Origin of the sequence: Kitasatospora sp. A2-31, assembly GCF_022288725.1 — a bacterium.
GTDB lineage: Bacteria > Actinomycetota > Actinomycetes > Streptomycetales > Streptomycetaceae > Kitasatospora.
On sequence record NZ_JAKNTA010000006.1, the window covers coordinates 3278 to 60948 of the forward strand.

The 57671-nt window shown below is 75.0% G+C and carries 39 protein-coding genes, 3 tRNA genes and 3 pseudogenes (1 of these 45 cut by a window edge); 25 read left to right on the top strand and 20 right to left on the bottom strand.

Translation table 11 applies throughout. From position 1 onward, the window contains the following. Positions 1 to 31: 31 nt before the first annotated feature. Complete coding sequence (locus MCM47_RS18025) at positions 32 to 1564, bottom strand: APC family permease (RefSeq protein WP_238863012.1); 1533 nt, start codon at positions 1562 to 1564, stop codon at positions 32 to 34. Positions 1565 to 2163: 599 nt separating this feature from the next. Here MCM47_RS18025 and MCM47_RS18030 point away from each other — a divergent pair. Next, positions 2164 to 3114 carry a hypothetical protein gene (locus MCM47_RS18030; RefSeq protein WP_238862683.1) on the top strand — a complete coding sequence of 317 codons (951 nt, stop codon included), beginning with the start codon at positions 2164 to 2166 and terminating at the stop codon, positions 3112 to 3114. A gap of 35 nt (positions 3115 to 3149) precedes the next feature. On the opposite strand, the gene MCM47_RS18035 is transcribed toward MCM47_RS18030, so the two are convergent. Further along, on the bottom strand, positions 3150 to 3683 hold the full coding sequence (locus MCM47_RS18035) for an NUDIX hydrolase (protein ID WP_238862684.1): 534 nt from the start codon (positions 3681 to 3683) through the stop codon (positions 3150 to 3152). 142 nt (positions 3684 to 3825) lie between these two features. Here MCM47_RS18035 and MCM47_RS18040 point away from each other — a divergent pair, with 142 nt between their 5' ends. Next, positions 3826 to 4884, top strand: coding sequence for an ATP-grasp domain-containing protein (locus MCM47_RS18040; protein WP_238862685.1), 1059 nt, complete (start codon positions 3826 to 3828; stop codon positions 4882 to 4884). Between the two features lie 49 nt (positions 4885 to 4933). On the opposite strand, the gene MCM47_RS18045 is transcribed toward MCM47_RS18040, so the two are convergent. Then, entirely contained in the window at positions 4934 to 8977 is a 4044-nt protein-coding gene (locus MCM47_RS18045) for an ABC transporter ATP-binding protein (protein ID WP_238863013.1), read from the bottom strand. Between the two features lie 446 nt (positions 8978 to 9423). After that, positions 9424 to 10119: a TetR/AcrR family transcriptional regulator gene (locus MCM47_RS18050; protein WP_238862686.1), complete on the bottom strand. Its 696-nt coding sequence runs from the start codon at positions 10117 to 10119 to the stop codon at positions 9424 to 9426. 134 nt (positions 10120 to 10253) lie between these two features. Between MCM47_RS18050 and MCM47_RS18055 the strand changes: the two genes are divergently transcribed. The 4 genes from MCM47_RS18055 (at position 10254) to MCM47_RS18070 (ending at position 16811) form a co-directional block, all read left to right on the top strand. Beyond that, positions 10254 to 11981, top strand: a complete 1728-nt coding sequence (locus tag MCM47_RS18055) for a carboxyl transferase domain-containing protein (protein WP_238862687.1) — start codon at positions 10254 to 10256, stop codon at positions 11979 to 11981. 98 nt (positions 11982 to 12079) lie between these two features. Next, positions 12080 to 14401: a biotin carboxylase N-terminal domain-containing protein gene (locus MCM47_RS18060; RefSeq protein ID WP_238862688.1), complete on the top strand. Its 2322-nt coding sequence runs from the start codon at positions 12080 to 12082 to the stop codon at positions 14399 to 14401. After that, entirely contained in the window at positions 14398 to 15396 is a 999-nt protein-coding gene (locus tag MCM47_RS18065; RefSeq protein WP_374209157.1) for a hydroxymethylglutaryl-CoA lyase, read from the top strand. The genes MCM47_RS18060 and MCM47_RS18065 overlap by 4 nt, the downstream gene beginning before the upstream one ends. Positions 15397 to 15623: 227 nt before the next feature. Beyond that, entirely contained in the window at positions 15624 to 16811 is a 1188-nt protein-coding gene (locus tag MCM47_RS18070; RefSeq protein ID WP_238862689.1) for an acyl-CoA dehydrogenase family protein, read from the top strand. A gap of 138 nt (positions 16812 to 16949) precedes the next feature. On the opposite strand, the gene MCM47_RS18075 is transcribed toward MCM47_RS18070, so the two are convergent. After that, positions 16950 to 17438 (bottom strand): universal stress protein, encoded by a 489-nt coding sequence (locus MCM47_RS18075; protein ID WP_238863015.1) that lies wholly within the window; start codon positions 17436 to 17438, stop codon positions 16950 to 16952. A 597-nt stretch (positions 17439 to 18035) separates the two neighbouring features. On the opposite strand from MCM47_RS18075, the gene MCM47_RS18080 reads away from it, so the two are divergent. Beyond that, a complete protein-coding gene (locus tag MCM47_RS18080) occupies positions 18036 to 19514 on the top strand; it encodes an HAD family hydrolase (RefSeq protein WP_238862690.1) in 1479 nt (492 codons plus the stop codon). A gap of 234 nt (positions 19515 to 19748) precedes the next feature. Here MCM47_RS18080 and MCM47_RS43290 read toward each other — a convergent pair whose 3' ends face one another. Beyond that, positions 19749 to 20618 carry a GNAT family N-acetyltransferase gene (locus MCM47_RS43290; protein ID WP_238862691.1) on the bottom strand — a complete coding sequence of 290 codons (870 nt, stop codon included), beginning with the start codon at positions 20616 to 20618 and terminating at the stop codon, positions 19749 to 19751. A gap of 1078 nt (positions 20619 to 21696) precedes the next feature. Between MCM47_RS43290 and MCM47_RS18090 the strand changes: the two are divergent. The 5 genes and pseudogenes from MCM47_RS18090 to MCM47_RS18110 form a co-directional block, all read left to right on the top strand. Then, a pseudogene (locus MCM47_RS18090) lies at positions 21697 to 22699 on the top strand (helix-turn-helix domain-containing protein); the annotation flags it as partial. A gap of 844 nt (positions 22700 to 23543) precedes the next feature. Then, complete coding sequence (gene orn, locus MCM47_RS18095) at positions 23544 to 24152, top strand: oligoribonuclease (protein ID WP_238862692.1); 609 nt, start codon at positions 23544 to 23546, stop codon at positions 24150 to 24152. 167 nt (positions 24153 to 24319) lie between these two features. Next, positions 24320 to 24395 (top strand) — tRNA-His (locus MCM47_RS18100). Positions 24396 to 24596: 201 nt separating this feature from the next. Continuing rightward, the gene (locus MCM47_RS18105) at positions 24597 to 25043 is read left to right on the top strand and encodes a DUF4442 domain-containing protein (RefSeq protein ID WP_238862693.1); all 447 of its coding nucleotides are present in this window, start codon (positions 24597 to 24599) and stop codon (positions 25041 to 25043) included. Between the two features lie 166 nt (positions 25044 to 25209). Continuing rightward, a complete protein-coding gene (locus tag MCM47_RS18110; RefSeq protein ID WP_238862694.1) occupies positions 25210 to 26181 on the top strand; it encodes a hypothetical protein in 972 nt (323 codons plus the stop codon). A 21-nt stretch (positions 26182 to 26202) separates the two neighbouring features. Here MCM47_RS18110 and MCM47_RS18115 read toward each other — a convergent pair. From MCM47_RS18115 to MCM47_RS18125, 3 genes and pseudogenes are all read right to left on the bottom strand, one after another. After that, positions 26203 to 26361 (bottom strand): annotated as a pseudogene (locus tag MCM47_RS18115) (hypothetical protein); the annotation flags it as partial. Positions 26362 to 26446: 85 nt separating this feature from the next. Further along, positions 26447 to 27385: a spermidine synthase gene (locus MCM47_RS18120; RefSeq protein ID WP_238862695.1), complete on the bottom strand. Its 939-nt coding sequence runs from the start codon at positions 27383 to 27385 to the stop codon at positions 26447 to 26449. A gap of 150 nt (positions 27386 to 27535) precedes the next feature. Beyond that, positions 27536 to 28066 carry a hypothetical protein gene (locus MCM47_RS18125; protein WP_238862696.1) on the bottom strand — a complete coding sequence of 177 codons (531 nt, stop codon included), beginning with the start codon at positions 28064 to 28066 and terminating at the stop codon, positions 27536 to 27538. A 410-nt stretch (positions 28067 to 28476) separates the two neighbouring features. Here MCM47_RS18125 and MCM47_RS18130 point away from each other — a divergent pair, with 410 nt between their 5' ends. Further along, entirely contained in the window at positions 28477 to 30123 is a 1647-nt protein-coding gene (locus tag MCM47_RS18130) for a tetratricopeptide repeat protein (RefSeq protein WP_238862697.1), read from the top strand. Between the two features lie 74 nt (positions 30124 to 30197). Here MCM47_RS18130 and MCM47_RS18135 read toward each other — a convergent pair whose 3' ends face one another. After that, positions 30198 to 30848, bottom strand: a complete 651-nt coding sequence (locus MCM47_RS18135; protein WP_238862698.1) for a histidine phosphatase family protein — start codon at positions 30846 to 30848, stop codon at positions 30198 to 30200. A 364-nt stretch (positions 30849 to 31212) separates the two neighbouring features. Between MCM47_RS18135 and MCM47_RS18140 the strand changes: the two genes are divergently transcribed. From MCM47_RS18140 to MCM47_RS18165, 6 genes are all read left to right on the top strand, one after another. Beyond that, positions 31213 to 32634, top strand: coding sequence for a hypothetical protein (locus tag MCM47_RS18140; protein ID WP_238862699.1), 1422 nt, complete (start codon positions 31213 to 31215; stop codon positions 32632 to 32634). Beyond that, positions 32631 to 34283 carry a hypothetical protein gene (locus MCM47_RS18145; RefSeq protein WP_238862700.1) on the top strand — a complete coding sequence of 551 codons (1653 nt, stop codon included), beginning with the start codon at positions 32631 to 32633 and terminating at the stop codon, positions 34281 to 34283. The genes MCM47_RS18140 and MCM47_RS18145 overlap by 4 nt, the downstream gene beginning before the upstream one ends. After that, positions 34274 to 35704 (top strand): AAA family ATPase, encoded by a 1431-nt coding sequence (locus tag MCM47_RS18150; RefSeq protein WP_374209158.1) that lies wholly within the window; start codon positions 34274 to 34276, stop codon positions 35702 to 35704. The genes MCM47_RS18145 and MCM47_RS18150 overlap by 10 nt, the downstream gene beginning before the upstream one ends. A 260-nt stretch (positions 35705 to 35964) precedes the next feature. Then, positions 35965 to 36372, top strand: coding sequence for a hypothetical protein (locus MCM47_RS18155; protein WP_238862701.1), 408 nt, complete (start codon positions 35965 to 35967; stop codon positions 36370 to 36372). 161 nt (positions 36373 to 36533) lie between these two features. Beyond that, a complete protein-coding gene (locus tag MCM47_RS18160; protein ID WP_238862702.1) occupies positions 36534 to 37085 on the top strand; it encodes a bifunctional DNA primase/polymerase in 552 nt (183 codons plus the stop codon). A 120-nt stretch (positions 37086 to 37205) separates the two neighbouring features. After that, a tRNA-Lys gene (locus tag MCM47_RS18165) sits at positions 37206 to 37279 on the top strand. 204 nt (positions 37280 to 37483) lie between these two features. Here the strand turns inward: MCM47_RS18165 and pgi are convergent. Together pgi and MCM47_RS18175 are read right to left on the bottom strand one after the other, a co-directional pair. Further along, complete coding sequence (pgi, locus tag MCM47_RS18170; RefSeq protein WP_238862703.1) at positions 37484 to 39145, bottom strand: glucose-6-phosphate isomerase; 1662 nt, start codon at positions 39143 to 39145, stop codon at positions 37484 to 37486. Positions 39146 to 39347: 202 nt separating this feature from the next. Continuing rightward, positions 39348 to 40931, bottom strand: coding sequence for a Na+/H+ antiporter (locus MCM47_RS18175; RefSeq protein WP_238862704.1), 1584 nt, complete (start codon positions 40929 to 40931; stop codon positions 39348 to 39350). 226 nt (positions 40932 to 41157) lie between these two features. On the opposite strand from MCM47_RS18175, the gene MCM47_RS18180 reads away from it, so the two are divergent. Further along, entirely contained in the window at positions 41158 to 42066 is a 909-nt protein-coding gene (locus tag MCM47_RS18180; RefSeq protein ID WP_238862705.1) for an NADP-dependent oxidoreductase, read from the top strand. A gap of 64 nt (positions 42067 to 42130) precedes the next feature. Continuing rightward, a tRNA-Lys gene (locus MCM47_RS18185) sits at positions 42131 to 42204 on the top strand. A 154-nt stretch (positions 42205 to 42358) separates the two neighbouring features. Here the strand turns inward: MCM47_RS18185 and hemC are convergent. Continuing rightward, on the bottom strand, positions 42359 to 43294 hold the full coding sequence (hemC, locus tag MCM47_RS18190) for a hydroxymethylbilane synthase (RefSeq protein ID WP_238862706.1): 936 nt from the start codon (positions 43292 to 43294) through the stop codon (positions 42359 to 42361). A 133-nt stretch (positions 43295 to 43427) separates the two neighbouring features. Here hemC and MCM47_RS18195 point away from each other — a divergent pair, with 133 nt between their 5' ends. Further along, a complete protein-coding gene (locus MCM47_RS18195) occupies positions 43428 to 43790 on the top strand; it encodes a MerR family transcriptional regulator (protein WP_238862707.1) in 363 nt (120 codons plus the stop codon). A 189-nt stretch (positions 43791 to 43979) separates the two neighbouring features. Here MCM47_RS18195 and MCM47_RS18200 read toward each other — a convergent pair whose 3' ends face one another. Further along, on the bottom strand, positions 43980 to 45677 hold the full coding sequence (locus MCM47_RS18200; protein ID WP_374209159.1) for a chitinase: 1698 nt from the start codon (positions 45675 to 45677) through the stop codon (positions 43980 to 43982). Between the two features lie 214 nt (positions 45678 to 45891). Here MCM47_RS18200 and MCM47_RS18205 point away from each other — a divergent pair, with 214 nt between their 5' ends. Beyond that, positions 45892 to 49113: a S41 family peptidase gene (locus MCM47_RS18205; protein ID WP_238862708.1), complete on the top strand. Its 3222-nt coding sequence runs from the start codon at positions 45892 to 45894 to the stop codon at positions 49111 to 49113. A gap of 223 nt (positions 49114 to 49336) precedes the next feature. On the opposite strand, the gene MCM47_RS18210 is transcribed toward MCM47_RS18205, so the two are convergent. Beyond that, positions 49337 to 49603, bottom strand: a complete 267-nt coding sequence (locus MCM47_RS18210) for a hypothetical protein (protein WP_238862709.1) — start codon at positions 49601 to 49603, stop codon at positions 49337 to 49339. Positions 49604 to 49879: 276 nt separating this feature from the next. Between MCM47_RS18210 and MCM47_RS18215 the strand changes: the two genes are divergently transcribed. Continuing rightward, positions 49880 to 50686, top strand: a complete 807-nt coding sequence (locus MCM47_RS18215) for a phosphoribosyl-dephospho-CoA transferase MdcG domain-containing protein (protein WP_238862710.1) — start codon at positions 49880 to 49882, stop codon at positions 50684 to 50686. A gap of 74 nt (positions 50687 to 50760) precedes the next feature. On the opposite strand, the gene MCM47_RS18220 is transcribed toward MCM47_RS18215, so the two are convergent. From MCM47_RS18220 to snpA (MCM47_RS18235), 4 genes are all read right to left on the bottom strand, one after another. Continuing rightward, positions 50761 to 52839, bottom strand: a complete 2079-nt coding sequence (locus MCM47_RS18220) for a phosphocholine-specific phospholipase C (RefSeq protein ID WP_238862711.1) — start codon at positions 52837 to 52839, stop codon at positions 50761 to 50763. 166 nt (positions 52840 to 53005) lie between these two features. Beyond that, the gene (locus MCM47_RS18225) at positions 53006 to 53662 is read right to left on the bottom strand and encodes a pentapeptide repeat-containing protein (RefSeq protein ID WP_238862712.1); all 657 of its coding nucleotides are present in this window, start codon (positions 53660 to 53662) and stop codon (positions 53006 to 53008) included. 213 nt (positions 53663 to 53875) lie between these two features. After that, on the bottom strand, positions 53876 to 54502 hold the full coding sequence (gene snpA / locus MCM47_RS18230) for a snapalysin (RefSeq protein ID WP_374209160.1): 627 nt from the start codon (positions 54500 to 54502) through the stop codon (positions 53876 to 53878). A 91-nt stretch (positions 54503 to 54593) separates the two neighbouring features. Next, positions 54594 to 55241: a snapalysin gene (gene snpA, locus MCM47_RS18235; RefSeq protein ID WP_238862713.1), complete on the bottom strand. Its 648-nt coding sequence runs from the start codon at positions 55239 to 55241 to the stop codon at positions 54594 to 54596. Positions 55242 to 55492: 251 nt separating this feature from the next. On the opposite strand from snpA (MCM47_RS18235), the pseudogene MCM47_RS18240 reads away from it, so the two are divergent. Continuing rightward, a pseudogene (locus tag MCM47_RS18240) lies at positions 55493 to 56299 on the top strand (LysR family transcriptional regulator); the annotation flags it as partial. A gap of 200 nt (positions 56300 to 56499) precedes the next feature. On the opposite strand, the gene MCM47_RS18245 reads toward MCM47_RS18240, so the two are convergent. Then, positions 56500 to 57671, bottom strand: the 3' portion of a protein-coding gene (locus MCM47_RS18245) for a low temperature requirement protein A (protein ID WP_238862714.1). 19 nt of this gene lie beyond the right edge of the window; only the last 1172 of its 1191 coding nucleotides appear in the window; its start codon lies off the right edge, out of view — the gene reads right to left on this strand; its stop codon occupies positions 56500 to 56502.

The following is a 57671-nucleotide window of genomic DNA, read 5'->3' on the forward strand; positions in this document are numbered from 1 at the left end:
TGCGAAGCGCTTCATGCGTTCGAGAATAGCGTCAGTCCTCCACGACGAGGGCGGGAGTTTCCTTGCGCAGGGTCTCGCCGCGGAAGAATTCCGGGCGGACCACGCCGTACCAGAGCATGAGCACGGCACCGAGCAGCAGGATGCCGACACCGATGACGAACACCGAGCCGATGCCGAGGACGGCGCCGCTGCCGTACTCCGGGTTCCAGGCGTCGGTGAGGGTCTGAAGGAAGACACCGCTGAGCAGGACACCGCCAAGCAGGGGGGCGACGCCCTTGAGCAGCAGGTCGCGCGGGCTGTCGCGGAGCGAGCGGCGGAAGTACCAGACGCAGGCGAAGGCCGTCAGTGCGTAGTAGAAGCAGATCATCAGACCGAGGGCCAGGATGGTGTCCTCGACGACGTTCTCGCTGATCACGCTCATGCCCACGTAGAAGACGGCGGTGGCGAGGCCCGCCGCCACGGTGGCGTAGCCGGGGGTGCGGAAGCGCGGGTGGACGGTGCCGAAGCGCGGCGGGACGGCCTTGTAGGCGCTCATCGCGAGGAGGGTGCGGGCCACCGGGATGAAGGTCGTCTGCAGGCTGGCGGCGGCGCTGGCGACGACCGCCAGGAAGAGCAGGACGCTCCACGGCGAGCCGAGCACCGGGCGGGCCAGCGCAGCGAAGACGTTGTCGGCCGTCTCCGGGTTGCCGAGGCCGGTGCCGGCGCTGCCGACGCCGGCGAACATCTGGGAGGCGACCGCGACCAGGAGGTACGAGCCGACCAGGGTGACCATGGAGATCATCGCGGCCCGCCCGGGGGTCCTGGCGCTGCCGCTGGTCTCCTCGTTCATGGTCAGGCAGGTGTCCCAGCCCCAGTACATGAAGATCGAGAGCGACAGCCCGGCGGTGAACGCGCTGAAGGAGGAGACGTCGAGCGGGTTGAGCCAGGACGCGGAGAAGCCGGTCGAGTCCGGCAGGTCTCCGGCGGCGGCCTTGGCGATCGCGATGACCGAGAAGAGCAGCAGGACCGCGAGCTGGAGTCCGACCAGGCTGTACTGGAACCACTTGGTGGCCGTCATGCCGCGGTAGCTCATCGCGGTGGCGGCGGCGATCAGCACGACCACGGTGAGCAGGTGGATCGCCTTGGTGTCGTTGAGCTCGGCGACCCAGCCGCTGCCGGTCATCTCCCCGAGCATGAGGTAGAGGAAGTCGGTCGCCACACCGGCCAGGTTGGAGAGCACGATGATCGTGGCGACCGTCAGGCCCCAGCCGGCCATCCAGCCGACCCGGGGGCCGAAGGCCTTGACGGTCCAGGTGAAGGACGTGCCGCAGTCCGGGAAGTCCTTGTTCAGCTCCTTGTAGGCGAACGCGACGAGCAGCATCGGCAGGAAGCCCGCCAGGAAGACCGCCGGCATCTGGACGCCGACGGCGGTGACGGTCGGGCCCAGTGTCGCGGTCAGGCAGTAGACCGGGGCGACCGTGGAGACGCCCAGGACCACGCTGCTCAACAGGCCGACCGAGTTGCCCCGTAGGCCCTTGTCCCCCGCCGCCCCCGCCGCCCCCGGGTCGGGGGCTCCACCACTGATGCCACTGACCGGGGCACCCTGCGGAGCGGTGGGCGCCGTTGCCCGCCCGCTGCTTCCGTGCTCTGAGAGCTGCTGATCAAACACCAGCGCACCCTAGGTGCGGGTACCGAAGGTTGTGTAGACCAACCCTTGGTGATCTGAGCCACTTGCTTCGATTCATGCACCACATCAGGCCAGAAGCCGATGGATGAATGGCTTGTGAAGTCATGTACCTTTGTTTCGAAGGACTGACGGCGAGTAATCTTCTCCCCTATGTCATAGATTGAGATGGTTTGCCACCGCCGCTCGGGGTGCCCGCGGCAGCTGGGGCGGGTCGGGCGGCGCCGGCGGCGCGGCGGCACGAGCGGCGCGGGCCTCGGCCGGCGCCTCGCCGCACCGGAAACCGGCCGAGCAGGGCGGCGACGACCACGCCACGGTGACCGACGGACCTGGCGGAGGAACCGCGGAGCGGAACCACCTCGGGGCCGGCCGGGGAGGATGCGGTGTCCGGACGGAGGGAACGGAACGGTGGTGTGGCGCACACCTGGCGGAGAGCCGCTTGGAGCTGGTCGCGGGGTGCGGGAGGATCGTCGGGACCGCACCGCGAAGGGCCCGTGCCGATGACCACACTCGACCACACCGCGACCGCTCCCGGGCTGCCGTCGCCCGGCCCGTCCGCGCCCGCCGGCGGGGTGTCCTCCGGCGGGGGGTCCTCCCCCACCCCCTCGATCGCCGCGCCGACGTCCGCGGCCTCCGGATCGGCCGGCGAGGCCGCCGGACGCTGCTCGGTCACAGGGGCGGACGGCGGAGTCGTCGGTGCCGCCCGGGCGGACAGCGTGCCCCGGCCGCGCAGCAGTGCCGACCAGGAGTACGACGGCGGCCGTGGCGAACCCGCCGACGGGGCCCCGGGCTTCGTGCGCCTCCAGCCGCCCGTCGAACCCGCCCGGGACCGGACGGTCCCGATCCTGCGCGCCGCGCAGGAGGAGCCGCGGGCGGTCCCGACGAGGCGGCCTTCGCCCTCCCGGCGGCTGCGCCGGATGCACCCCGCGACGGCACTGGCGAGCCGCGCCGGCGCCGGTGAGCCGGGGGCGACGTCGGCATCGGCATCGGCCGCGTCGGAAGGCCCGACCGTCGACCGGACGGCCGGCGCCGCGGGCGAGGGCCCAGGGGCCGGGGCCGTGCGGGGACCGGCTGGAGCCGGCGGTGCGGGCGGGCCGGGCGGAGGCGGCGCAGTTCCGGCGGGTGCCGAGACGCCGCTGGGCATCCTGATCGGCGGTACGCCGAGCCTCCCCGAGGAGCACCGGGCGATCCGGGTGACGGCCGAGCTCGTCAAGGTCGGCCGCGGCACCGTCCTGGTGGTGCTGCCCGCGTGGCGGCCCGCCATCGCCGTCTCGGTGCCCACCGAGCAGTTGCTGCACGCCACCGGACTGGCCTTCGACCGCCTGGCCGGCACGCAGCTGACGGTACTGATCAACCCGGATGCGCTGCACGACCGGGAACTCGACCTGCACGGCTGGCAGGCCGGCCCGGCCGGGCGGCCGGGCCGGCGGGGCCCGCGGCCGACGCGTTAGGCGCCTGGCGGCCCCGCCGCGGCGACACCGGACGGTCAGGCGGTCGGTGCCGGGGCGTTGGGCACGTAGCCGAGGTGCACGGGGGCCGGTTCGCGCCGGTCGGAGAGCCAGCCGTCCCGGACGTCGGCCAGCAGCTCCGGGAGCCGGGGCGGCCAGAGCGCGTCCGCGTCCGGGTCGGCGAGATCGGACGGCGTCCACCAGCGCCAGTCCAGGATCAGGTCGGCGGCGTGCACCGCACTGACGTCGCCGACCGGCCCCCGGTGCGGACCGCTGGTCAGGTAGATGTGCTCGTGCTGGCGGACGCGGATGCCGTGCCAGGTGAAGTCGTGCTCCCAGGTGCAGAGCAGCGGACCGGGTTCGAGGTCGGTCCAGCCGGTCTCCTCCCAGAGTTCGCGCCGCGCGCCGGCCCACGGCGTCTCGCCCGCCTCGATGCCGCCACCGGGCATCGTCCAGTGCACGCCGACCTCGATGTTGTCGGAACGGAGGAGGAAGACGGAGCCGCTCTCGTCGAGAACCACCGTCCGGGCCGCCTGCCTGGGGGTCCGATTCCTGCGCAACAGATTTCGCATCGGCCCACTCTCGCAGCGCCGCCGCCGGAGCGTCGACCGAATTCCCCGGACGCACGGGCGTCGGCGTCGTCGCTCGGGTGTCGGCGCCGTCGCTCGGGTGTTGGCGCCGTCGCTCGCCGCGCCCACCCGTACGCTGGCGTCCATGCCTGCACCAGGAATCACCTTCCCGGCCGACCCGCTCCACCCCCGCCGGCCGGACCCGCACTTCGCCTGGGAGGCCCGGAAGCTTCGGGAGCTGGGCGGCGAGCCCTACCTCCTCGACCACGACGCCCTGCTCGCCGGGGAGGCGGAGGAGGCGGTCCGGCTGGTGCCGCGGGACTGCGGCCCGCTCTGGTACCGGGGTTGGATGATTCCGTCCGCCGACTACGCCGCCTTGGCCCGGACGCTGTCCGACCGCGGCGCCAACCTGCTGACCAGCGCCCCCGCTTACGCCTCGGCGCACGAACTGCCCGGCTGGTACGGCGTGTTCGAGGGTGCCACTCCGCCGAGCGTCTGGATCCCGCTGGCCCCGGCGGCCGGGCGGCCCGGCCCCGAGCAGCTGGCGGCCGCCGTGGCACGGCTCGGCGGGCACGGGCCGGCGATCGTCAAGGACTACGTGAAGTCCCGCAAGGACGACTGGGACGAGGCCTGCTACATCCCGGAGTTGGCCGATCCGGCCGCGGTGGGACGGGTCGTGGCGCGCTTCGTCGATCTGCAGGGCGACTTCCTGGCGGGCGGCGTGGTGCTGCGCCGCTTCGAGGAGTTCGCCCGGATCGACGGCACCGCCGTGGACGGCACCATCGGGGGCACTGCCATCGGGGGCACTGCCATCGGGGGCACTGCCATCGGCGGCGCGCACGGGCCGGGCGGCGGTGAGCCGGCGGGCGGCACGGCGGCGGCGAGGCGCTCCGACGGAAACGGGGGCGGTGTTGACGGCGCCGGTGCGAACGGCCGGGCGGTCGAGGCCCGGGTGTGGTGGCTGGACGGCGAGCCGGTCCTAGTCGGACCGCACCCGGATGCTCCGGAACAGTCCGTGGAGCCGGATCTCACCGAGGTCAGGCCGCTGGTCCGCGCGCTGGGCTGCCGGTTCGTCACCACCGACCTCGCCAGCCGGGCGGACGGCTCCGGCTGGCGGGTGGTGGAGGTGGGCGACGGACAGGTCAGCGGCCTGCCCCGAGGGATCGACGTGACCGGACTGCTCTCCGCACTGCTCACCGCCTGAGCGGGGCAGGCCCGGCCCCGAAGGGGTGACCGGACCTGCCGCGGGTGGGTCAGCCCGCCGCCGCTGCGGAGGCGGGGGCCGGGGCGGGGTGGCCGTCGGCGATGAAGGCCTGCCAGAGCCGCGCGTACGCGCCCCCCCGGGCCAGCAGCTCGGTGTGGGTGCCGTCCTCGACCACCTTGCCGTGGTCGAGGACGACGACCCGGTCGGCCCGCTCGGCGGTGGTGAGGCGGTGGGCGATCACCAGGGTGGTGCGGCCGCCGCTGAGCCGGTCGGACGCGTGGTTGACGACCGCCTCGGTGGCCAGGTCGAGCGCCGCGGTGGCCTCGTCCAACAACAGGATGTCCGGATCGACCAGCTCGGCCCGGGCCAGCGCGATCAGCTGGCGCTGCCCCGCCGAGAGGTTCCGGCCGCGACCGGTGACCTCGTGGTCGTAGCCGCCCGAGAGCTTGACGATCATGTCGTGCGCGCCGACCGCGCGGGCCGCCGCCTCCACCTCGGCCGCCGAGGCCGAGGGCCGCCCGTAGGCGATCGCCTCGCGCACCGTGCCCGCGAACAGGTAGGCCTCCTGAGGCACCACGCCGAGCCGGTGGCGGTACTGCGCCAGGTCGTAGCGGGTCAGGTCGACGCCGTCCACCCGCACCGTGCCGGCGGTCGCGTCGTAGAACCGGGCGACCAGCTTGACCAGCGTCGACTTGCCGGCCCCCGTCTCGCCGACCAGGGCCACCGTCTGCCCCGCGGGAATGTGCAGGGTGACGCCGGTGAGCACGTCCGGCGCGCCGTCGGCGCCGCCGTTGTAGGCGAAGCTGACGTCCTCGAAATCGATGTCGCCGCGGAGGCGCTCGCGTACGGGCACCGCGTCGGCGGCCTCGGCCGTGGTGGTCGGGGTGCGCAGCAGCTCGCGGATCCGGCCCAGGCCGACGGCCGCCTGCTGGTAGCCGTCGAAGACCTGCGAGAGCTGGTTCACCGGGGCGAAGAACAGGTCGATGTAGAGCAGGTAGGCGACCAGGGCGCCGACCGTCAGCGTGCCCGAGTCGACCCGCTCGGCACCCACGATCAGCACCAGTGCGGCGGCCACGCTGGAGAGGAACTGGACGAACGGGAAGTACAACGAGATGTAGAGCTGTGCCCGGACCCGGGCCTCGCGGTAGGCGATACCCCGGGCGACGAAGCGGTCGGTGTTGGCGTCCAGCCGGCGGAAGGCCTGGACGATCCGCATGCCGGCGACGTTCTCCTGCAGGTCCGCGTTGACCGTACTGATCAGGTCGCGCGAGATCTCGTACTGGGCCTTGGACTTCTTGCGGAAGACCAGCGTCGCGGCCACCAGCAGCGGCAGCACGGCGAAGACCACCAGGGCCAGCCCGGCGTCGATGACCAGCAGGGCGCCGAAGATGCCGAAGAAGGTGAGCAGGCTGACCACGGCGGTGACGACCCCGGTCTGCAGGAAGGACGTCAGCGAGTCCAGGTCCGTGGTCATCCGGGTCATGATCCGGCCGGACAGCTCGCGCTCGTAGTAGTCCAGGCCCAGCCGGTTGAGGTGGCTGAAGATCTTGAGCCGGAGGGTGTAGAGCACGCGCTCGCCGGTGCGGCCGCTGACCCGGTTCTCGGCGCTCTGCACCAGCCAGTCCAGCAGGACGACCACCAGGGCGGTCAGCGCGGCGACGGTCACGCCCGACATCAGCGCCTTGCTCACACCGTCGTCGATGCCGTGCCGGATCAGGACCGGCAGCACCAGGTTGGCGCCCGCGTCGAGGGCGACCAGCAGCAGGGCGAGGGCGAGTGGGCGCCGGAACGGGCGCAGCAGGCGGCGGAGGGTGAAGTCCGGGTCGCCGGCCTCGGCCTCGGCGCGGGAGACCGCGGGGACGTCGGTGGCCGGCGGGAGCGCGGCGACCTTGGCGATCAGGTCGGGGGAGGCGGTGCGGGCCGCCTTGGTCAGGGCCGCGGTCGGCAGCTCGGGTGCGGGCTCCGGGGCGGGGGCGTCCGCGGAGGCGGCGGAGGCGTTCCCGGTCGTCGGCGCGGTCGGCGCGGTCAGCGCGACGGCGGTGGCCGGGGTGGCTGCGGTGATTGCGGTGACGCCGGCCGCGGTGACGCCGGTCGGGGCGACGGCTGCGGTGGCGGATCCGCCGGTGGAGCCGTTGGCGGCAGCGCCGGCCGGGGACGCGGTGCCGACGGCGGCGACCGCCCCGGGGGCGGTCCGGCCGCCGGTGCGGTCGGTTTCGTGGTCGGAGATCAGCGCCCGGTACCGGGGACATCGGGCGTCGAGCTCCTCGTGCGTCCCGATGTCCAGCAGCCGGCCGTGGTCCAGGACCGCGATCCGGTCGGCGAGCTGGAGGGTGGAGCGGCGGTGGGCGATCAGCAGGGTGGTGCGGCCGGCCATGACCGACCGCAGCGCGTCGTGGATCTCCGCCTCGATCTGCGGGTCCACCGCCGAGGTGGCGTCGTCGAGCAGCAGGATCCGCGGGTCGGTGAGGATGGCCCGGGCGAGGGCGATGCGCTGGCGCTGGCCGCCGGAGAGCGTGAGGCCCTGCTCGCCGACCTTGGTCTCGTAGCCGTCTGGCAGCTGCCGGACGAACTCGTCGGCCTGCGCCACGCGGGCGGCGGCCACGACCTGCTCGTCGGTGGCGTCGGGTCGCCCGTAGGCGATGTTGGTGCGGACGGTCTCGGAGAACAGGAAGCTCTCCTCGGGCACGATGCCGACGGCTGCCCGGACCGAGTCGAGGGTGAGGTCGCGCAGGTCGTGGCCGTAGAGGCGGACCGCGCCGGCCGCCGGGTCGTAGAACCGCGGCACCAGCTGCGCCACCGTCGACTTGCCCGAACCGGACGCCCCGACCAGGGCCAGGGTCTCGCCGGGGGCGAGCTTCAGGTCGAGCCCGTGCAGCACGGGTGCGGGGTGCTCGGGGTCGTAGCGGAACTCGACCCGGTCGAACTCCAGCGCCACGTCGGGCGTGCGGGCGCCGACCACCCGCGGGGCCGGCTCGGACGTGTCGGTGGCGGTGGCGGTGGCGGTGGCGGTGTCTCCGGTCGCGCCGGTCGCGCCGGACCCCGCGGAGGCGGACCCGGTGAGGTCGAGGACCACCGCGTCCGGGCGCTCCTGCACCAGCGGCCGCTCGTCGATCAGCTGGAGCACCCGCTCCACGCCCGCCCGGGCCTGCTGGCCGACGGTGATCACCATGGTCAGCATCCGGACCGGGCCGGTCATCTGGGCGACGTAGGTGGAGAAGGCCACGAAGGTACCGAGGGAGACCCGGCCGTCCACGGCCAGCCAACCGCCGAAGGCCAGTACCGCCACCTGGGCCAGTGCGGGGATCGCCTGCATCGCCGGGTTGTAGCGGCTGTTCAGGCGGATCGAGCGCAGCCGGGCCGCGAAGAGGTTGCGCGACGCCGCCTCCAGCTTGTCCAGCTCCTGGGCCTCCTGACCGAAGCCCTTGACCACCCGGACGCCGCCGACCGCCTCGTCGACCACGCCGGCGACGGCCGCGGCCTCCTGCTGGGCGGCCCAGGTGGACGGGAACAGGCGCTTGCGGCTCAGCACCGAGACCCACCAGAGCGCCGGGCCCATGACCAGCGCGATCAGCGTCAGCGGCGGAGAGAGCCAGATCATCACGGCCAGCGACATGACGAACATCAGCAGGTAGCCGGTCATCATCGGCAGCATCGACAGGAGGCCGTTGATCAGCTGGAGGTCGGACGTGGCGCGGCCGACCACCTGGCCGGTGTCCAGCCGGTCCTGCCGGTGGCCGTCGAGCCGGCCGAGCGAGCGGAACAGGTCGCTGCGCATGTCGTGCTGGACGTCGAGGGCGAGCTGCCCGCCGTAGTACCGGCGCACCTGTGTGCAGGCGAACACCAGCACCGCCGCCAGCAGCAGGACGACGGCCCACGGGGCCAGCGACCGGGTGTGCGCGGTGATGACGTCGTCGATGATCAGCTTGGTGACCAGCGGGACCAGGGCCGTGACGGCCATGCCGACGAGGGAGGCGCCGAAGGCCAGCAGCACGCTGCGCCGCGACCGCCAGCAGTAGCCGATCAGCCGCCGCAGCCAACCCGGACCGTCGGCTCCGCCGTCCTTCGGCCCGCCGCCGGATGCGCCGCCGGGCACCGGGCCGCCGGGCGTGCCGTCCGCGGGTCTGCCTCTGCCGTCCCGCGGCGCACCGGTGCCGACCGGCTCGCCCGTGGTGCCCCGGGTGCCGGTTCGGGTGCCGTTCGGGGAAAGCTCCACTGCAGATCCGTGAGTCTCAGGCATATTTAGGGATGCTAACCATTCCGTCGGGTGGCCGCCATGGCTTTGTCCGGGGACCGTCCGGCCAGAGCGTGCCGGGCGTCCGGTCCGGCTGAGGAGCCAACAGCCCGCGGCCTGCGGTGATTCCCGACCGCAGGCCGCCGCGGCCGGGTCGCCGGAGTGGACGACCTCCGGGGTGGACGACTTCCAGGGTGGACGATGATGCGCCCCGCGCCCACCGGCCACCGGCGCAGCCCCCGGTCCGCCCCTCGACCTAGGCCTCCTCGACCCCGCCGAAGAACCGGCTCGGGCGGCTCCCGGCCCGGTCAGTCGCCGGCGGCGTCAGCAGCGGCGGCGGCCCCGGTGTCCGAGGTGCCCGAGGTGCCCGAGGCGGCGGCCCCGGCGGCCGCCGAGAAGGCGCCGTGGGCGAGGCTGTGCAGCAGCGCCGCCATGCCGTCGCGCTGCAGACCGGCGGCCCGGTCGTCCTGCGTGGGGTTCGGGCCGAGGCTGTGCGGGGTCGAGTTGATCAGCCCGAAGACGGCGTGCACGGCGGCCCGGGCGACCGGCTCGGCCACGGGCTCGGCCAGCGCCGGGTAGGCCCGCCGGACGGCGTCCACCCAGAGTTCGAGGTAGCCGCGCTGGAGCCGGCGGACCGTGCGGCGGTCCTCCTCCTTGAGGTTCAGCAGCTCGCGGTCGTGCAGCGTGATCAGGTCGCGGTCGTCGAGGGCGAACTCGACGTGGCCGCCGATCAGCGCGTCCAGCGCCTCGGCCGCACCGTCACCGCTGCCCGCCCGGCGGCGGCCCTCCTCCAGCAGGCGCTCGCTGATCCCGATCAGCAGGTCGGCGAGCATCGCGTCCTTGCCGGCGAAGTGCCGGTAGAGGCCCGGCCCGCTGATGCCCACGGCCTTGCCGATCTCGTCGACGCCGACGCCGAGGAAGCCGCGGGCGGCGAACAGGCGGGCGGCCTCCTTGCGGATCTGGTCACGGCGTGGGAGCGCGGAGGCGGCGGGGACGTTCGGCATGCTGCCCATCGTAGACAGTCGGGTTATCGCCCGTTAACCTGGGCGGCACGAGTTAACGCTCATTAACGTTGGGGGTCGCGGGCTCACCCGGCTCTGCCACCCACCTGGTGCCGAGGGCAAGGGAGCTCTTGGAAATGGTCATCTCCACCGTCGGCGTACCCACCGGCGTCAACGGCAGCACGCCCGGCGCGGGCGTCTCCGGCCCGGGCGGCGCGGCCGCCGGGTCCGTCGCGCCGGGGGCCGCGGCTCCCGCGCCCCGGCTCGGCACCACCGTCGACCCGGGCTCCGAGGCCTACCGCGCGAACGCCGAAGCCCACCGGGCCCTGGTCGCCGAGCTGCGCCAGAAGCTCGGCACGGCCGCGCTCGGCGGCGGGGCCAAGGCCCGGGCCCGCCACACCTCCCGGGGCAAGCTGCTCCCGCGCGACCGCGTCGACACCCTGCTCGACCCGGCGTCCCCCTTCCTCGAGCTGGCCCCGCTCGCGGCCGACGGGATGTACGACGGCGCCGCTCCGGCGGCGGGCGTCATCGCGGGCATCGGCCGGGTCGCCGGCCGCGAGGTGGTCGTCGTCGCCAACGACGCCACCGTCAAGGGCGGCACGTACTACCCGATGACGGTGAAGAAGCACCTGCGCGCCCAGGAGGTGGCGCTGGAGAACCGCCTGCCCTGCATCTACCTGGTGGACTCCGGCGGCGCCTTCCTTCCGATGCAGGACGAGGTCTTCCCCGACCGCGACCACTTCGGCCGGATCTTCTACAACCAGGCCCGGCTCTCCGCCGCGGGCATCCCGCAGATCGCCGCCGTGCTCGGCTCGTGCACCGCGGGCGGCGCGTACGTCCCGGCGATGAGCGACCAGGCCGTCATCGTCCGCAACCAGGGCACGATCTTCCTCGGCGGACCGCCGCTGGTGAAGGCCGCCACCGGCGAGGTGGTCACCGCCGAGGAGCTGGGCGGCGGCGAGCTCCACTCCCGGACCTCCGGGGTCACCGACCACCTGGCCGAGGACGACGCCCACGCGCTCTCCATCGTCCGCACCATCGTGGCCGGGCTCGGCCCGCGCCCGGCCAGGCCGTGGCCGCTCGAACCGGCCGAGCCGCCCGCCGTCGACCCGGCCGGCCTCTACGGGGCCGTCCCGGTCGACCCGCGCACCCCGTACGACGTGCGCGAGGTGATCGCCCGGCTGGTCGACGGCAGCCGCTTCGCCGAGTTCAAGGCCGACTACGGCGCGACCCTGGTGACCGGCTTCGCCCGGATCCACGGCCACCCGGTCGGCATCGTCGCCAACAACGGCGTGCTCTTCTCCGAGTCCGCCGTCAAGGGCGCGCACTTCATCGAGCTGTGCGACCAGCGGGGCATCCCCCTCCTCTTCCTGCAGAACATCACCGGGTTCATGGTCGGCCGGCAGTACGAGGCCGGCGGCATCGCCAAGCACGGCGCCAAGATGGTCAACGCCGTCGCCTGCACCCGCGTCCCGAAGCTGACCGTGGTGATCGGCGGCTCGTACGGGGCCGGCAACTACTCGATGTGCGGCCGCGCCTACTCGCCCCGCTTCCTCTGGATGTGGCCGGGCGCCAAGATCTCCGTCATGGGCGGCGAGCAGGCCGCGTCCGTCCTGGCCACCGTCCGCCGCGACCAGCTCGAGGCGCACAGCGAGGAGTGGCCGGCCGCCGCCGAGGAGGAGTTCAAGCGCCCGGTCCGCGAGCAGTACGAGCGCCAGGGCAGCGCGTACTACGCCACCGCCCGGCTCTGGGACGACGGCGTGATCGACCCGATGGACACCCGCACCGTCGTCGGACTCGCCCTCACCGCCTGCGCCAACGCCCCGCTCCCGGCACCCGGCCCGTACGGCGTCTTCCGGATGTGACCCGCACCGGGGCCGGCCCCGCCCGGCCCCGGCCGTCCGGCCGCCCCCTCCCCACCACCTCCTTCGTACGGCCCCCTCGACCCGGAGGAACGCCTCCCATGTTCGACACAGTTCTGGTCGCCAACCGCGGCGAGATCGCCCTCCGGGTGATCCGCACCCTGCGGCGGCTCGGCGTGCGCTCCGTCGCCGTGTTCAGCGACGCCGACGCCGACGCGCCCCACGTCCGCGAGGCCGACACCGCGGTCCGGCTCGGACCGGCCGACCGCAGCGACAGCTCGGCCGCCGAGACCTACCTGCGGACCGACCAGATCCTCGACGCCGCCCGCCGCACCGGCGCCCAGGCCGTCCACCCCGGCTACGGCTTCCTCGCCGAGAACGCCGCCTTCGCCCGCGCCTGCGCCGACGCCGGTCTGGTCTTCATCGGACCTCCTCCCGCCGCGGTCGAGCTGATGGGTGACAAGATCAACGCCAAGGAGGCCGTCCGCGCCGCCGGCGTCCCGGTGGTCCCGGGCAGCCAGGCGACCGCGCCGACCGACGAGGAGCTCGTCGCGGCCGCCGCCGAGATCGGGTACCCGGTCCTGCTCAAGCCGTCCGCCGGCGGCGGTGGCAAGGGCATGCGCCTGGTCCGCGACCCGGCCGAGCTGCCCACCGAGATCGCCGCCGCCCGGCGGGTCGCCCGCACCGCCTTCGGCGACGACACCCTGCTGCTGGAGCGCTGGGTCGACCGGCCCCGCCACATCGAGGTGCAGGTGCTTGCCGACGCCCACGGCACCACCGTCCACCTCGGCGAGCGCGAGTGCAGCCTGCAGCGCCGCCACCAGAAACTGATCGAAGAGGCACCCTCCGTCCTGCTCAACGCCGAGACCCGGGCCGCGATGGGCGCCGCGGCCGTGCGCGCCGCGGAGTCCTGCGGCTACACCGGGGCCGGCACCGTGGAGTTCATCGTCCCCGGCCTCGACCCGGACTCCCCCGCCCCCGCCGAGGGGGTGCGGGACTTCTTCTTCATGGAGATGAACACCCGCCTCCAGGTGGAACACCCCGTCACCGAACTCGCCGTCGCCGTCACCGCCCCGCTCGCGGGAGCAGCGGCGGCCCCGGCCCAGCCCCGGCGACTGGACCTGGTCGAGTGGCAGGTCCGGATCGCCGCCGGCGAGAGCCTGCCCTTCGCCCAGCCGGACATCTCCTTCCTGGGCCACGCCATCGAGGCCCGCATCTGCGCCGAGGACCCGGAACGGGACTTCCTGCCCACCGGCGGGCGCATCCTGGTACTCGACGAGCCGCAGGGCGAAGGCATCCGGGTGGACTCCGGCGTCACCGCCGGCTCCGTCATCACCAGCGCCTACGACCCCATGCTCGCCAAGGTCATCGCCTACGGGCCCGACCGCCCGACCGCGCTGCGCCGCCTCCGCGCCGCGCTGGCCGACACCCGGATCCTCGGCGTGACCACCAACACCGGCTTCCTGCGGCGACTGCTCGCACACCCCGAGGTCACCGCCGGCCGCCTCGACACCGGTCTGGTGGAGCAGACGGCCCGGCAGCAGCCCGCACTGCTGGCCTCCGCCTACTCCCCGGCCCGGACCACCGACACCACCTCCGCCTCTCCTTCCACCGCTGATTCCGCCGGTTCCGCGGAGCCCGCGGGCTCCGCCGACGCACCGTCGCCGGCGCACCTCCTCTACTACGCGGCCGCACTCGCGCGGCACCTGGACCTCGCCCCCGCCGCCGACGGCGGCGGCTGGACCGACCCCTTCTCCCTTCCGTCGGGCTGGCGCCTCGGGGGCGACGCCGCCTGGACCACCCACCGCCTCCGCGCCTCCGGCCAGGAACCGGTGGCGGTGAGCGTCCGTCCGATCACCGGGAGCAACGTAGCGGAGCCCACTGACAACCGGCCGGGCGTCACCTCCGAGATGGAGGTCCGGCTCGGCGACGGGCCGGTCCACCGCGCCCGCGCCGTGCGCACCGGCGACCGCCTGCACGTCACCGCGGCCGGCCTGCAGACCACCTTCGCCCTGGCCGCCGACGACGCCCCCAACCCGGCGGGTGGGCCGGTCACCTGGCTCGGCGTGGACGGCGACGCCTGGCCGCTGCACGCCCACGACCCGGTCGGCGAGAGCGCCGCCGCCGGCGCCGCCCACCACGGCGCGCTCACCGCCCCGATGCCGGGCACCGTCACCGTCGTGAAGACGGCGGCCGGCGAGCAGGTCCGCCGGGGCCAACCGCTGCTCGTCCTGGAGGCCATGAAGATGGAACACGTGATCGCCGCCCCGCACGACGGCACGGTGACCGAGCTGCGGGCCACCGCCGGCGCCACCGTCGCCATGGAGGAGCTGCTGGTCGTGGTCGCCCCGGACGAGGACGGCCCCGCCCAGCGGGCGGACGACCCGGGCGCCGGCGCGGTCGCGGACGGAGTGGCGTCGTGACCGCCGCCACGCCCTCCCCCGTGCACGAGCCCGACGCGCTCGACCTCGGCCTGCCCGACCCCGTCCGCGACCCGGGCCTGCCCGAGCAGGTGCGGATCCACGAGGTCGGCCCGCGCGACGGGCTGCAGAACGAGAGCGGCCTCGTCCCCGTCGAGGTCAAGGCCGAGTTCATCGCCCGGCTCGCGGCCGCCGGCCTGGGCACCGTGGAGGCGACCAGCTTCGTCCACCCGAAGTGGGTGCCCCAGCTCGCCGACGCCGAGGAGCTGGTACCCCGGCTCGCCGACCTGCCGGCCCGCCACCCCGGGCTGCGGCTCCCGGTGCTGGTGCCCAACGAGCGCGGCCTCGACCGGGCGCTCGCCCACCGCGCCGCCGACATCGCGGTGTTCGCGAGCGCCACCGAGACCTTCGCCCGGCGCAACCTCAACCGCTCGGCGGACGAGGCGATGGCGATGTTCCGGCCGGTCGTGGCCCGCGCGGCGGAGGCCGGGATCCGGGTCCGCGGCTACCTCTCGATGTGCTTCGGCGACCCGTGGGAGGGCCCGGTCCCGATCGACCAGGTCGTCGGCTTCGGGGTCCGGCTGCTGGAGATGGGCTGCTCCGAGCTCAGCCTCGGCGACACCATCGGCGTGGCCACCCCCGGCCAGGTCACCGCCCTGCTGGACGGCTTCGCCCGGGCGGGCGTCCCGACCGAGCGGCTCGCGGTGCACTTCCACGACACCTACGGCCAGGCGCTCAGCAACACCCTGGCCGCGTTGCGCGCCGGCGTCACCACGGTCGACGCCTCCGCGGGCGGCCTGGGCGGCTGCCCGTACGCCAAGAGCGCCACCGGGAACCTGGCCACCGAGGACCTGGTCTGGATGCTGCACGGCCTCGGCATCCGGACCGGGGTCGACCTCCGTGCCCTGGTCGCGACCAGCGGCTGGATGGCGCAGCGGCTCGGCCGGCCGAGCCCCTCCCGCACCGTCCAGGCCCTGCTCGGCGCGGCCCCGGCCTGACCGGCGCCCGGCCGCCGGGCGTCCCCGCGGACGCCCGGCGCCGCCGCCCCGCACGGACCCGCGGCGCCCGGCCGGAGCCACGTCCGACCGGCGCCGACACCACACCGACGGTACCGACCGTCACTCTCAACAGACCGCGCTCCCGTCACGCCCCACACCGTCGGGCGGACGCGCGGTCGCCCCGCTCACGCCCGCGGCCACCCCGCCGGGGCCACAGGAGGATTCCCATGCTCGACCACCGGCTGAACAGCGAGTACGAGGAACTGCGGCGCACCGTCGCCGAGTTCGCCCAGGACGTGGTCGCGCCGAAGATCGGCGAGTTCTACGAGCAGGGCGAGTTCCCCTACGAGATCGTGCGGGAGATGGGGCGGATGGGCCTCTTCGGCCTGCCCTTCCCGGAGGAGTACGGCGGCATGGGCGGCGACTACTTCGCCCTCTGCCTCGCCCTGGAGGAGCTCGCCCGCGTCGACTCCTCGGTCGCGATCACCCTGGAGGCCGCGGTCTCGCTCGGTGCGATGCCCGTCTACCGCTTCGGCACGGAGGAGCAGAAGCGCGAGTGGCTGCCGCGGCTCACCTCCGGCGAACTGCTCGGCGCGTTCGGTCTGACCGAGCCCGAGGGCGGCTCCGACGCCGGCGCGACCCGCACCACGGCGCGGTACGACGAGGCCACCGACGAGTGGGTCATCAACGGCACCAAGTGCTTCATCACCAACTCGGGCACCGAGATCACCGGTCTGGTCACCGTCACCGCCCTCACCGAACCGATCGCTCGTTCGAGTGAAGAAGGCGAATTCTCCTCGCCGCAGCGCGAAATCTCGTCCATCATCGTGCCCACCGGGACCCCGGGCTTCCAGGTCTCGAAGAAGTACTCGAAGGTCGGGTGGAACGCCTCCGACACCCGCGAACTGTCCTTCACCGACTGCCGCGTCCCGGCGGCCAACCTGCTGGGCGAGCGCGGCCGCGGCTACGCCCAGTTCCTGCGGATCCTCGACGAGGGCCGCATCGCCATCGCCGCCCTGGGCACCGGCCTCGCCCAGGGGTGCGTCGACCAGTCCGTCAGCTACGCCGGTACCCGCCGCGCCTTCGGCCGGCCGATCGGCGCCAACCAGGCCATCCAGTTCAAGCTCGCCGACATGGAGATGCGCGCGCACGTCTCCCGCCTGGCCTGGCGGGACGCCGCCTCCCGGCTGCTGCACGCCGAGCCGTTCAAGAAGGAGGCCGCGATCGCGAAGCTGTACTCGTCCGAGGCCGCCGTCGACAACGCCCGTGAGGCGACCCAGATCCACGGCGGGTACGGCTTCATGAACGAGTTCCCGGTGGCGCGCTTCTGGCGCGACTGCAAGATCCTCGAAATCGGGGAGGGCACCTCGGAGGTCCAGCGCATGCTCATCGCCCGTGAGCTCGGCGTCGTCTGAGGCGCACCCGACCCTTCACGGAAGCACGCCCGTCCGCGGGCCCTCCCGCACACCGCTCCGCCGCGGCCGGTGCGTTCGGAGGCCTGCGGACGGGCCCGGACGGACCCGACGGCGGCAGCACGCCGCCGTGACGGAACGTCAGGGAATCACGATCACCGGGCGGTTGGCGCGGCGGGCCAGCCGGCCGGAGACCGATCCGAAGATCTTGCCGAGCAGGCCGTGCGTGCTGCCGACCACGATGGCGTCGGCGGCGTACTCGCGGCCGACCTCCTCGATCTCGTGGCAGATGTCGCCGCCCCGCTCGACCAGGATCCAGGGGACTCCGGCGAGGAAGTCCGCACAGGCGAGCTCCAGGCCGAGGACCTCGGTCCGGTGGTCGGGGAGGTCCACGAAGACCGGGGGCTCGCACCCCGCCCAGACGGTCGCGGGCAGGCGGTTGGCGACGTGCACGATCACCAGGCCGCACTGCGAGCGACGCGCCATGCCCACCGCGTAGGCGAGGGCGCGCTCGCTGGACAGGGAGCCGTCGAAACCGACTACCACACCGTGCTGGAACGCCGGGTCGCAGGCACGGGCGGCCGCCTCCTGCGCGATCGGCTCGCCGGTTCCACCGGTCACGCCGGGCACGCCGGGCACGCCCGGACGCTCGGCGCCCGGCCCCAGGCGGCCACTCACGGCCGGCTCCGCAGACTCGGACCGGTGCTGGTCCCGCCGGTGCCGGGAGCCGGGGCGGCTCCGGCGCGCGATGTCGCGCAGGACCCGGGAGAGGGCGCCGGCGCCCAGCGCAGCAGGCGGGACCTCGACGCCGTCCGCGCTCCGGCGCCCCTCTCCCCCGGCCGACGCGCCACCGACACGGGACGCACCCGGTTCCACCGGTCGGGAGGACTCAAAACCAGCCATGGCTCAAGGCTCTTCGCAGGAGATGGGCCGACAGGAGAGGACAACGCTGCCCAGGCAGCAGGGCCGCCCACGGGACGACGTCGGTCTGCGCCGAGCACCACCGTTTGTGACCTATTCCTTTCAGAGTACGACGGGCGAAAGGCTCAGCCCAGCTGCGGAGCCCCGGATCACCCTTGTTCCCGCGAACGGAGGATGCGCCCGCCGACGGCGGTGCGCCCGTCGTGTGCGCGGTCGCGCCCCCTCTGGCGAAGGAGGTTCTCTGGAGCTTGACTGAGCGGACCGGGCGGCGCAACAGGCCCCCCGGACACCGTGACCGGACTGTCATTGATCGACGACGATCCGTTGCCGCCCGTCACCGCGCGCTGCCGCCGGCGGTCCGACCGGAACCGCGTGAGCTGTCCGATCCCCCGGACCGGCCGCCGGGGTGCCCGAGGTCTGGAGCCGCTACGGTTTCAGCCATTTCATGCCGGTTCGCGACGGCCTCTGGCATTTGCCAGATGCATACCCGCGCCCGCTGGCACCATGCTCGGCATGCCCCTGCTCCTGCTCGACCTCGACAACACGCTGCTCCCCAGGGATGCCGCTTTCCGGGCCTGGGCTCAGGATCTTCTGGCCGAACGAAACCTGCCGCCGGGCGACGTCGACTGGTTCGTCACCATCGACGGCGGCGGCTACGTGCCGCGCAGCACCGTACTGTCCGCCGTGCGGCGCCGCTACGGATTGGACGACTCCTTCGAATTCCTGCTGGCGCACTACCGGCGCGGCATCAACTCCCACATCCACTGCCCGCCTCGGCACGTGGATGCACTGCGGGCGGCGCGCGAGGCGGGCTGGACGCTCGGCATCGTCAGCAACGGCGGCACGCGGCCCCAGCTGGAGAAGATCCGCCGGACCGGCCTCGGCCCGCTCGTCGACGGTTGGGTGATCTCGGAGGAGGCGGACTGCGTCAAACCCGACCCGCTGATCTTCGAGATCGCCGCCCAGCGGTGCGGCATCGCACCGACCGGCGACTGGACGGCGGAGACCTGGATGATCGGCGACCACGCCCCCGCCGACATCGCGGGGGCGGAGCTCACGGGGCTCCGCAGCGTCTGGCTGCACCACGGCCGTCCCTGGGCCGAGCCCGGCTACCGGCCGACGCTGAAGGCGGCCGGGCTGCCGGAGGCGATCGGGCAGGTGCTGTCCGCGCGCGGCGCGCCGGGTCTCCGGCCCGGGATCCGGGCCGGCGGTGCCGCCCGGCGCCGCCCCGCGGCCGCGGCTCCGGGCCTTCTCCCGGAGCGCACCCGCGCGGTGACGGCGCGGCCCGGCTCGCGGGCCGGCGCACAGCTTCCGATATCCGCCCCGGACGGGGTGCATGCGCCCATTGCCGGGAGCACGGTGCGGAACGGACGCGCGGCCTCGACGGCGGAGATCGCTGTCCGAAACCTGTCCGGCGGATTTGCCGCGGCCGGCGGCGCTCGCCCCACGGATGTCGCGGGCCTGCCGGCCCCGGCGGGGTGCACCACGGCGGCCTCCTCCACCACGGCGGTCTCTTCCCCCACGGTTGCCCTGACCGGCACGGTGGCCCTGACGGGCGCAGTCGGCCTGGCGGTCGCGACGGGCCTGCCGTCCGTCCCGGCGGAACCGCGGACGGGCACGGGCCTGCCGGGCGGCGGGCGCCGCACCGCCGAGGGCCCGGCGGGCGAACGCCCGGCTCGGACGCTGTTCGCGACTCCGGCCGCCCGGTTCGGCCCGCGGCCGGCCCTGGCCGTTCCGCCGGGCGCGGGCGAGGCCACCGCCCGGGCAGCGGCCGTCCGGCCCTGAGGCAAGCCGCACCGGATGCCCGCCCGGGCATCGGCCGAGGCCGGAACCACCGCCCCTCCGGCGGTCCCCTACCGTCCACGGCCGGCGGTCGGGACCGGCCGGACGGGGGCGAACGGCCGGGGCCGAGCGGCCTGGACGAACGGTCGGGGCCGGCCGGACGGCCGCCCCGGCGCCCCGACCCGGCCCGGCCCGGCCCGGCCCGGCCCGGCCGACGAAACGACCGCCCCCGGTCCGCTACTCGGCCACAGGCGCGAGCGGGGTCCACCAATGCGTGCGGCCCTGCTCCGTGAAACCGAGCTTCCGGTAGAGCGGCTCGCCGAGCATGGTGGCGACCAGGGTCGCCGGACGGTCCGGGTGGGCACCGGCCAGCGCGGTCTCCAGGACGGCGCGGCCCACGCCCCGGGAGCGGTGGTCGGGGAGCGTCGCGACCCAGTAGACCCCGGTGGCCCGGCCGTCGTCGTAGGTCAGGCAGGCGCCCGCCGGCGCACCGTCGACCCGGCCGAGCCAGGCCCTGAGGCCCGGTTCCTCCAGCAGCGCCTCCGGCAGCATCCCCCCGCGCGTCCAGGGCCGCCGGGCCTCGATCGGGAAGCCGTCGACCACGGCGTGCTCCACCTCGGCGAAGCCGTCCGCGTCCAGCACCTCATCGACCGTCAGGGACCAGCCGCCGCCGGAGGACGCTCCGGAGCCGGCCGCCCCCGCTCCGGCTCCCGATCGGTCCGATGACCGGTCGTCAGGTCCCGGAACGGCCGCCTGCTCGCCGAACCGCGGGTTCTCCAGCGGGCCCGGCTCGCGGGTCATCACGGCCATCGCAAGGCCGTGGCCGAGTCCGTGGCGGGTCATGTCCAGGATCCCGTACGGGTCCTCCACCGTCACGGCGATGCTGCCCCACTCCCGGATGAGGCCCGCCACGTCGTCCTCCAGTGCGGCGATGTCGCCACCGGGGCGGGTCACCACTATGCGGTGGGCGTCCTCCGGGGTGCGGGCGCAGCGGACCGCGGTGAAGCGGGGATCGACGAGCCGCTGCCAACCATGGGCGCGGGCTTGGGCGAGCCAGAATTCGGCAGCGTTGTCGGTGGCCTGTTCGAGCCGGCTGATGGTCTTCACGGTCGGACGCTAGCGCGGGGCGGCAGACCGCCGCTCACCCGCCCCGGCACTGGCCGGATGAAGCCAGGGAGGCGCACGCTTCGCCGTCTGTGCGCCGTCATGTGCACCGTCGATTTTCGGCCAATCTCGCGCGGCTCCCCCGGCTTTGGGCAAAGCCGCAGCCCAGACCCGCCGACCGGGCGCGCGGGAACCTGACGCCCCAGGACCCGTCCCGCCACAACCAGCCACCCTTGCACAGGCCCCCTTCCCAGAAGGGTCGACGGGTGCCACGCTTCGTGATCGAATGCATCACGCCAAATTGCCATGTCGACATAGCGTCGGATGGTGAACTTGTCACAACGGCAACGGTCCACCCGATAGATTCGATCTTGGCTAGCAGTGCCGCACCACCACACCACACCACCGAGGGGGCTTGAGCGCCTTGAGCAGGGTGAGCAGGAGCGACGCGGGTCCTGACAGCGGCCAGCCGGTGGCCGGCATCGCGGGTCGTTCCGCGAGAGCCGCCGCCTCCGCCGCTGCCAACACCCGCCTCTCCGGCAGCTCCACCGCCGCCCCGTACCCCTCGTACAGCTCTGCGGCCGCTCCGGCTCCGTCCGCCCCGAGCGCCTCCTCGTCGGCGGCAGCGGGCTTGTCGGCCTACTCGGCGGCAGCGGAGCATGGTGGACGAACCGTCAGCCGATTTCCCGTCAATCAGATTGCGCCGCAGGGTGCGGCGGCGGCCGGCCCTACCGGCCCGTCGATTCCCGGCCATGGCGCCGCGATGCACGCAGGCGGACAGCACACCGGTCAGCACGGCCAGACGTACGGCGGACCGTTGCACGGCGGTCAGGGGCAGCCGTACGGGCAGTCCCTCGCCCAGCCGGCGGGGGACGGGGCGTTCCCGGCGTTCCCCGGCGGCCCGGCGGCGCCCGCCCCCACCGGCGGTCTCCCCGCCGGAGCGGTGAGCCAGGGCAGCACCGCCGGAGCCAACGGCCACGGCGCGATCGGCCACGTCCCGGCCTCCCACGGCGCGACCGGCCACACCCCGGGCGGCCACGGCGTCACCGGCCACGGCGCGAACGGCACCTCCGCGCCCGTGATGGTCACGGCGCCCCGGAAGCTGTCCGGCCGGCGCCGACGGGAGACCGTCGCGGTGCTGATCTTCGGCGGTGCACCGATCTTCGAGAGCTCGATCCCGCTCTCCGTCTTCGGCGTCGACCGCCAGGACGCCGGGGTTCCGCGCTACCGCCTGCTGGTCTGCGCCGGGGAGGAGGGGCCGCTCGCCACCACCGGCGGACTCACGCTCTCCGCGCCGTACGGGCTGGAGGCGCTGGCCCGGGCGGGGACGATCGTGGTCCCGGCCTGGCGCTCGATCTCCCAGCCGCCCCCGGTCGAGGCGATCACCGCGCTGCGCAAGGCCCACCACGAGGGCGCGCGGATCATCGGCCTCTGCACCGGTGCGTTCGTCCTCGCGGCCGCCGGTCTGCTGGACGGGCGCCCGGCCACCACGCACTGGATGTACGCGCCGACCCTCGCCAAGCGCTACCCGCGGGTCCACGTCGACCCGCGCGAGCTCTTCGTCGACGACGGTGACGTGCTGACCTCGGCCGGCACGGCCGCCGGCATCGACCTCTGCCTGCACGTGGTGCGCAGCGACCACGGCGCCGAGGCGGCCAACGCGCTGGCCCGCCGGCTGGTGGTGCCGAGCAGGCGCAGCGGCGGCGGACAGGCCCAGTACATCGATCAGTCTTTACCGGAGGAGATCGGCAACGACCCGCTGGCCGAGGTGGTCACCTGGGCGCTGGAGAACCTCAACCAGCAGTTCGACGTCGAGGTGCTGGCGGCCCGCGCCTACATGAGCCGCCGCACGTTCGACCGGCGGTTCCGCACGCTGACCGGCAGTGCCCCGCTGCAGTGGTTGATCACCCAGCGGGTGCTCCAGGCGCAGCGGCTGCTGGAGACCTCGGAGCTGTCGGTGGACGACGTCGCGCGCCGCTGCGGCTTCCGGTCGCCGGTCGCGCTGCGCGGGCACTTCCGGCGCCAGCTCGGGGTCTCGCCCGCCGCCTACCGGACCAGCTACCGGGCCCGGCGGCCCGGCACGGCCGCGCCCGCCCCGGTTCCGGCGCACGCGGGCGAGCTCCGGCCGGTGGGCGCCGCCGCGCAGACGGCCGGCGCGCACGCGGCCGCTGCGGCGGCCGCCGCGGCGAGCGGGGCACTGCTCGGGCAGCACGGGCAGGCGGCCGGGGCCGCGTTCCCGGCGGCCGGTGGTTCCGCGCACCAGGGGCAGCACGGGCACCAGGGGCAGCACGGCCACCAGCAGGGGCAGCCGGTGGCGCAGGGGTTCCACGCCCGCGCCGCGCAGCCGTACCCGCACCAGCAGCACCCCGGACAGCCGGGGGCCGGGCGCGGTCCGGTCCGGTCGCCGCTGGTCCCGCCGCAGACCGGTCCGGGGGCGGGACGTCCGGCGCGGACGGCGGAGCACGCCGCCGCGGAGGACGGCCACCCCCAGCCCGGTGCGCGAGGCCAGGGCCAGGGGCACCGCGCCGTGGCCGATCAGGCGACGGACGACCCCGGCCCGGCCGGCGGGAGCGGCGTGGCCGGCGTCGGACCGGGTGGCGGCGGCCGCGGGCACGGTGCGCCTGCCGGTCGGGTGCCGGCTCCGGCGACCGGTACGGCGGAGGGCCGGGCCCGGCAGGCCCGGGCTCCCCAGGCCCGTCCGCAGGGCGGGCGGGCAGGGACGCCGGACCCGGGCCGCGAGGCCCGGGTCGCTCGGGACGCCCACCGGGTCGGCCAAGCCCATCAGGTCGGCCAGGCCGACCCGGGCCGCGAGGCGCAGGAGCCGGACGGCCACGGCGAGGGCGAGCGCGCCGCGGAGACCTGCGCCCCGGCGCCGCGCTCGACTCCTCCGGTGCCCGCGGCGCGTGATCGCGCCGTAGGGTGAGTGGCGTGAATGACCGTTTGGTATGGATCGACTGTGAAATGACAGGCCTCGACCTCGACCGGGACGCCCTGGTCGAGGTCGCTGCGCTGGTGACGGACTCGGAGCTGAACGTCCTCGGCGAGGGTGTCGACGTCATCATCCGCCCGCCCGCCGAGGCGCTTGCCAACATGCCCGAGGTGGTGCGCGCCATGCACACCTCCTCCGGCCTGCTCGACGAGCTGGAGAACGGCGTCACGCTCGCCGAGGCGGAGGCCCTCGTCCTCGCCTACGTCCGCGAGTACGCGCCGGAGGCCGGGCGGACGCCGCTCTGCGGCAACTCGGTGGCGACGGACCGCGGCTTCCTGGCCCGGGACATGCCGGCCCTGGAGGGGCACCTCCACTACCGGATCGTGGACGTCTCCTCGATCAAGGAGCTGGCCCGCCGCTGGTACCCGAGGGCGTACTACAACAGCCCGCAGAAGGGCGGGAACCACCGGGCGCTCGCCGACATCCGCGAGAGCATCGACGAACTGCGGTACTACCGCGAGGCGGTGTTCGTCCCCCAGCCCGGTCCGGACACCGACACCTCCCGGGCGATCGCCGAGAAGTACCAGGCCCCGACGTCGACGGACTGACCCGGCCTTCCCGGCCCGTTCCGGCGGCCCCGGTCGGGGCTTCCGGAACGGGCCGGACGGTGCCCACGGACGCCTGATCGAAACCCTGGCGCGAGCACCCTCTCGGATCCTGTAGAGTTCTTCCTGTCGGAACGGGAACGCGAGAGCGGGAACGGACCGGACAGATGGTGGGTGTAGCTCAGTTGGTAGAGCACCTGGTTGTGGTCCAGGTGGTCGCGGGTTCGAGTCCCGTCACTCACCCCAGAGCCTGAGGGCCGATCTCGGAGGAGATCGGCCCTCAGGCGTTTTCGCATGCCCGGGACTTCCGCACCCTGCGCCGGCCCGCCTTCCGGTACCGGAATCGGCCGGGAGGTGCCGCGGACCGCGTCCGCCGAGGTGGATCCGGGGTGTGAGATCTGTCGGCGGGTCTGCCGCTCGAAGCTACCGGCTAGTAACATGCCTGCCATGACGACACCTTCGATCGGCCAGCTGCTGGACTCGACCGTGCCGATGGCGCGCACCCTCAAGCTCGAGTACCTGGAGACCACGCCGGAGCGCGCCGTGCTGCGGCTGCCCGACCAGCCCGAGTACCACAACCACGTCGGCGGCCCGCACGCCGGCGCCATGTTCACCCTCGCCGAGTCCGCGAGCGGCTGCATCGTCCTGGGTGCCTTCGGCGACCAGCTCTCGCGCGCGGTGCCGCTCGCGGTCAGCGCCGAGATCGCGTACAAGAAGCTGGCCATGGGCGCCGTCACGGCGACGGCCGTGCTGGGCCGCCCGGCCGCGGACATCGTCGCCGAGCTGGACAAGGGCGAGCGCCCGGAGTTCCCGGTCACGGTCGAGATCACCCGTGCCGACGGGGCTGTGACCGGCGTCATGACCGTCATCTGGACCCTGCGCCCCAACTCCTGACCGCCACCGGGCGCGTCCGGGCCTCGGGCCGGCCCGGAGCGCGGTCGCGGCTCACGGCTCACGGCTCACGGCTCACGGCTCACGGCGATGACTGTCCGTGACGGTCGCCGTGACCTCACGGCCCGTCCGCTCGTTCTCGATTCACGTGCGAGCCAATCACGCGACCATGGCACCGGAACCCGTCCGACGCGGCGTCGGCCTCACGGGGCGTACGGACGCCAGGCGGCCGACCCGGGGACGGGCGGTCGCGGTCGGCGGGGCGCTCCTCGCCCAGGTGTGGTGGCTGGGCGCGCCCGGGGCGCTCGCCGCGACCGCCGAACCACTGCCCGAGCCGGTGAACCGCACCGTCGGCCGGGCCCTGGGCGGCGGCACTTCCGACGGAGGGTCAGCCGAGCGGCCCGCCGAGGGGGAACGCGAGAACGGACCGGGCGAGGGCTCGGGCGGCAGGGGCGAGGGCTCCGACCGCACGGGCCGCGGCCGGGGCGGGGCATCGGCCGAGGGGGAGCCTCGTTCCTCCGGCCGGGCCCCCGCCGGCGAGGGCGAACCGGGCTCGCCCGGGCTGCTCGGCGGACTCGCCACGGCCGCCGCCAGCCCCGGCTCCGGCCCGGCCGGAGCGCGGGTCGGCGACGTCCTCCAGGGCCGGATCCGGGCGGGCGGTCTGCCGCTTCCCGGGCAGCCGGCCGCCGTCCCGGACGCGTTCGCGATCGCCTCCGGCCTGCTCGGCGCCGTGCCCGTGCAGGCCCGCACCGCTCAGGCACGCGCCTCCCGTGACGGCGAGGGCGTGGAGTCGGCGGCGCCGTACGGCCGTTCCGGCGCCGCCGCGGGGCGGCCCGTGCCACCGCCCGCGGGGCCGCACGGCACGGCCGCCCCACCGTCCGTCACGGGCAGTGCCGACCGGCAGGGTCCGCCGGGCGGGCCGTCCGGGCCGGGCGGTACCGGCGTACCCGGCGCCGCCGTTGCGGAGCGTTCCGCACCGCACGGGAACCTCGCCGCCGTCGATCCGGCGGCGGTCGCCGCCGATCCGGTCGGACACGGCCTCGCGGGCACCGGGACGGCCGTCCTCGCCCCGATCGCGGCCGGGCTGCTGCTGACCGGAGCCGCGATGTGCAAGCACCGGGGGCTGCCCCGCGGCCACTGACGGCGGCCCGCGCCCGTTCGTTCAGACCCCCGTGCCCGCCGCGATCTCCAGCCCGAGCAGCGGCAGTTCGCGGCCCGGTACCGACTCCGACGCAGTGGTGCCGATCCGCGTGGCGCCCATGGCGAGGTAGAACGGCTCGGCATTCGGGTCGGCGTCGATGGTGAGGCGGCGGCTGCCCATTCACGACGGCCTGCCGCCCACGGCCGAGCGCGTTTCCGCACCGGCCCGCCACAGCGTCGGACCCAGCGCCGCGGAGGCGGTGCCGTCAGTGGAAGACGCCCGGGGGCGGAGCCGGCGAGGGGGCCGCGGTGGCGTCCGTGGCGGGAGCGGCGCCCGCGGCGAAGTCGGCCAGGGAGCGGCCGTGCTCCACCCGCCCGAGCGCGGCGTCCGAAGCCACCCTGCGGCCCAGCTCGGCCAGGGGGAGCGGCGTGTGCCCGGCGGCCAGGACGAGGTTGCCGAAGCGCTTGCCGCGCAGTACCGCCGGATCCGCCACCAGGCAGAGCTCGGGGAAGACCGCACCCAGGGTGGCGATCTGCGAGCGGGCGAACGGCAGGCCGGCGCCGTCGGCGATGTTCACCGCGTACCGGCCGCCGGGGGCCAGGGCCCGAGCGGCGAGCGTGGTGAACTCGACGGTCGTGCAGTGGGCCGGTACCCGGGCCCCGGAGAAGACGTCGGCGATCACCAGGTCGGCGCCGGCCTCGGGGGCCCGCTCCAGCACGCTGCGGGCGTCCGCGCCCCGCACCTTGATCTGCCAGCTCCGCTCCAGCGGGAGCTCGGCGCGCACCAGTTCGGTGAGCGCGGTGTCGATCTCGGCGACCTGCTGGCGGGAGCGCGGGCGGGTGGCCGCCACGTAGCGGGCCAGCGTCAGGGCGCCGCCGCCGAGGTGCAGGACGGTGAGCGGGCGACCGGGCGGGGCGGCCAGGTCGATCAGGTGGCCGAGCCGGCGCTGGTACTCGAATCCCAGGTGGGTCGGGTCGGCGAGGTCGACCATGGACTGCGGCGCGCCGTCGATCAGCAGCGACCAGGCGGCGGGGCGGTCGCGGTCGGGGCGGAGTTCGGCCAGTCCGGAATCGACGGGACGGGCGAGCGGGCCCTGGGCGTGCGTCCGGCCGCCGGGGCCGGTGGCCGCCGGCTGCGGGTCGGCCGCCGTTCGGGTTCGGTCCGTGCCCCGGCCGGCTCTGCTGCTGCGTCCCATACCGGCCATTATCGCCGCCGCGCGCGAGGGCTCCGCAGCTCAGCGGGGTCGAGGCGGCCGAGCGGTGGGGGGCGAGGTCTGCGGATGGGGCGGAAGGCGAGCGCGGGCGGAAGGCGGCCGCGGGATCGGAACGGGCCGCGGCTCGTTACGGCCGCGGGCTCAGAACGGGCCGAGGCCGCCGGCGGTGAGGGTGCAGGCGGCCTCGCAGAGCGCCGAGCGCAGGACCCAGGCGTCGGTGGGGCGGGCGCTGCAGTCGGCCCCGGCGGGCGGCATCACCCAGCGCGGGTCGGCGGCGGGCAGCAGCAGCGCTCCGGCAGTACAGGAGCTGCCCGGCAGGTGCCAGGTGGCGGACGTGCCGGCCGGGACGAAGAAGGAGAGGGTACTGCCGTTGCGGCTCTGCAGCACCACGCCGCAGGCCCGGCGCAGCCGCAGGATGTCGACCGCCTCCAGCCCGTGCCGCAGGGCGACGGTGACCGTGTCGTAGCCGGCGACGACCACACCGCCGGCGCCGGCGTCGTCCGCGCCGAGGCGCCGGAGCGGGGTACCGCCGCCGCACGGAGCGCGGCCGCCCGCCGCCGAGCCGCGGACCGGCCCGCGCTCGTCGGCCGGCTCGGGCAGCAGGGCGGGGGCGGCGTCGGCGAGCACGCCCCCGGCGACCAGGCGGTGGTACTGCGGTACTCCGGCGGCCATCACGGGCCCTCCTGTCACCTCGTCCGGTCGGAAGCACCGCCGCCCGGGGGCAGGGGGCGCCGCGGGGGAACGGCGGGGCGGGCGGCGGGTGGGGCTTCCACGTATCAGGACAACGCCCAGGATGCGGCCCAGGCCACGGGGCGCCTTACAGCAAGGCATGGCATTTCATGGCAGATCCCGGCAATCACGCCCGGTTCGCACCGAATTGTCACCACATCAGCCACAAACTCGCCGTAGTGCGTCGGTGACTCCGGGTACTGTCGGTGGCGAGCGTGACGGCCCGTCCCACCCCGGCCGGGCCTGTCCGCAGCCGTCCGCGTCCTTCCGCAGTCCGGCCCGCCACCCCGCACCAGCACCGAGCACGAGTACCGAGAGCACCGAGAGCACCGAGCACGACCACGGAGCGCACCATGGCAGCCACCCCACCGGCCGAGCCGAACCGCCCGTCACCCAACACCGTGATGCGCGCGCTGCGCGGCGACCGCTCACCGGGCGAGTTCGCCATGGCCGTGCGCCGGGCCGCCCGCGAGATCGGCGAGCACGTGTCCTGCGACGCCCGCTACGTCGGGCGGGTCGAGGCGGGCGAGATCCGCTGCCCCAACTACGCGTACGAGCGGGTCTTCCGGCACATGTGGCCGGACCGGTCGCTGACCGACCTCGGTTTCTCCCCCCGCACCGCCGTCCGCCGGCGCCCGGCGGACGGCACCGGAGCCGGAGCCGGAGCACCCGCGTCCCACCCCGCGTTCCCGCCCGTGCCCGCCCCCCGATCCCCGCTCTCCACCCAACTCCCGTACGCTGCCTCGCCGTACGCGGAAGCGCCCCCGCCGGACGGGCCCCGGCTGCCGAGGCCCGCGGCGCCGCCCGGGGGGACCGCCGGACCGCACCATTTCGACGAGGAGAACGACGACGTGCGTCGCCGTACGTTGCTGGCCGGCGGCTCCGCCGCGCTGGCCGCCGTGATCGGCCTCGACCGCCCGGTCGAGGCCGCCGCCACCCGCCCGGCCCCGGGCGCGGGCGCCGCCACGAGGGCGGCGGGCGGCTTCATCCCGGCCCAAGCGGGGCCCGGCGCGGGCCGGTTCGGCCCCCGGCCGGCGCTGTTCGAGCCCGGCGCCGCCTTCGTCCCCGGGCGACCGGGGCCGGTCCCGCCGCCGCGCAGGGTCGGCCCGGCCGAGGTGCTCGGCGTCGAGCAGGCCGTCCGGGACATCCGGCTGGCGGACGACGCGCACGGGGCCGACGCCCTGTTCGAGCGGGCCGGGCAGTCGCTGCGCACCGCGTACCTGCTGCTCAACGACGGCGAGTACGGCCCGGAGACCGAGCGCCGGCTCCAGGCCGGGGCCGGTGAACTGGCCATCTCGGTGGGATGGTTGGCGCACGACTCGAACCGGCTGGCGGAGGCCCGCTCGCTCTACGCCGAGGCGCTGGCGACCGCCCGGATGGCGGGCGACGCCGCCCTGGAGGCGCACGTCTTCTGCAACAGCGCCTTCCTGGCCCGGGACGCCGGCCGGCCGCGCGAGGCGCTGCGCGCCGCCCAGGCCGGGCAGGCCGCCGCCCGCGGCCTCGACTCCGACCGGTTGCTCGCCCTGCTGGCGATGCGCGAGGCCGGCGGCTGGGCGTTGCTGCAGGACCGCGCCGCCTGCGAACGGGCACTGTCCCGCGCGTACACGCTGTTCGACCGCGGCCCCTCCGAGGCCGACCCGGAGTGGATGTCCTTCTTCGGCGAGGCGGAGATCGCCGGGCTGCAGTCCCAGTGCTGGTCGGCCCTCGGCGACTGGGACCGGGCGAGCGAGCAGGCCGGGCTGGCCATAGCGCTCCAGGAGCCGCACTTCGTCCGCAACCGGGTCCTGTACACCGCCGAGTTGGCGCACGACCGGCTCGGCCGGGGGGACCTGGCCGGTGCGGCCCACCACGGCGAAGCCGCCGTCGCGCTGTTCGGCGAGGTCCGCTCGGCCCGGATCCGCAGCATGCTGGCGGACACCGCCGAGCGGCTGCGCGTGCACCGGAACGTCCCGGAGGTCGGCCGTTTCCTGGTCCAGTACGACCTGGCGGCCGCGGCCTGAGCCGGCGGCCGCCCGGAGTCGCGCGCACCCGCCGTCCCTCCCGGCGGACCCGCCGTCGGGGAGGGCGGGGCGGGTCAGTGCTTCAGGCCCTCCAGGTGGCTGAGGTCGTTCCAGACCTCCACCGCCGGGGCGCCGTACTCCCAGGAGAGCACGCAGAGCGCGGCCGTCCCGAGCTTGAAGCGCTGGGCGAACTCCGGCGGCAGGCCGAGCCAGCGGGCGGTGAGGATGCGCAGCAGGTGGCCGTGGGCGAAGAGCACCACGTCGCGGTCGGCGCAGTGCATCACGGTGGTGTCGGCCTCGGGCACACCGTGCTCGTCGTTGAGCTCGGCGAGGAAGGCGTCCACCCGGGCGGCCACGTCGGACAGCTTCTCGCCGCCGGGGACGCCGTCCCGCCAGATCAGCCAGCCCGGGTGGTCGGTGGCGCGGATGTCGGCGCCGGTCCGGCCCTCGTACTGGCCGTAGTCCCACTCCAGCAGCTCGGGACGGTCCACGGCGCGGTCGCCGAAACCAGCCAGGGCGCAGGTCTCCCTGGCGCGGTCCAGCGGGCTGGTGAGGACGACGGCGTCCGGCAGGCCGTTCCAGGGCGCCTTGGCCAGCCGGGCGCCGAGCGCCCGGGCCATCGCGCGGCCCTCCCCGGTCAGCGGGATGTCGGTTCGGCCGGTGTGGCGGCCGGTGGCCGACCACTCGGTCTCACCGTGGCGGACGAGAACGATTCGGGCGGGCATGGGGGGCTCCTCGCGGCGGGGCGGTGGCAACGGGCGGTCTCACCATTGAGCACCGGTACTCCATGATCCCCCACGCGCCGACCGGCCACGATTCCGGGACCCGGCCCCGGCGCCCCGCCGCGGAGCGCACCCCGGAACGGCCCGGAACCGGCGCGAAGGCCACGGGACGGACCCATTCCCGCGGCCGCCCGCGGGCGCCCGGCGAGGGGCACGCGCGCCCGGCCCGCCGTCGGATGCCCGCGGATGCCCGGCGAGGGGCACGCGCGCCCGGCCCGCCGTCGGATGCCCGGGGATGCCCGGAGATCGCCGCGAATCGCCGGGCCGGACCGGATTGTCGGACCCGGATGCGACACTGGGCCGCACCATGAACGTCTCGACGAACGTCCCGTCCAGCGGGCACTCTGAGCCGCTCGCCCAACGGCTCGCCGAGCTGCGCGGTCCGGCGCCGCAGCGCAGCCTGAACGCCCGCGCCCTCGCAGCGCTCGCCGCCAATCCGGGCTGCCACCGCCGCGCCGTGCTCGACGCCGCCGGCGTCGACAAGTCCGCCCTGGCCGCCCGGCTCGGCCGCCCCGCCCCGTTCGGGCAGTCTCCCTTCGCCATCGCACGCGGCGTGATCTTCGAGTCCCGGCTGAAGGAGGACGGCTACGCGGCGCTGCTGGAGCCGCTCCGGCGCCACCTCGGCCTCCCGGAGGAGGGCGGCTCCCGGCTGATCGTCCCCGATCTGCTGCGCCGCTCCGGCCCCGCCGTCCGGGCCGAGCGGACGGCGGCCGCGCTGGCCGAGGCCGCCGCCGACCCGTCGGCCTGGACGCTGCTGGACCACCCGCTGCTGCGGCTCACCGTGGCCGGCAGCACCGCGTACCTGGAGCCGGACGCCGTGGTGGTGCACGGCGGGCGGTGCACGGTGGTCGAGATCAAGTCCTTCCCGGTGCTGGACGGCAGCGCGGACCCGGCCAAGGTCGGCGCCGCCGCCCGCCAGGCCGCTGTCTACGTCCTGGCGCTGCAGGAGACGGCGGCCGCGCTGGCCGGCCGGGAGGTCGATCCGGACCCCTACACCGAGCAGCGGCTGCCGGGCAGTCCGTGGCCGAGCGTGCTGCTGGTCTGCCCCAAGGACTTCAGCAACCGGCCGACGGCGGTGCCGGTGGACGTCCGCCGGGAGCTGGCCACCACCCGCCGGCAGCTGAGCCGGATGACCGGCATCGGCCGGCTGCTGGAGTCGCTGCCGCCCGGAACCGGCTTCGACCTCGCGGCCGACGAGGACGGCACGCCCGCCCGGTCCACCGAGGAGCTGACCAGCTCCGTCGCCTCGGTGCCCGCCGCGTACAGCCCGGACTGCCTCTCCTCGTGCGAGCTGGGCTTCCACTGCCGCGCCCAGGCCCGGTGCGACGACCGGGTGGAGCAGCTCGGCCGTGGTGTGCGCGGCGAGCTGGGCAGCATCAGGACGGTGACGGCGGCGCTCGCCGCGGCCGGGTCCGCCGGTGCCGCCCGCCCCGCCCCCGGCGGCGACACCCCGGGCGGCGACACCCCGGGCGGCGACACCCCCGGCGGCGACACCCCGGGCGGCGACGGTGCCGACGCCGACACCTGGGCCGATGCCGACGAGGCCGCCGCCCGGCTGGCGTACGCCGCCGCGCTCCGCGCCGAGGCGCTGGGCCGCACCCCCGCGGCGGCCGTTCCCCCGGCCGCCGTTCCCCCGGCCGCCGTTCCCCCGGCCGCCGTTCCCCCGGCAGCGGCCGCCCCCGCGGCCGGGCCCGTCACGGCGGCGGTCGGCGCCGGGGCCGCCGTATGAGCCTGCTCGGCACCCTCGCCCGGCTGGAGGCCGTCCGCAGCGGCCGCGCGGAACCGCTGGCCACCGTCCGGCACCGCCACCTCTCCGACCGCCCGATGGTGCTCGTCCCGCTGACCGCGGCGGGCGAGGCGGGTGCGCCGCTGGCCGTCATGCTCGGCACCGACCGCTCCGCGCCCCGCCTGCACGTCGTCCCGCAGCCGCTCAACCGCACGCTCCGCTTCGACTTCCTGGCCGAGCTGGCCGCCGACCTGCTGCCGTACCTGGAGTCCTTCGGCGACGAGGTGGAGCAGATCGAGGGCTCCGAGAAGGATCCGGAGACCGGCGAGAAGACCCCGGTCCTGCGCGAGCTCTGCGCCGACGCGCCCCAGCTGATCGTGCCGAACAGCGGGGGCGTGCACCACCTCGCGCTCATCGGCCGCTCCACCAGGTTCCGCCGCACGGTCGAGGACGACGAGCCGGGCCCGTACCCGGCGCCGGCCCGGGTGCCGCTGCTCGGCCGCTGGCTGACCCACCTCACCGACCGGGCGCAGGTCCCCGGGTCCAGCATGCTGCTGCCGATGACCGGGCTGCTCGCCCGGCACTGGGCGACCGGGCAGAGCCACCTGGAGGACCAGCACCTGGCCGCCCGGCTGGCCTGGCACGCGCCGCCGCCCGGCCTCTCCGGTGCCGAGGCCGCCGAGCTCGCCGAGTCCGCCCGGGACGACCGCGGTCAACTGCTCCACCCGCCGGCCGGCCCGGCCACCGATCCGCGCTTCGACGAGCTGGTGCTCGGCCCGGCGATCACCCGCTACGACGCCGCCGTGGCGACCCTGCAGCAGCACGCCGACCGGCCGGACTCCGCCCCCGCCGCACAGGCCCGGGCGGCCGTCCGGACCGCCGTCGACCTGCTCCGCGCCGAGCTGGCGGAGGTCCTGCTGCCGACCTGGCACGACGTCTGGACCGGCCTGGACTTGCTGCGCACCCTGCCGCCCGCCGGACACCTGACGGAGCGCTGGACCGGCGACCGCTGGTCCTACACCGGCCACCGGGACCGGCTGGCCGCCGGCGAGCCGCCGCAGCCCCGGCAGGACGACGCCGTGACGGCGGCCCGGAAGCTGGCGCAGCGGGAGCGCGAGCAGGCCCGGCTGGACGTCCAGGAGGCGCTGGACGACCCGCTGGCGATGGCCGAGCACCGGCTGGCCGGCGAGGCGTTCGCGGGCGTGGTGACGGAGGTGGTGCCGGACTACGACACTTCGGGCCGCTCGCCCAAGCCGCGGCCGCTGGTGACGCTCCGCACCGCCGACCGGCCGCACGCCGACCTCGGGCGGGAGGCCCACCGGGTCTGGCGGTCCCCCCGACCGGACGGGGGAAGCCCGACCGCGCAGAAGGCGGTGATCGCGGGCGTCGACGCGGCCGCGGGCACCATCACGCTGCGGATGCTCTCCGGCATGGGGCGGAAGAAGGAGCCGGAGCCGGGCAGCCTGCCCGAGCCGGGCGAGACGGTCACCTTCACCCTGTTCGAGTTGACGGTCCGCCAGTCCGCCCCGCTGCCGGAGCCGGACGACACCCCGTGGACGCACGGCGGGCCGCCCGGCACCGGGACGCCGGCCGCCGCGCCGGCGGCGGGCCCGGCCGTCACCGCGTCGGCAGTGTTCGAGGAATGGGAGTGATCCGGCCAGTGAGCAGCGAACAGGGCCCCGGCGCCGCCGCGGCCCCGTCCCCGACCCCAAGCCCGTCCCCCGCGCAGGTCCCCTCCCCCGGCGCGGCCGCCGACGCCGCGGTGGCCCGCATCCTGGAGGCCACCGTCCGTCCGGCCCCCGGGGCGCCGCGCGGCGTGGTGGTGGACTCCCCGCCGGGGGCCGGCAAGTCGACGCTGGTGGTGCGCGCCGCCCGGGAGCTGGTCGAGTCCGGCGAGCGGCTGATGATCGTCGCCCAGACCAACGGACAGGTGGACGACCTGGTCGACCGGCTCGCCGAGAAGGCGCCGGAGTTGACGATCGGCCGGCTGCACGCCGCCGACTCCCGGCCTGGGCCCGAGGTGCTGCGGCACGCCAACGTCACGCCCTCGGACAAGGTCGCGGACCTCGCCGAGCTGGACGTGGTGATCTCGACCGCGGCGAAGTGGCAGTGGGTGAGGGCCGAGGCGCCGTGGCGGCACGCGATCGTCGACGAGGCGTACCAGATGCGCTCGGACGCGCTGCTCGCGGTGGCCCGGCTCTTCGAGCGCGCCCTGTTCGTCGGGGACCCGGGCCAGCTGGACCCGTTCACCGTGGTCGGCACCGAGCAGTGGGCCGGGCTGTCGTACGACCCGTCCAGCAGTGCGGTGGTGACGCTCCTCGCGCACAACCCGCAGATCCGGCCGCACCGGCTGCCGGTCTCCTGGCGGCTGCCGGCCAGCGCGGCACCGCTGATCTCGGACGCGTTCTACCCGTTCACGCCGTTCCGCTCCGGCACCGGCCCGGGGGAGCGGCGGCTCACCGCCTCGGTGCGGCCGGACGGCTCGGCGCTGGACGCGGCGATCGACCGGGCGGCCGACCACGGCTGGGCGCTGCTGGAGCTGCCGCCCCGGCACACCGTCCGGACCGATCCGCAGGCCGTGGCCGCGGTGGCCGCCACCGTCCGCCGTCTGCTGGAGCGCGGGCTGACGGCCCACTCCGAGCAGGGGTCGGCGCCGATCACCCCGGGGCGGATCGCGGTCGGCACCGCCCACCGGGACCAGGCGGCGGCCGTCCGGGCCGCGCTGGTCAGGGCCGGGGTGCCGGTCGATCCGAGTGCCGGAGCGGCCGTGACGGTGGACACCGCCAACCGGCTGCAGGGGCGGGAGTACGACGTCACGGTGGTGCTGCACCCGCTCTCCGGGCGGCCGGACGCGACCGCCTTCCACCTGGAGACGGGCCGGCTCTGCGTACTCGCCTCCCGGCACCGGCACGCCTGCATCGTGGTGGCCCGGGCGGGGATCGCCGAGCTGTTGGACGAACACCCGTCCACCGAGCCGGTCCAGTTGGGCGTCTCGGTCGCGTTCCCGGACGGCTGGGAGGCCAACCACCAGGTGCTGCAGCACCTCTCCGGGCACCGCGTCCGGCTGGGGTGACGCGTGCGGACCCGGCGCCGGCGGCTGCACGGCGCGCCACCGCCCGTCACCACGTGTCACGTCGGGCGGCGGCGCGGACGCCGTGGGCCGGGTTCGGCGAGCGGGGTACGCCCCGGGCGTACCCGGCGGGAATAGCGCCCCGATGCGCACCGTTCCGTTACCGGCCGCCCCCGCGAGACAATGGACGACGGCCACGACCGGGCGGCGGCGGCCCCTGGAGCCGTCGTCCGCCCCCACCGACCACCTGGAGGTGTCCGTCCATGCCCGACTCCCACGCCCAGGCGTCCGACCCGAGCGGTTCGACCGCGCCGGCCGGGGCGGGTGCAGGCGCCGGCGAGGCGCCCGCCCCGCGCCGGCGTCCCGCGCAGCTGCTGTTCGAGCCGCAGGCCGCCGAGCCGGAGCCGGAACGCTTCTTCGACCTGGAGTCGATCGAGGACCCGGCGGAGTTGCTGCGCCGTTCCACCGAGTTGGCCCTGGCCTTCCGCGCGGCGGCCGAACGGGCGACCGACTTCCAGGCGGTCGCGGCCGCGCAGCTGGCGGACACCCGCCGCTTCGACGCGCTCTCGGAGACCGAGATCGCGGAGCGGGCGGACTGGACCGCGGACTACGCGGTCAAGATGATCGAGTACGGCCGCGGGCTGCTCCAGCCGCGCCGCCACGACGACTGACCACCCCTCGTCCGGCCCCCTGCCCACCGGCGGCAGGCCTCGCCACTGGCATATGCGCGCTTGGCATATGCGCGGGGCAGGGTACGCCGTTCCCCCGCGCGCTGTCCGGCAAACCGCGCTTTCCCTCCCCGCCTCGCCCCGGACCCCGCAGGCTGCTGTCCGTGGACATCTGGACGTATCAGTCGGTGGAGTACGTCACCGTGGCCGGTGAGGCCTGGCTCGCCTCCGCCAGCGAGTACCCGCGCAGCATGCGCGCCCTGTGGGAGTCCCGCCCGTGGGCGCCCTCGGTGCTGCCCTGCGGGCGCGCCTTCGACGTGATCAGCATGCCGGCGCTGTTCGGCCGCCGGGTGCTGGACGAGCTGTGGACCTCCGGGCCCGGCTGCGGGCCGGTCGCGGTCTACCGGGGGCGCACCCTGTTGTTCGTCCAGCCCGGAACGGCGCCCCGGCTGCGCCGGCTGCTGGCCTGGGAGGAATGGGCCCGGGACGTCCCGCCACTGCTCTGCCACGGCCTGGGCGACGCGGTGACCGTCCCGCCGGTCCAGCGGATGGTGAACAGCCCGGACTCCCCCGGTCTGGGCTCCGGCCGGTGGATCGTGGCACCGGAGGAGCGGGACCCCTGGCTTCCGGGCGCCTCGGTGGTGCTCTGGGCCTGCGTCCGGGCCGCCCGCGAGCCGGCCGACCGGGCCGAGCCGGTGGCCGTGCCGTCCTGCTGAGCCGGACCGCGGACCCCGCCCGGGCCCGACCGGAAGCCGACCGGGACCGGCGCCGCGGAGCCCCGGGTATTCGATTTTGGCTGCGCCCCGGGCCACTGCTAGAGTCTTCTCTGTCAGCAGGCGCCGCTAGCTCAGTTGGTTAGAGCAGCTGACTCTTAATCAGCGGGTCCGGGGTTCGAGTCCCTGGCGGCGCACAGACAGCCGGAAGGCCCTTCGCGAGAGCGAAGGGCCTTCCGGCGTTCCCGGGCACCTCGTGCGGCACGTCGCACGGCACCTCGTACGGCACCTCGCACTGCAGCGGGCACGACCCGGGACCGACCGGGGCACGGCCCGCGGGAACCGCTCCGAGAGCGCCGGGGCGGGCCGCCGCCGGAGCGGACGGCCCGCGCCGGACGGACTCAGCGCCCGCGCAGCGCCCGGTACCGGGCGACCAGCTCCGCCGTGGAGCTGTCCAGCGCGTCGGCGCCCTCGCCGGTCAGCAGCACCGGCTCGATCCGCTTGGCGAGCACCTTGCCGAGCTCGACGCCCCACTGGTCGAAGGAGTCGATGTTCCAGATCGCACCCTGGACGAACACCTTGTGCTCGTACAGCGCGACCAGCTGGCCGAGCACCGACGGGGTCAGCTCGGCGGCCAGGATGGTGGTGGTCGGGTGGTTGCCCCGGAAGGTCTTGTGCGGCACCAGCTCGGCCGGCACGCCCTCCGCGGCGACCTCCTCCGGCGTCTTGCCGAACGCCAGCGCCTGGGTCTGGGCGAAGAAGTTGGCGAGCAGCAGGTCGTGCTGGGCGACCAGGACGGGCGGCAGGTCGGCGACCGGCTGGGCGAAGCCGATGAAGTCGGCCGGGACGACCTTGGTGCCCTGGTGCAGCAGCTGGTAGTAGGCGTGCTGGCCGTTGGTGCCCGGGGTGCCCCAGACCACCGGACCGGTCTGCCAGGTCACCGGGGTGCCGTCACGGGTCACCGACTTGCCGTTGGACTCCATGTCCAGCTGCTGGAGGTAGGCGGTGAACTTCGACAGGTAGTGCGAGTACGGCAGCACCGCGTGCGCCTGGGCGTCGAAGAACGCGCCGTACCAGACCCCGAGCAGGCCGAGCAGGAGCGGGACGTTCTGCTCCGGGGGCGCGGTGCGGAAGTGCTCGTCCACCAGGTGGAAGCCGTCCAGCATCTCGCGGAAGGCGTCCGGACCGATGGCGATCATCAGCGAGAGGCCGATCGCCGAGTCGTAGGAGTAGCGGCCGCCCACCCAGTCCCAGAACTCGAACATGTTGGCGGTGTCGATGCCGAAGTCGGCGACGCCCTCGGCGTTGGTGGAGAGCGCCACGAAGTGCTTGGCGACCGCCTCGTTGCCGGCGCCGAGGCCGCCGAGCAGCCAGTCACGGGCGGAGACCGCGTTGGTGATGGTCTCGATCGTGGTGAAGGTCTTGGAGGCGACGATGAACAGCGTCTCGGCCGGGTCGAGGTCGCGGACGGCCTCGTGCAGGTCGGCGCCGTCCACGTTGGAGACGAAGCGGACGTCGAGGTCGCGGGCGGTGTAGGAGCGCAGCACCTCGTAGGCCATGGCGGGACCGAGGTCGGAGCCGCCGATGCCGATGTTGACGACGGCGCGGATCCGCTTGCCCGTGTGGCCGCGCCACTCGCCGCCGCGTACCTGCTCGGCGAAGGCCGCCATCTTGTCGAGGACCGCGTGGACGGCCGGCACGACGTTCTCGCCGTCCACCTCGATCACGGCGCCGCGGGGGGCGCGCAGCGCGGTGTGCAGGACGGCGCGGTGCTCGGTGTTGTTGATCTTCTCGCCGCGGAACATGGCGTCCCGCAGCTCGGCCACGCCGGTGGCCGCGGCGAGCTCGCGCAGCAGGGCCAGGGTCTCGTCCGTGACCAGCTGCTTGGAGTAGTCCACGTGCAGGTCGCCGACCTGGAGGGCGTAGCGCCGGCCGCGCTCCGGGTCGGCGGCGAACAGCTCGCGCAGGTGCGTGTCGCCCAGCTCCTCCCGGTGCTTGCCGAGCGCGGCCCACTGCGGGGTGCGGTCCAGCGGGGTACGGGCGTCGGCACGGGTCTCCGACATCGGTGGCTCCTCGATTCATCTGGGTGCAGATACCGGCAGGGCCAGGCGGTGAGGGTTTCGCGAGGTCGAGCGGGTACTGGTGGTGCGCCGACTCCTTTGACGGCCTGCCCGGAGCCAGCCTATGCAACGTCGGGACCACCCGCGCACATTCCGTTCGCGGACGCTCCGTCGGCGGCGGCCGGAGCCCCGGGCCGACGGCGCGTCACTTCCGCTCGGAGCGCAGGTCGAGCCCCCGCAGCACCTGGTCGACCAGCTCGGGGTCGGCGCCGACCTCGCTGCGGGCGGCCAGCATCTCGCGCCGGGAGGCGGCGATCATCTCCTGCTCGACGCTCTGCGCGGCCCGCCACTGGCTGAGCCGCTGCTTGGCCTCGGCCGCCTCCTCCTCGGCGTACTTCTCCGGGCAGAGGCGGGCCAGCCGGTCGTGCTGACGGTCCCGCAGCCGGTCGGCCACCTCTGCGGGCAGCCGGTCCAGCTCCTCCAGTTCGCCCAGCCGCTCCAGCCCGGCCTTGGCGGCCCGCCACCAGAGCTGGCGGACGGCCTGCTCGTGCCGGTCGTGGTCGATGTCCAGGTGGAGCCGCTTGGCCAGCCAGGGCAGGGTCAGGCCCTGGACCAGCAGGGTGAACAGGACGACGCTGAAGGCGATGAAGACCAGCCGGCCGCGTTCCGGGAAGGCCTCGCCGGAGTCCAGGGTGAGCGGGACGGCCAGGGCCAGCGCGACGGTGGCCACCCCGCGCATCCCCGACCACCAGAGCACCACGCTCTCCTGCCAGCTGATCGGGGTGTCCTCCTCGTCCCCCGAGCGCAGCCTCCTGGAGACCCAGCCCGCCGGGAGCAGCCAGAGCAGCCGGACCAGGACCACGACCCCGATGACCACCGCCGCGTCGCCGATCATGGCGGTCCAGCCGTTGCCCGCCTCCTTGAGGACGGTGGCCAGCTCCAGCCCGATCAGGCCGAAGGCCACACCGGTGATCAGGATCTCGACGATCTCCCAGAAGGCGTTGCCGACCAGCCGGTACGAGACGGCGTCGGCGTCGGCGGCCCGCTCGGCGAGGTAGAGCCCGCAGACCACCACGGCCAGCACCCCGGAGCCGTGGATCTCCTCGGCCAGGCTGTACGCGGCGAACGGGACCAGCAGGTTGAGCGCGACCTGCTGGGTCGGGTCCTCCAGGTAGGAGGCGATCCTGGCGTTGGCCCAGCCGAGCGCGACGCCGATGACGACGGCGAGGACGGCCGAGAGCACGAAGCGCAGCACGGCGTTCTCGGCCGTGAAGTCGCCGCCGACCACCGCCTCGATGGCCAGTGAGTAGATCACGATCGCGGTGACGTCGTTGAACAGGCCCTCGCTCTCCAGGATCGCCACCAGCCGGCGGGGCAGGCCGACGCTGCCGGCCACCGCGACGGCGGCGACCGGGTCGGGGGGCGAGACCAGCGCGCCGACCGCGACGGCCGCCGCGATCGGCAGCGCCGGCAGCAGCCAGTGCACGGCCCCGGCGACCGCCGCGGTGGTGACCACCACCAGGGCGACCGCGAGCAGCAGGATCGAGCGGATGTTGGCCCGGAAGTAGCGGACCGAGGAGCGCCGTGCGACGGCGAAGATCAGCGGCGGCAGGACCAGCGGCAGGATCAGATCGGGGTCGAGGGCGATGTCCGGGATCTGCGGGACGAGCGCCATGACGATGCCGAGCAGGGTCATCAGCACGGGCTGCGGCACGCCGGTCCGCCGGGCGAGCGGCATGGTCACCACGGAGGCGAGCAGCACCAGGAAGAGCAGGGGCAGCTGGCCCACGGGAGGTTCCTCTCGGCGGCGGGCGGTCCGGGGCGGCCCGCCGGACGGGCCGCGGCCCGGGGACGGACCGGGGCGGCCGGAGCACACGGCGCCGGCCGCCGTTCAGGATAAATCTGACAATGCGCCCGACTGCCGCAACGCGCCGGGCGGTGCTTGACCTCAAGCGCGCTTTAAGTCTGATCATCGAAAGGAGCGATCAGCAGCCCGGCAGACAGGCAGGAAGTCGATGAAGGCAGTCACCGTCCCCCGGTTCGGCGGCCCCGAGGTGCTGCGGGTGGCCGAGGTGCCGACCCCCGCCGCCGGGCCGGGCGAGGTGCGGGTCCGGGTCCGCGCGGCCGGGGTGCAGCCCGCCGACCTCGCCGTCCGGGAGGGCTGGAGCCCGCCGGGCACCCGGCTGGAGCCGCCGGTGGTCCCGGGCAACGAGTTCGCCGGAGTGGTCGACCAGCTCGGGGCGGGCAGCTTCGGCTGGGAGGTCGGCGACGAGGTGCTGGGCTTCCGCCTGCTCGACAGCCACGCCGAGTACGTCACGGTGGACGGCGCCCAGCTGGTCGCCAAGCCGGCCGCGATGCCGTGGGAGCAGGCGGGCGCACTCTCCGCCTCCGGTCAGACCGCGCACACCGCCCTGACCGAGCTGAAGGTGCGCCGCGGCGACACCGTCCTGGTGCACGGCGCCTCCGGCGGGGTCGGCACGGCCGCCGTCCAGCTGGCCCGCGCCTGGGGCGCCACGGTGATCGGCACCGCGAGCGAGCGCAACCACGACTACCTGCGGGAGCTGGGCGCGGCCCCGGTCGCCTACGGCGAGGGGCTGGTCGAGCGGGTGCGGGCGGTGGCGCCGCAGGGCGTGGACGCCGCCTTCGACGCGGCCGGACGCGGTGCGCTGGAGGCGTCCGTCGAGCTGGTGGCCGACCGGGAGCGGATCGGCACCGTCACGGACCACGCCACCGCCGCGCGGCTCGGCCTGCGGCAGCTGCGGGCGCAGCGGTCGGCGGCCCGGCTGGCCGAGCTGGTGGAGCTCTGGGAGGCGGGCGGGCTGCGGGTGGAGATCGCCGCGGCCTTCCCGCTGGAGCGGGCCGCGGACGCCCACCGGACGGTCGGCACCGGACACGTCCGGGGCAAGGTCGTGCTCACGCCCTGAGCGGGCCGGCCGGGCCGATTGTGTGTTTCCGCTGCTGACCGGGTAATGTTCTCCACGTCAGCAGGCGCCGCTAGCTCAGTTGGTTAGAGCAGCTGACTCTTAATCAGCGGGTCCGGGGTTCGAGTCCCTGGCGGCGCACAGACAGCCGGAAGGCCCTTCGCGAGAGCGGAGGGCCTTCCGACATTCCCGAACACCTCCGGCCCGGTGGCCCGGTGGCCCGGTGGCCCCGCGGCCCGGCGGCCGCGCGGGGCGGCACACCCCGGGGCGCGGGGCGGCGCAGGCTCCGGCGACGTCAGTGCGGGATGGCGGCGATCAGCTCGGACGCCCCCTGCCGCTTCAGGGCCAGGGCCGTCGCGGTGCCGAGGTCCTCCGGGGTGAGCGAGCCGGCCCACTCGTGGGCGTCCAGGACCTGCTTGCCGTCCGGGGAGAACACCCGGCCGCGCAGCGAGAGCCGGCCGTCCGGCTCGGCCTTGGCATAGCCGGCGATCGGCGAGTTGCAGTGGCCCTGGAGGACGTGCAGGAACATCCGCTCGGCGCTCGCCTCGCGCCAGGTGGGGTGGTCGCCGAGACCGGCGACCGCCTCGATGGTGGCGGCGTCGTCCTCCCGGCACTGCAGGGCGAGGATGCCGGCGCCGATCGGCGGGCACATCGTCTCCGGCGGGAGGATCTCGCTGATCCGGTCCGGCTCGCCGATCCGCTCCAGCCCGGACACCGCGAGCAGCAGGGCGTCCGCCGCACCGGCGGCAAGCTTCGCCAGCCGGCTGTTGGCGTTGCCGCGCATCGGGACGCACTCCAGGTGCGGGTGGGAGGCGGCGAGCTGGGCCCGGCGGCGGACCGAGGAGGTGCCGATCCGGGCGCCGGGCGGCAGCTCGTCCAGGGTCAGGCCGCCGGGGTGGACGAGGGCGTCGCGGATGTCGTCGCGGTGCAGGTAGGCGGCGAAGACGGTGCCGGCGGGCAGCGGGCGGTCAGCCGGCACGTCCTTGAGGCAGTGCACCGCGAGGTCCGCCTCGCCGGCCAGCAGCACCGCGTCGACCTCCTTGGTGAAGGCGCCCTTGCCGCCGAGCCGCGCGAGGTCGCCCATCCAGCGGTCCCCGGAGGTGGTCACCGGGACCACCTCGGTCCGCACCTGCGGGTGCAGGGCGGCCAGCTCGGCGCGGACCCGTTCGACCTGGGCCAGGGCCATCGGCGAGGAGCGGGAGACGATGCGGATCAACTCTGCGGTTGCCATGACCGGATGATAGACCGTCAGACGCCGCGCTCCCGCGCTGCCCGGATCGTGGGCGGCCGCGCCGCCGCGGCGGCTATGCTCGGAACGCACACTGGTGTCAGGGCCGTACGCGACCGGCGATGAGGTGGGCCACATGCAGATCGGGGAGCTCGCGGAGCGGACCGGAACGTCCCGGCGGCTGTTGCGCTACTACGAGGAGCAGGGCCTGATCTTCTCCGAGCGCTGTGCCAACGGCTACCGCACGTACGACGAGTCCTCGGTCGACCGGGTGCTGCAGATCCGGGGCCTGCTCGACGCCGGGCTGCCGACCAGGATCATCAAGCAGATCCTGCCCTGCCTGAGCAAGCCCCGGACCATCCACTTCGCGGACGCCACCCCGGAGATGCTCGCCACGCTGGAGCACGAGCTCACCAGCATGACGCGACGGATCCAGTGCCTCACCCGCAACCGGGACGCCATCGCGGAGTACCTGGCGGCGGTGCGCGTCGGGGCGTGAGCCCCGCCGGGTGCCGGGGGCCTGCCCGGGGCCAGGCCCCCCGGACACACCCGACACCCGGCGGAGCGGTCCTCGGCGGATCGGTCGGCGGCGCAGCGGTCGACGGCGCAGCGGTTGACGGCGCAGCGGTCGACGGCGCAGCGGCCTGCGCTGCAGCGGTCGGCGGCGGATCGGTCGGCGGCGGATCGGTCAGCGGCGGAAGTAGCCGTCGAAGTTCCGGGAGAACTCCCGCCCGCCGAACTGGTCCCAGTTGATCGACCAGGTCATCAGCCCGCGCAGGTCGGGCTGGGCGCCGGCCTTCGGCACGTAGCTGCCGCAGTTGGCCAGCCTGGTCAGGCAGTCCAGCGCCTTGTCGACCTCGGCCGGGGCGACGTAGCCGTTGCCCGCGTTGGTGGTGGCCGGCATGCCGATGGCGACCTTGCCGGCGGGCAGCGGCGGGAACACGTTGGCGGTGTTGCCCGCCACCGGGAAGCCCTTGAGCAGCATGTCGGTCATCGCGACGTGGAAGTCCGCCCCGCCCATCGAGTGGTACTGGTTGTCCAGGCCCATGACGGAGCCGGAGTTGTAGTCCTGGACGTGCAGCAGGGTGAGGTCGTCGCGCAGCGCGTGGATCACCGGCAGGTAGGCGCCGGCCCGCGGGTCCTGACCGCCCCAGGGGCCGGAACCGTAGTACTGGTAGCCGAGTTGGACGAAGAAGGTCTCCGGCGCCATGGTGAGGACGAAACCGGGACCGTACCTGGCCTTGAGCGTCCTGAGCGCGGAGATCAGGTTGACCACGACCGCGCTGGTCGGGTTCTTGAAGTCGGTGTCGCCGGTCTGCAGGGACAGCGAGTGGCCCTCGAAGTCGATGTCGAGCCCGTCCAGGCCCCACTTGTCGATGATCGCCGAGACCGAGCCGACGAAGGCGTCGCGCGCGGCCGCGGTGGTGAGCTGGACCTGGCCGTTCTGGCCGCCGATCGAGATCAGGACCTTCTTGCCCTTGGCGCGCTTGGCGGCGATCGCGGCCTTGAAGTCGGCGTCGGACTCCACGGTCGGGCACTCGGTGGCCGGGCAGCGGTTGAAGCGGATGTCGCCGGAGGTGGCGGAGGTCGGCTCGCCGAAGGAGAGGTTGACGAAGTCCCAGGAGTCCGGGACGTCGGCCATCCGGGTGTAGCCGGCGCCGTTGGCGAAGCTGGCGTGCAGGTAGCCGACCAGGGCGTGGCCACCGGACGGCGGCGCGGTGGGGGTCGCGGTCGGCGTGGCCGTCGCCGTCGGCGTGGCCGTCGGAGTGGTGGTGGCCGTCGCGGTCGCGGTGGGCGAGGCGGTCGCGGTGGGCGAGGCGGTCGGCGACGGCGCGCCCGGGCCGTCCAGCGAGAGGTCGTCCGCGTAGTAGGTGCCCTGGCCGTACCAGCCGTGGGTGTAGACGGTGACGCTGGTCTGGGTGGCGCCCGTGGTGAAGCTGACGCTGAGCTTCTGGTAGGCGCCCCCGGTGCCCGGCGTCCACGTGGAGGCGCCACCGGTCACCCCGAGGTAGACGTAGGAGCCCTTCACCCACCCGCTGAGCGTGTAGGTGGTGCCGGGGGCGACCGCCACGGTCTGCGTGCACTGGGCGTTGTCGCTCGCCGAGGCCGCTCCGGCGAGGGCGTGACCACCGCCGTGGGCCTGGCCGGTGACCACGCTGCCGGCGCCGCCGCAGCTCCAGGGGTTCAGGGCGCCGCTCTCGAAGCCGCCGTTGACCAGGAACTCCCCGGCCGAGGCGGCGGGCGCCAGTCCGAGGGTCAGGCCGACCATCGTGGCGGCGGCGACGGCCGAGGCGGTCCCGGCGGCGACCAGGGTGCGGGGGCTGCGCCGGAGGCGAGCGGGCGGGGCGCCGGCGGCCGGGGCGCCGGGTGCGGGGGTTCTGCGCATGCGGGGGCTCCTGCGGAAGCGCGGATCGTGGGGGGGACGTCCGAGGGCACGCCGGAGGTACGCGCCAGTGGGGGTTCGGCCCGACCGCGCACCCTTGTTGGACTAGACCACTGAAGTGGATCCGTCGGTGCGGTGTCAATGGTCCGGACCGGCCCCGGCCGGGAGCCGACGGCGTCCGGTTGCCGGGCGTGACACCCCGTCGAACCATGGAGGGGTGACCTCGTCCGGCTACCTCCGCTACCCCCACCTGCGCGGGGACCTGCTGGCGTTCGCCGCCGAGGACGACGTCTGGGTGGCCCCGCTCGACCCGGACGGCACCGTCGGCCGCGCCTGGCGGGTCAGCTGCGACCGCACCCGGGTCAGCCACCCCCGGCTCTCCCCCGACGGCAGCTCCCTCGGCTGGACCGCCTGGCAGAGCCCGACCCCGGAGATCTGGACCGCGCCGGTCGGCGGCGGCGCGGCCACCCGGCTGAGCCACTGGGGCAGCCAGGACACACGGCTGCGCGGCTGGCTGCCCGACGGCGAACTCCTCGCCGTCACCTCGTTCCACGAGCCCTTCGGCCACTACACCTGGGCGCACGCCCTCCCGCCGGACGGCGCGCCCGGGCGCCGGATGCCCTGGGGCCCGGTCGGCGACGCCCAGATGAACCGCTCGCACACCGTGCTCCTCACCGGCGCCGCCCCGCACGAGCCCGCCGCCTGGAAGCGGTACCGGGGCGGTGCCGTCGGACGGCTCTGGGTCGACGGCGAGCGGATCCTGGCCGGCCACCGGGGCCACCTCGCCTCCCCGATGCCGGTCACCGCGGCCGACGGCGACCGGATCGCCTTCCTCTCCGACCACGAGGGCATCGGCAACCTCTACTCCTGCCGCCCCGACGGGACCGACCTGCGCCGGCACACCGACCACGCCTCCTACTACGCCCGGGAGGCCGCCGGCGACGGCACCCGGATCGTCTACCAGCACGCGGGCGACCTCTGGCTGCTGGAGAGCCTGGACGCCCCCGCCCCGCGCCGGCTGCGCGTCCCGCTCGGCGGCGCGCGGGCCGGCCGGCGGCCGTACCTGGTGAACGCCGCCTCGCACGTCAAGGACCTCGCCTGCGACCAGACCGGCCGTGCCGGGGTGATCACCGTGCGCGGCAGCCAGTACTGGCTGACCCACCGCGACGGCCCCGCGCGGGTGCTCAGCGACACCCCGGGCGTCCGCACCCGGCTGCCGGTGGTGCTGGGGCACACCGGCGAGGCCGCCTGGATCACCGACGCCGAGGGCGAGGACGCCGTCGAGATCGTCCCGCTGCCCGGCCACCAGGCCGCCCCGGCCCAGCACGGGCACCGGCTGCTGGCGGCGGGCCGGCTCGGCCGGGTCCTGGAGCTGACCGCCTCGCCCGACGGCACCCGCCTGGCCGCCGCCACCTCCGACGGCCGGCTGCTGCTGCTCGCCGCCTCCGACGGCGCCGTACGCGAACTGGCCGCCTCCGGACACGGGCCCGTCTCCAGCGCCCGGTTCTCCCCCGACTCGCACTGGATCGCCTGGTCCCAGCCCGCGGCCGGCCGTTCGCTGCGCCGGATCCGGCTCACCCGCGCCGACGGGCTCGCGCCGGTCACCGAGGTCACCGACGGCCGGTTCGAGGACGAGCAGCCGGTGTTCACCCGGGACGGCCGCTATCTGGCCTTCCTCTCCTGGCGCGGCTTCGACCCGGTCCACGACGTGCACACCGGCGACCTGTCGTTCCCGCTCGGCTGCCGCCCCTACCTCGTCCCGCTCTCCGCCGACACCCCCTCGCCGTTCGCCGCCTCGGCCGAGGACGGCGCCCCGCGCGGCGACGGCGGCGGCGACGGCACCGTGGCGGTCGACCCCGAGGGCATCGGCGACCGGCTGATCCCGTTCCCGGTGATCGCCTCGAAGTACTCGGCCACCGACGCCGTGCGCGGCGGGCTGGTCTGGCTGCGCTGGCCGATCTCCGGCACCCTCGGCCAGACCTTCACCAACCCGGACGACACCTCGGGGCGCCCGTCACTGGAGTACTTCGACCTGGCGCGGGGCAGCCGCAGCACGCTCGCCGACAAGCTGGACGGCTTCGCCGTCTCCGGCGACGGCGGCTCGGTGGCCGTCTACTCGGCGGGCACCCTGCGGATCCTGCCGGTCACCGCGCCCTCCGCGTCCACCAGCGTCGACCTGCGCCGGATCACCCACACCGTGCACCCGGCCGCGGAGTGGCGCCAGGCGTACCGCGAGGCGGCCCGGATCGTCCGGGACCAGTTCTGGGACGCCGGCATGTCCGGCCTGGACTGGCCCGCGCTGGTGGCCCAGTACGAGCCGCTGCTGGACCGGATCGCGAGCCCCGACGACTTCGCCGACCTGCTCCGCGAGCTGCTCGGCGAGCTGGGCACCTCGCACGCCTACGTCACCCCGTCGCGGCGCGGCGAGGGCCCGTCCCCGGCGCAGCAGCCGCTCGGCCTGCTCGGCGCCAACGCCCACCGCACCCCCGACGGGCGCTGGCTGGTCGACCGCATCCTGCCCGGCGAGTCCTCCGACCCGCGGGCCCGCGCCCCGCTCGCCACCCACGGGGTCCGGAACGGGGACGAGCTGCTGGAGGTGGCCGGACGCCCGCTGGACCCGGTCCGCGGCCCGTCCCCGCTGCTGGTCGGCACCGGCGGCACCACCCTCGAGCTCACCCTGCGCACCGGCGGTCCGGACGGGCCGATCCGCCGGATCACGGTGACCCCGCTGACCGACGAGCGGCCCATCCGCTACCAGGACTGGGTGGTCAAACGGCGCTCGCTGGTCCGGGAGTTCAGCGACGGCCGGTGCGGTTACCTGCACATCCCGGATCTCGGCGGCTCCGGGTGGGCGCAGTTCAACCGGGACGTCCGGCGCGAGCTCGACAAGCCCGCGCTGGTGCTGGACGTGCGCGGCAACGCCGGGGGCAACGTGTCGGAGCTGGTGCTGGAGAAGCTCACCCGGCGGGTGCTGGCCTGGGACTTCAGCCGGGGCCGGCACCCGGTCCGGTGGCCCCGGGACGCGCCGCGCGGACCGGTGGTGGCCCTGGCCGACGAGGCCACCAGCTCGGACGGCGACGTCATCATCACCGCGATCAAGCTGCTCGGGCTGGGCCCGGTGGTGGGCAACCGCACCTGGGGCGGGGTGGTCGGCATGACCGGGCGGCACACCCTCGGCGACGGGACGCAGATCTCGGTGCCGAAGAACGCCTCCTGGTTCACCGGCGGGCTCGGCTGGTCGGTGGAGAACCACGGTGCGGAGCCGGACGTGCACGTGCTGCGCAGCCCGCGGGACTGGGCCCGCGGGCTCCACCCCGAGCTGGTCACCGCGGTGCAGCTGGCGCTGGACCTCCTGGAGGACGCCCCGGCCGCCGTCCCGCCGCCGGACGACACGCCGCGCCCGGACCTGCGCCGGCCACCGCTTCCGCCGCGCGGGTGAACCGGCCCGGTCGGCCCGGCAGCCACCGGGCGGACCGGCCGGCCACCCGAACGGACCGGCGCGGGCGGCGGGCCGCAGCCGCGAGCGGCAACGGCGGCGGGCGCGGCGACGGCGGCGGGCGCGGCAACGGCGGCGGGCGACGGCGGCGGCAACGGCAACGGCAACGGCAACGGGCGCGTCCGCGTTCCGGATGCGCCCGCCGCCGTGCGATGCGCCGGGGACGTCAGTCCCAGGGGTCGCCCTCGGCCGTCATGTCCTCCCGGGCGCGCTGCTCGGCGCGCCGCTCGGTGAGGTCCGCGGACTCCCGGGCCTCCCGGGCCCGCTCGGTCTCGGCGCCGAACGCGTCGGCGGCCTCATCGTGGGCGAGGGCGGCGCGCTGGGCGGCGTCCGTCATCGCGGTGGTGTCCTGCTCGCGGCTCCCGCCGAGGGAGGACCTGGCCTCCTCGTCGGCGTGGTGCGCCTTGTGGCGGAACCTGTCGAAGATGCCCATGACTCCTCCTCGGACGAATTCCGGGCTGCCCCCACTCTCACACCGGCCCCTCACGGGCGCATCCGCTGGGCGGGGCGCGTGCCCCGGGGTACCTCCCCGGCCGCGGGCCGGGGAGCGCGTCGCGCCGCGGGCGGGGTTCGAGGACGGGCCCAAGGTCCCGGGCGGTGGGCGTCCAACGGCCGTGGCGGGTGGCGGACCGGCGGCGCAGGGTTGGTGGCGTCGGCCGGTCCCGATCCGCGCCGTCCCCGGAGTCCCCGTGACCGTTGGAGGCCTGCCGTGACCGTCGCACCCGCCCACCGCACCGCGCCGGAGGACCACCACGGCGGTCCGCGCCGCCTGGTCGGCCCGCTGGCCGCCCTCGACGGGCGGCTGGCCGGCCCGCACGACCTGCTGCTGATGCAGTGCCCCGGCTCGCTGCGGCCGGTCGGCGGCGGCGAGCTGCCGCAGTGGGCCCGCGCGGTGCTGCGGGTGCACCCGTGGGTGACGGTCGGCCGGGCGCCCGCCGTGCTCGGCGGGCCGGCGGACACCCCGCCCCCGGTGCGCTGTACCCGGGACGTCGGGGCCGCGCCGGAGCAGTGGCTGCCGGTGACGGTGCGCGGAGCGGAGCGCGGCCGGCGGCTGGACGCGCTGGCGCCCCGGGCGGCGGTGGCCCGGACGCTGCGGCCGGAGCAGCTGGTCGGCCGGGAGGAGCTGCTGCCGCCGGGGCGGGTGGCGGCGGTCCCGGCGCTCGCGGCACTGCCGGCGGCCGGGCGGCTGGTCGTGGAGCACCGGCTGGCCTGGGGGCCGATCGGCGCGGTCGGCTACGAGCTGGGCACCGGCGTCCCGGTGGCCGGGCCGCTGAGTCCGCTGCGGCTGGTGCTGCGCGCCCCGCAGCCGGTGAGCCGGCGGGACGCGCTGCTGCTGCGGCGGGCCCTCGACCGGCTGCCCGTACCGGTGCAGGCGGAGCTGGAGACCCGCTACGGAGCGGTGCTGCTCGCCGAGTACGCGGCCGGGGCGCCGACCCTCACGCTGCTGACGCCGGAAGGGCCCCGGGAGGTCCACGATCCGTGGTTCCCCCGGGGCCGTCAGTGGCGCCTGCCCTGACGGGCGGCCGTCCGGGCCTGCCGTGCGCCCGCGTCCGCGGTGCCGCCGGACGTGCGGGACAGGACCGGCAGGTGTCAGCCGCTGATGCTGGGCGCGCCGGTCTCCAGGTGGCCGGTGAACCGCTGCGACCAGCTGGAGTCGGCGTCCACCGTGACGGTGAAGTCGTACCAGCCGTTGGTGTAGGCGACGGCGTTGAAGTAGTCGCTGACGCTGCCGCCGGCCGGCACCTGGTAGGTCCAGGGGCCGTCGGTGCGGTAGTTGCCGGAGGCGATGGTGAAGGTCATCGGCGTGCTGCCGGCGTTGGCCAGCCTGAAGTACACCGCGAGCTTGCCGGTACCCGGTTCGACCGCGTAGCTGGCGGTGACCGAGGCGTTCTTCCCCGCCTTGTTGGCGTCGCCCTTGAAGCGGCGCAGGAAGCGGTTGGGGCCGACCACCGAGAGGTCGTACGGGCCGCTGCCGAAGCCGAGGCCGCAGTTGAAGAAGTCGCTCTGGCTGCCGCCCGGATCGACGGTGTACTGCCAGGGGCCGCCGCTGCGGTAGGCGTTGGCGTAGGCCGCGAAGTGGGCCGACTTCTGCGCCTGCGGGCCCTCGTTCGCCATCTTCAGCCAGACCTTGATCGCGCCGGCGGAGCCGTACTCCAGGCGGTCCAGGTTGGCGTTGGGCTGGTAGGGCAGGGCGCGGGCCGGGCGGGTGCCGGGCTCCTGGACGGGCAGCCTGTTGTCCACCGGGGCCGGGTTCGGCAGCGGACCGCAGGTGGACAGGCCGATCGTCGCGTCGGTGTCGGGCAGTGCCGGAAGGCCGTACACCGGGTTGGCGAAGTCGAACAGTCCGGTGAGGTCGCCGCAGACCCGGCGCCGCCAGTCGCTGATGTTGGGGCAGGTGGCCGGCTTGCCGATGGCGGCCGTCCACTTCTCCAGGAAGCGCAGGACCGAGGTGTGGTCGAAGACCTCGGAGTTGACCCAGCCGCCGCGGCTCCAGGGCGAGATGGCGATCATCGGGACGCGGAAGCCCAGGCCGATGTTCTTGCCGCCGTAGAACTCGCCGGGGGTGCCGGCCGGGGCGGCCGGCGGCGGGACGTGGTCGAAGAAGCCGTCGTTCTCGTCGTAGTTGAGGAAGAGGACGCTGGAGTTGAAGACGTCCGGGTCGGCGTTGAGCGCGTCGATCACGTTGTGGACGAAGTGCGCGCCGTCGGCCGGGGTGGCGTACGGGTGCTCGGAGACCTCCTGGTTGGGGACGATCCAGGAGACCTGCGGGAGGGTGCCGTTCAGCACGTCGGCCTTGATCGCGGCGACGATGTCGTCCGGGGTCCGGCCGGTGACCTTGGGGACGGAGCCCATGCCCTTGACGGCGAGCGGGCTGCCGGCCGGGGCGTTGGCGAACTGGGTGAAGTAGGCGAGCGCGTTGTCGCCGTAGTTGTCGGCCGCGTTCTGGTAGACCTTCCAGCTCACGCCGGCGTTCTCCAGCGCCTCGGCGTAGGTCTGCCAGCGCAGGCCCTTCTCGTCGCCGCCGTCGTACGCCGGGCCGCCCGCCTTTCCGTCCGGGTCGATCTGGCCGGACCAGTGGTAGGTGCGGTTGGGGCCGGTGGCACTGATGACCGAGCAGAAGTAGGCGTCGCAGACGGTCCAGTTCTCGGCGAGCGCGTAGTGGAACGGGATGTCCTGACGGGTGAGGAAGCCCAGGGTGCGCACGTTGCCCTTGGCGAGGACCCAGGAGTCCATCCTGCCGCCGTTCCAGGCGGTGTGCTGGTCGTTCCAGCCGTGCGCGAGGTCACCGTTGCACTGCGCCAGCCGCTGCGGGTCGGCCCCGCCGGCGGGCTTGGTGAGGCTGAACTGCCACGGGTACTGGCGGCCCAGGCCGTTGGGCTGGTTGAAGACGCTGTAGCCGCCGGCGATCTGGATCGCGCTGCGGTCGGCGAAGCCGCGCACCCCGCGCAGCATGCCGAAGTAGTGGTCGAAGCTGCGGTTCTCCTGCATCAGGATCACGATGTGCTTCGCGTCCGCGATGGTGCCGGTCTGCGACAGCGCCGCCGACGGCGCGGCCGCGGGCCCGGGCGCACCCGACGCCGCCCCGGCACCGGTGGTGCCGGCCACGGCCAGGCCGGCCGCGGCCGCTCCGGACAGCGCGACGAACTTCCTACGACTCAGCTCGGCCATCAGCCCAGCCCGTCCCTTCACTGGCGATGTTGTGCACACAAGTTGGGGCCCATCGATCGCGCAGCATCATCCACCCACCCGAACGGCCCCACCAGGGGGCCGGAGCAGGGTTGGCGGACTGTTCGCCCCGCCGTCACCGAGCGACGGCCGGCTGAACGCCGGTGCCTCAGTCCTTCACGGTGATCCCCAGGGCGTGGGCGAACTGCGGTGCGAGCTCCAGGAGCTGGGTGGAGCTGATGACCGCGCCGCGCAGGCCCTGGTGGCCGTCGGGCAGGCCGAGGCGGGCGGCGCCGCGCAGGTCGACCTTGTCGAGCGAGGCCCCGCGCAGCCGGACCTCCTCCAGGGTCGAGCCGGGGAAGGAGACGTCGGTGAGCTTCGCGTCGCCGAAGTCGACGTCCCTCAGCAGGCAGTCCTCGAAGACGACGTCGCGCAGGACGGCGGCCCGCAGGTTGACCGCCTCCAGCTTGCAGCCGCGCAGGACCGTGCGGCGCAGCGCCGAGCCGTGGGCCGCGATGCCGGCCAGCACGCCGCCGGTGAGCGCGCTGTCCTGCCACTCGCTCTCACTCAGGTCGCAGCCCACCCAGCGGCCGGCCTGTACCCAGACCTCGGTGAAGCGGGCCTGGCGCAACCGGACCCCGTCGAGCGCGACGCCGGTCAAGGCGCACTCCAGGAAGACGGCACCGGCCGCCGACTCGTCGCGGTGCTCGCCGCCGTCGAGGTGCACGGTGTCGTAGCGCTCGTCGCTGCGCAGCGGGCCGGTGTGCGGGGTCAGCAGGTGGGCGTACGGCAGGTCGGCCAGGCGGTCGGGGACGGAGAGCGGCATGGCGGTGGCACCTCGCGGTCGGGGGACGGTCCTCGCCCGGATGCTCCCACGCGGCACCGACACTCACGCCGGTCGTGTGGAGGTCGCGCCGCGGACGGTGCGCCGCTCATGGGATGCGGTACCGCTCATGGGGTGCACCGCCCATGAGGTGGCGGACGGCGGGGCCCGGCCGCTCCGGGGGGGGAGGAGCGGCCGGGCCGGTGTCACGATGGATCAGCCGCGGGCCCAGAGGGAGTTCACCCGGCTGCGCTCCGCGGAGTTCGGGTACGGGTTGGTGCACGAGGTGCCGGGGCCGCCGCCGGACATCAGCTCGCTGCACGGACCCGAGTAGTGGTCGGGCAGGCCCAGCACGTGCCCGGTCTCGTGGGCGGTGACCCGGGTCGAGTTGTAGCGGCGGTTCTGCGCGTAGTCGAGGAAGATGTAGCCGCGGCCGTGCCCGTCGGTGCTCGCGTACGAGCCGCGCGAGTCGTTGCCCTCGTAGTAGCGGAAGTCGGCGTTGGTGCCGGACCGCAGCTGGACGTTGCTGACCGAGCCGTTCCAGATCTGCGCGCTCTGGGCTATCTGGTTGCGGAAGGTCGGGGCGCTGCTGGCGTCGTAGGTCACCACGACCGCCTTGAGGAACGGCGCCGCGGCCTGCTTGGCGAGCGCCGACTTCATGACGGCCTCGTAGAACGCCTGGTTGTCCGCGTCCTCGGCGGCCGAGCCTGCGTAGCTGTTCGCGGTGTAGCCCTGGGCGGCCGGGGCGGCCGGGGCGGCCGCGGCGGCGGTCGGCAGGACGGCCACGCCGGCGGCGAGGGCCAGGCCGAGCGCGGCGGACAGCGTACGGGCGATGCGGTTCACGTGGGGGCTCCTGTTCGCGGGGGCGCGGCCATGGGGGACCGCGGTGACGGAGGTGAAGGGGGAACCGGTACGGCGGGTCGATCGGCGCGGGTCAGCCCGCGAGGCCGTACCGCCAGAGCGAGTTGACCCGGCTGCGCTCGGTGCTGTTCGGGTAGGGGTTGGTGCAGGACGGGCCGGGACCGCCGCCGGACATCAGCTCGCTGCACGGGCCCGAGTAGTGGTCGGGCAGACCCAGCACGTGCCCGGTCTCGTGCGCCGTGACGCGCAGGGAGTCGTACTCCTGGTTCTGCGTGTAGTCGAGGAAGATGTAGCCGCGGCCGTGTCCGTCGGTGCTCGCGTACGAGCCGTTGCTCGGGTCGTCGCCCTCGTAGTAGGAGAAGTCGGCGTTGGAGCCGGCCTGGAGCTTCACGTTGGCGACCGAACCGTTCCAGATCTGCGCCGCCCGGGCTATCTGCCCGGAGAAGGACGGCGCGTTGCTGGGGTCGTAGGTCACCACGACGGCCTTGAGGAACGGCGCCGCGGCCTGCTTGGCCCGCGCCGACTTCATGACGGCCTCGTAGAACGCCTGGTTGTCGGCCTTCCCGCTGCTCGGCTGGGCCGACGCCGAGGGGGTGTAGTGCTGGGCGCCGGTGGCGGCCCGGTCGGCGGGGGCGGCCGAGGCGGTGGCGGGCAGTGCGGCGAGTCCGGCGGCGAGCGCCAGACCGACGGCAGCGGAGAGCATCCGCGGGATGCGCTTCATGTGGGGGCTCCGATTCGCGGGTGCGCCGCGGCGGTGGGGGCCGGTCGCGGGGCATCGGATGAAGGTTTGCTGCCCCAGAGCTTCGGCCAGGCCGGCGGCCCGGCGGATGATGTCAACCGGCGATAGCACGGGCCAATCCCCGCCGTCCGGCGGGGCCCTGACCCGCACCCGATGACCTGTCATGTCCCTGGCGTCACACCCATTCGCCCGGTTATGCTCCCGACGTGGAGCTCGACGTGAGACACCTCCGGGTGCTGTGCGCCATCGCCGACACCGGCAGCGTCCGCAAGGCCGCACGGCAGCTCGGGATGACCCAGCCCTCCCTCACCACCCAGCTGCACCGGATCGAACGCACCATCGGCGGACGGCTGTTCACCCGCGAGCAGACCGGCAGCCGGCCGACCGCGCTCGGGCACTCGGTGCTGTCGCGGGCCCGGCCGGTGATCGCCGAGATGACCGCCCTGGTCGCCGCCGCGCGGCAGGAGGCCCGCGAGTCGGCCGGTGACGAGCGCACCCGTCGCCTGCGGATCGGCAGCGTCGGCAGCCGGGCGGTGGCGGCCTGGCTGCGCCGGGTGCACGAGCGGCTGCCGGAGACGGACACCACCATCCACATCGACATCTCCGCCAACGCCCTGCTGCGGATGGTCGCCGCCGACCAGCTGGACGTGGCCTTCGTGCACGAGAGCGAGGGATTCCCGCTCCGGGTGCCGCCCGACGCCGAGCACCGGGTGCTGCTGGCCCGCGAGCCGCAGTTCGTCGCCCTGGCCGCCGGCCACCCGGCCGCCGCCCGGTCGGTGGTCCACCTGACCGACCTGGCCGAGGACACCTGGATGGTCGACCCGACCGCCGACCACGAGTACGCGGCCATGCGCCGGGTCTTCACCGAGGCCGGGCTCAACCCCCGGGTGGTGCAGGTGCGCGACAACGCCACCGCCGCCGAGCTGGTCGCCTCCGGGGAGGCCGTCCGCCCCTGCCAGCCGACCTCGGCGCCGGGACCGGGCACGGTCGTCCGGCCGGTGCACGGCGACCCGCTGGCCGTCCGGCTGCTGCTCGCCTGGCGACCACGGGCGCTCAGCCCGCCCGCGCTCGACGTCCTCTACGGCGAGCTGCGCGCCGCCTACCTGGACCTGGCCCGGGGCAACCCGGCCTACCGGGCCTGGCTCGCCCGGCACGGCCACGCCCTCCAGCACCTGCTGGGCCCCGGGCCCCGGGAGGACCCCCGCGACGGGCAGCCGCGGGAGCCCCTCCCCTCCGCCGGTCAGCCGCGGGCGTGCAGCGTGACGCCCACCGCCACCGTGGCCGCACTCACCAGGCCGGCCACCAGGACGCCCGAACCGCCGGCCGCGGTGCACGCCAGCACCGCCAGCGAGGCGACCGGCAGCAGCGCCTGCTCGACGCCGGTCTTGACGTGCCGGGCGTGCAGCAGCCAGACGGTGAACAGGTAGACCGCCGTCGGCACGGTCACCGTCGCGGTGGCGGCGGTCTGGGAGACGTGCGCCTTGTGCACCGCCGACTCGACCGCGACCTCCAGCCCCGCGCCGATCGCCGCCGCCGCCCCGAACACCACGTAGTGGCCGTAGCCCCAGAGGAAGGCCTGCCGGTTGGAGCGCAGGTGCTCGTGGACCTCCCGGGCGAAGTAGATCCACCAGGCCGAGAAGCAGATCAGCAGACCGCCGGCGGCGACCGGCAGCAGCCGGCCGAGCCCCTCGTGCGCGTCCACCGCCGACTGCACCGCGACGGTCGCCGCCGCCACCGTCTCACCCAGCACGATCAGGGTGAACAGGCCGTAGCGCTCGGCGATGTGGTGCGGGTGCCAGCTGGTGCGCAGCCGCAGCTCGGCGATCACCGGCACGGACAGCTCGGCCAGGATGCCGAGCAGGATCCCGTACGGCCGGACCGGCTCCGGCAGCAGCAGCACCACGGCCCAGCCGATCTGGCAGAGCGTGATCCCCAGCGCGTACCGCAGGGCGACCCCGCGTGCCGCGCCCTCCTCCCCGGCCGCCGCGCGCAGCCACTGGGTGACCATGGCCAGGCGCATCACCACGTACCCGACCACCGAGAGCGTCAGGTCCTGGTCGGCGAACATCCTGGGCACGCCCGCCGCGAGGATCAGCACGCCGGCGATCTGCACCAGCGTGGTCACCCGGTAGGGGACGTCGTCGCAGTCGTACGCCGAGGCGAACCAGGTGAAGTTCATCCAGGCCCACCAGATCGCGAAGAACGCGAAGACGTACCCCCGCAGGCCGTCGCCGTAGTGCCCGGCGGCGAGGTCGTGGGCCAGCTCCCGGCCGGCCTGGCCCACCGCGACCACGAAGCAGAGGTCGAAGAACAGCTCCAGCGGCGTGGCCACCCGGTGCGGCTCGTCCCGGCTGCGCGGGACCATCGGACGCACCGCGCGCCGGTCGACGGGATGCGGGCTGCGGGGGGCCG

Coding starts and splice junctions, on each gene's coding strand:
- MCM47_RS18030 (WP_238862683.1), top strand. CDS start 2,164: ATGACCACACTCGACCACACCGCGACCGCTCCCGGGCTGCCGTCGCCC.
- MCM47_RS18035 (WP_238862684.1), bottom strand. CDS start 3,683: ATGCGAAATCTGTTGCGCAGGAATCGGACCCCCAGGCAGGCGGCCCGG.
- MCM47_RS18040 (WP_238862685.1), top strand. CDS start 3,826: ATGCCTGCACCAGGAATCACCTTCCCGGCCGACCCGCTCCACCCCCGC.
- MCM47_RS18050 (WP_238862686.1), bottom strand. CDS start 10,119: ATGCCGAACGTCCCCGCCGCCTCCGCGCTCCCACGCCGTGACCAGATC.
- MCM47_RS18055 (WP_238862687.1), top strand. CDS start 10,254: ATGGTCATCTCCACCGTCGGCGTACCCACCGGCGTCAACGGCAGCACG.
- MCM47_RS18060 (WP_238862688.1), top strand. CDS start 12,080: ATGTTCGACACAGTTCTGGTCGCCAACCGCGGCGAGATCGCCCTCCGG.
- MCM47_RS18070 (WP_238862689.1), top strand. CDS start 15,624: ATGCTCGACCACCGGCTGAACAGCGAGTACGAGGAACTGCGGCGCACC.
- MCM47_RS18105 (WP_238862693.1), top strand. CDS start 24,597: ATGACGACACCTTCGATCGGCCAGCTGCTGGACTCGACCGTGCCGATG.
- MCM47_RS18110 (WP_238862694.1), top strand. CDS start 25,210: ATGGCACCGGAACCCGTCCGACGCGGCGTCGGCCTCACGGGGCGTACG.
- MCM47_RS18120 (WP_238862695.1), bottom strand. CDS start 27,385: ATGGCCGGTATGGGACGCAGCAGCAGAGCCGGCCGGGGCACGGACCGA.
- MCM47_RS18125 (WP_238862696.1), bottom strand. CDS start 28,066: ATGGCCGCCGGAGTACCGCAGTACCACCGCCTGGTCGCCGGGGGCGTG.
- MCM47_RS18130 (WP_238862697.1), top strand. CDS start 28,477: ATGGCAGCCACCCCACCGGCCGAGCCGAACCGCCCGTCACCCAACACC.
- MCM47_RS18135 (WP_238862698.1), bottom strand. CDS start 30,848: ATGCCCGCCCGAATCGTTCTCGTCCGCCACGGTGAGACCGAGTGGTCG.
- MCM47_RS18140 (WP_238862699.1), top strand. CDS start 31,213: ATGAACGTCTCGACGAACGTCCCGTCCAGCGGGCACTCTGAGCCGCTC.
- MCM47_RS18145 (WP_238862700.1), top strand. CDS start 32,631: ATGAGCCTGCTCGGCACCCTCGCCCGGCTGGAGGCCGTCCGCAGCGGC.
- MCM47_RS18150 (WP_374209158.1), top strand. CDS start 34,274: ATGGGAGTGATCCGGCCAGTGAGCAGCGAACAGGGCCCCGGCGCCGCC.
- MCM47_RS18155 (WP_238862701.1), top strand. CDS start 35,965: ATGCCCGACTCCCACGCCCAGGCGTCCGACCCGAGCGGTTCGACCGCG.
- pgi (WP_238862703.1), bottom strand. CDS start 39,145: ATGTCGGAGACCCGTGCCGACGCCCGTACCCCGCTGGACCGCACCCCG.
- MCM47_RS18180 (WP_238862705.1), top strand. CDS start 41,158: ATGAAGGCAGTCACCGTCCCCCGGTTCGGCGGCCCCGAGGTGCTGCGG.
- hemC (WP_238862706.1), bottom strand. CDS start 43,294: ATGGCAACCGCAGAGTTGATCCGCATCGTCTCCCGCTCCTCGCCGATG.
- MCM47_RS18195 (WP_238862707.1), top strand. CDS start 43,428: ATGCAGATCGGGGAGCTCGCGGAGCGGACCGGAACGTCCCGGCGGCTG.
- MCM47_RS18200 (WP_374209159.1), bottom strand. CDS start 45,677: ATGCGCAGAACCCCCGCACCCGGCGCCCCGGCCGCCGGCGCCCCGCCC.
- MCM47_RS18210 (WP_238862709.1), bottom strand. CDS start 49,603: ATGGGCATCTTCGACAGGTTCCGCCACAAGGCGCACCACGCCGACGAG.
- MCM47_RS18220 (WP_238862711.1), bottom strand. CDS start 52,839: ATGGCCGAGCTGAGTCGTAGGAAGTTCGTCGCGCTGTCCGGAGCGGCC.
- MCM47_RS18225 (WP_238862712.1), bottom strand. CDS start 53,662: ATGCCGCTCTCCGTCCCCGACCGCCTGGCCGACCTGCCGTACGCCCAC.
- snpA (WP_238862713.1), bottom strand. CDS start 55,241: ATGAAGCGCATCCCGCGGATGCTCTCCGCTGCCGTCGGTCTGGCGCTC.